Source organism: Actinophytocola algeriensis, from assembly GCF_014203735.1.
Taxonomy (GTDB): Bacteria; Actinomycetota; Actinomycetes; order Mycobacteriales; family Pseudonocardiaceae; genus Actinophytocola; species Actinophytocola algeriensis.
This window is the reverse complement of record NZ_JACHJQ010000003.1, coordinates 396,960-454,630: the sequence shown is the minus strand read 5'-3', so window position 1 is coordinate 454,630 and position 57,671 is coordinate 396,960. Positions and strand designations below refer to the sequence as shown.

54 protein-coding genes (2 of these 54 cut by a window edge) are annotated in these 57,671 nt (G+C 70.3%); 19 read left to right on the top strand and 35 right to left on the bottom strand.

Annotated elements, in window-relative coordinates; genetic code table 11:
- The 6 genes from gyrB to dnaA form a co-directional block, all read right to left on the bottom strand.
- On the bottom strand, positions 1-383 hold the 5' portion of the coding sequence (gene gyrB / locus FHR82_RS14415) for a DNA topoisomerase (ATP-hydrolyzing) subunit B (RefSeq protein ID WP_184810890.1). 1,585 nt of this gene lie to the left of the window's left edge; only the first 383 of its 1,968 coding nucleotides appear in the window; its start codon is at positions 381-383; the stop codon falls past the left edge of the window.
- Positions 384-580: 197 nt separating this feature from the next.
- Positions 581-1,213, bottom strand: a complete 633-nt coding sequence (locus FHR82_RS14410) for a DciA family protein (RefSeq protein WP_184810889.1) — start codon at positions 1,211-1,213, stop codon at positions 581-583.
- A 64-nt stretch (positions 1,214-1,277) separates the two neighbouring features.
- The gene (gene recF, locus FHR82_RS14405) at positions 1,278-2,429 is read right to left on the bottom strand and encodes a DNA replication/repair protein RecF (protein WP_184811522.1); all 1,152 of its coding nucleotides are present in this window, start codon (positions 2,427-2,429) and stop codon (positions 1,278-1,280) included.
- 55 nt (positions 2,430-2,484) lie between these two features.
- On the bottom strand, positions 2,485-3,432 hold the full coding sequence (gene gnd / locus FHR82_RS14400) for a phosphogluconate dehydrogenase (NAD(+)-dependent, decarboxylating) (RefSeq protein ID WP_376706421.1): 948 nt from the start codon (positions 3,430-3,432) through the stop codon (positions 2,485-2,487).
- The gene (dnaN, locus tag FHR82_RS14395; RefSeq protein ID WP_184810887.1) at positions 3,429-4,562 is read right to left on the bottom strand and encodes a DNA polymerase III subunit beta; all 1,134 of its coding nucleotides are present in this window, start codon (positions 4,560-4,562) and stop codon (positions 3,429-3,431) included. The genes gnd and dnaN overlap by 4 nt, the downstream gene beginning before the upstream one ends.
- A gap of 592 nt (positions 4,563-5,154) precedes the next feature.
- Positions 5,155-6,825, bottom strand: coding sequence for a chromosomal replication initiator protein DnaA (gene dnaA / locus FHR82_RS14390; protein ID WP_184810886.1), 1,671 nt, complete (start codon positions 6,823-6,825; stop codon positions 5,155-5,157).
- A gap of 432 nt (positions 6,826-7,257) precedes the next feature.
- Here dnaA and rpmH point away from each other — a divergent pair, with 432 nt between their 5' ends.
- The 8 genes from rpmH to FHR82_RS14350 all read left to right on the top strand — a co-directional run bounded on the left by rpmH (position 7,258) and on the right by FHR82_RS14350 (position 12,680).
- The gene (gene rpmH / locus FHR82_RS14385) at positions 7,258-7,395 is read left to right on the top strand and encodes a 50S ribosomal protein L34 (protein ID WP_184810885.1); all 138 of its coding nucleotides are present in this window, start codon (positions 7,258-7,260) and stop codon (positions 7,393-7,395) included.
- A gap of 2 nt (positions 7,396-7,397) precedes the next feature.
- Entirely contained in the window at positions 7,398-7,814 is a 417-nt protein-coding gene (rnpA, locus tag FHR82_RS14380) for a ribonuclease P protein component (protein WP_184810884.1), read from the top strand.
- Positions 7,811-8,164, top strand: a complete 354-nt coding sequence (gene yidD, locus FHR82_RS14375) for a membrane protein insertion efficiency factor YidD (RefSeq protein ID WP_184810883.1) — start codon at positions 7,811-7,813, stop codon at positions 8,162-8,164. The genes rnpA and yidD overlap by 4 nt, the downstream gene beginning before the upstream one ends.
- A 5-nt stretch (positions 8,165-8,169) precedes the next feature.
- A complete protein-coding gene (gene yidC / locus FHR82_RS14370; RefSeq protein ID WP_184810882.1) occupies positions 8,170-9,291 on the top strand; it encodes a membrane protein insertase YidC in 1,122 nt (373 codons plus the stop codon).
- A 34-nt stretch (positions 9,292-9,325) separates the two neighbouring features.
- On the top strand, positions 9,326-9,901 hold the full coding sequence (locus FHR82_RS14365; protein ID WP_184810881.1) for a Jag family protein: 576 nt from the start codon (positions 9,326-9,328) through the stop codon (positions 9,899-9,901).
- Between the two features lie 122 nt (positions 9,902-10,023).
- Positions 10,024-10,641 (top strand): 16S rRNA (guanine(527)-N(7))-methyltransferase RsmG, encoded by a 618-nt coding sequence (rsmG, locus tag FHR82_RS14360; protein WP_311771075.1) that lies wholly within the window; start codon positions 10,024-10,026, stop codon positions 10,639-10,641.
- A gap of 139 nt (positions 10,642-10,780) precedes the next feature.
- Positions 10,781-11,680, top strand: a complete 900-nt coding sequence (locus FHR82_RS14355) for a ParA family protein (RefSeq protein ID WP_225944950.1) — start codon at positions 10,781-10,783, stop codon at positions 11,678-11,680.
- Between the two features lie 4 nt (positions 11,681-11,684).
- Positions 11,685-12,680: a ParB/RepB/Spo0J family partition protein gene (locus FHR82_RS14350; protein ID WP_184810878.1), complete on the top strand. Its 996-nt coding sequence runs from the start codon at positions 11,685-11,687 to the stop codon at positions 12,678-12,680.
- A gap of 55 nt (positions 12,681-12,735) precedes the next feature.
- Here FHR82_RS14350 and FHR82_RS14345 read toward each other — a convergent pair whose 3' ends face one another.
- Together FHR82_RS14345 and FHR82_RS14340 are read right to left on the bottom strand one after the other, a co-directional pair.
- Positions 12,736-13,686: a D-alanine--D-alanine ligase family protein gene (locus FHR82_RS14345; protein ID WP_184810877.1), complete on the bottom strand. Its 951-nt coding sequence runs from the start codon at positions 13,684-13,686 to the stop codon at positions 12,736-12,738.
- Positions 13,687-13,758: 72 nt separating this feature from the next.
- A complete protein-coding gene (locus FHR82_RS14340; RefSeq protein ID WP_184810876.1) occupies positions 13,759-15,063 on the bottom strand; it encodes an aminotransferase-like domain-containing protein in 1,305 nt (434 codons plus the stop codon).
- Positions 15,064-15,205: 142 nt separating this feature from the next.
- On the opposite strand from FHR82_RS14340, the gene FHR82_RS14335 reads away from it, so the two are divergent.
- Entirely contained in the window at positions 15,206-15,832 is a 627-nt protein-coding gene (locus FHR82_RS14335) for a GNAT family N-acetyltransferase (RefSeq protein WP_184810875.1), read from the top strand.
- Positions 15,833-15,928: 96 nt separating this feature from the next.
- On the opposite strand, the gene FHR82_RS14330 is transcribed toward FHR82_RS14335, so the two are convergent.
- From FHR82_RS14330 to FHR82_RS14290, 9 genes are all read right to left on the bottom strand, one after another.
- Positions 15,929-17,074, bottom strand: a complete 1,146-nt coding sequence (locus tag FHR82_RS14330; RefSeq protein WP_184810874.1) for an N-acetylmuramoyl-L-alanine amidase — start codon at positions 17,072-17,074, stop codon at positions 15,929-15,931.
- 211 nt (positions 17,075-17,285) lie between these two features.
- Positions 17,286-17,612, bottom strand: coding sequence for a thioredoxin (gene trxA, locus FHR82_RS14325; RefSeq protein ID WP_184810873.1), 327 nt, complete (start codon positions 17,610-17,612; stop codon positions 17,286-17,288).
- A 41-nt stretch (positions 17,613-17,653) separates the two neighbouring features.
- Positions 17,654-18,643, bottom strand: a complete 990-nt coding sequence (trxB, locus tag FHR82_RS14320) for a thioredoxin-disulfide reductase (RefSeq protein ID WP_376706406.1) — start codon at positions 18,641-18,643, stop codon at positions 17,654-17,656.
- 146 nt (positions 18,644-18,789) lie between these two features.
- Positions 18,790-19,578 (bottom strand): RsmA family anti-sigma factor, encoded by a 789-nt coding sequence (locus FHR82_RS14315; RefSeq protein WP_184810872.1) that lies wholly within the window; start codon positions 19,576-19,578, stop codon positions 18,790-18,792.
- The gene (sigM, locus tag FHR82_RS14310; RefSeq protein WP_184810871.1) at positions 19,575-20,201 is read right to left on the bottom strand and encodes an RNA polymerase sigma factor SigM; all 627 of its coding nucleotides are present in this window, start codon (positions 20,199-20,201) and stop codon (positions 19,575-19,577) included. The genes FHR82_RS14315 and sigM overlap by 4 nt, the downstream gene beginning before the upstream one ends.
- Before the next feature lie 75 nt (positions 20,202-20,276).
- Positions 20,277-21,836, bottom strand: coding sequence for a protein kinase family protein (locus tag FHR82_RS14305; RefSeq protein ID WP_311771074.1), 1,560 nt, complete (start codon positions 21,834-21,836; stop codon positions 20,277-20,279).
- 105 nt (positions 21,837-21,941) lie between these two features.
- A complete protein-coding gene (gene murJ / locus FHR82_RS14300; protein ID WP_184810870.1) occupies positions 21,942-23,630 on the bottom strand; it encodes a murein biosynthesis integral membrane protein MurJ in 1,689 nt (562 codons plus the stop codon).
- Entirely contained in the window at positions 23,608-25,824 is a 2,217-nt protein-coding gene (locus FHR82_RS14295; RefSeq protein WP_184810869.1) for a DUF6049 family protein, read from the bottom strand. Before FHR82_RS14295 ends, murJ begins: the two co-directional genes overlap by 23 nt.
- A 5-nt stretch (positions 25,825-25,829) precedes the next feature.
- A complete protein-coding gene (locus FHR82_RS14290; protein WP_184810868.1) occupies positions 25,830-26,381 on the bottom strand; it encodes an NUDIX hydrolase in 552 nt (183 codons plus the stop codon).
- Between the two features lie 129 nt (positions 26,382-26,510).
- Between FHR82_RS14290 and FHR82_RS14285 the strand changes: the two genes are divergently transcribed.
- Together FHR82_RS14285 and FHR82_RS46045 are read left to right on the top strand one after the other, a co-directional pair.
- Positions 26,511-27,908, top strand: coding sequence for a CCA tRNA nucleotidyltransferase (locus FHR82_RS14285; protein WP_376706405.1), 1,398 nt, complete (start codon positions 26,511-26,513; stop codon positions 27,906-27,908).
- Between the two features lie 59 nt (positions 27,909-27,967).
- The gene (locus FHR82_RS46045; RefSeq protein WP_260418056.1) at positions 27,968-28,099 is read left to right on the top strand and encodes a hypothetical protein; all 132 of its coding nucleotides are present in this window, start codon (positions 27,968-27,970) and stop codon (positions 28,097-28,099) included.
- On the opposite strand, the gene FHR82_RS14275 is transcribed toward FHR82_RS46045, so the two are convergent.
- Positions 28,071-29,378 carry an MFS transporter gene (locus FHR82_RS14275; protein WP_311771072.1) on the bottom strand — a complete coding sequence of 436 codons (1,308 nt, stop codon included), beginning with the start codon at positions 29,376-29,378 and terminating at the stop codon, positions 28,071-28,073. The genes FHR82_RS46045 and FHR82_RS14275 overlap by 29 nt on opposite strands.
- 267 nt (positions 29,379-29,645) lie before the next feature.
- On the opposite strand from FHR82_RS14275, the gene FHR82_RS14270 reads away from it, so the two are divergent.
- A complete protein-coding gene (locus FHR82_RS14270; RefSeq protein ID WP_311771071.1) occupies positions 29,646-30,227 on the top strand; it encodes a YqgE/AlgH family protein in 582 nt (193 codons plus the stop codon).
- A 91-nt stretch (positions 30,228-30,318) separates the two neighbouring features.
- Here FHR82_RS14270 and FHR82_RS14265 read toward each other — a convergent pair whose 3' ends face one another.
- The 3 genes from FHR82_RS14265 to FHR82_RS14255 are packed head-to-tail and all read right to left on the bottom strand — an operon-like array spanning position 30,319 to position 32,218.
- Positions 30,319-30,762 carry an SdpI family protein gene (locus tag FHR82_RS14265; RefSeq protein ID WP_184810864.1) on the bottom strand — a complete coding sequence of 148 codons (444 nt, stop codon included), beginning with the start codon at positions 30,760-30,762 and terminating at the stop codon, positions 30,319-30,321.
- Complete coding sequence (locus tag FHR82_RS14260) at positions 30,753-31,364, bottom strand: VC0807 family protein (protein ID WP_184810863.1); 612 nt, start codon at positions 31,362-31,364, stop codon at positions 30,753-30,755. Before FHR82_RS14260 ends, FHR82_RS14265 begins: the two co-directional genes overlap by 10 nt.
- Positions 31,361-32,218: an alpha/beta fold hydrolase gene (locus tag FHR82_RS14255; protein WP_184810862.1), complete on the bottom strand. Its 858-nt coding sequence runs from the start codon at positions 32,216-32,218 to the stop codon at positions 31,361-31,363. Before FHR82_RS14255 ends, FHR82_RS14260 begins: the two co-directional genes overlap by 4 nt.
- A gap of 87 nt (positions 32,219-32,305) precedes the next feature.
- Here FHR82_RS14255 and FHR82_RS14250 point away from each other — a divergent pair, with 87 nt between their 5' ends.
- From FHR82_RS14250 to FHR82_RS14235, 4 genes are all read left to right on the top strand, one after another.
- Positions 32,306-32,899: a TetR/AcrR family transcriptional regulator gene (locus FHR82_RS14250; protein ID WP_184810861.1), complete on the top strand. Its 594-nt coding sequence runs from the start codon at positions 32,306-32,308 to the stop codon at positions 32,897-32,899.
- Between the two features lie 136 nt (positions 32,900-33,035).
- Complete coding sequence (gene leuS, locus FHR82_RS14245; protein WP_184810860.1) at positions 33,036-35,879, top strand: leucine--tRNA ligase; 2,844 nt, start codon at positions 33,036-33,038, stop codon at positions 35,877-35,879.
- Positions 35,880-35,942: 63 nt separating this feature from the next.
- Positions 35,943-37,694, top strand: a complete 1,752-nt coding sequence (locus FHR82_RS47405) for an N-6 DNA methylase (protein WP_184810859.1) — start codon at positions 35,943-35,945, stop codon at positions 37,692-37,694.
- Positions 37,691-37,891 (top strand): hypothetical protein, encoded by a 201-nt coding sequence (locus FHR82_RS14235; RefSeq protein ID WP_184810858.1) that lies wholly within the window; start codon positions 37,691-37,693, stop codon positions 37,889-37,891. Before FHR82_RS47405 ends, FHR82_RS14235 begins: the two co-directional genes overlap by 4 nt.
- Before the next feature lie 225 nt (positions 37,892-38,116).
- Here FHR82_RS14235 and FHR82_RS14230 read toward each other — a convergent pair whose 3' ends face one another.
- The 7 genes from FHR82_RS14230 to FHR82_RS14200 are packed head-to-tail and all read right to left on the bottom strand — an operon-like array spanning position 38,117 to position 45,247.
- The gene (locus FHR82_RS14230) at positions 38,117-39,295 is read right to left on the bottom strand and encodes a glycine C-acetyltransferase (protein WP_184810857.1); all 1,179 of its coding nucleotides are present in this window, start codon (positions 39,293-39,295) and stop codon (positions 38,117-38,119) included.
- Positions 39,295-40,326, bottom strand: a complete 1,032-nt coding sequence (tdh, locus tag FHR82_RS14225) for an L-threonine 3-dehydrogenase (RefSeq protein ID WP_184810856.1) — start codon at positions 40,324-40,326, stop codon at positions 39,295-39,297. Before tdh ends, FHR82_RS14230 begins: the two co-directional genes overlap by 1 nt.
- Before the next feature lie 11 nt (positions 40,327-40,337).
- On the bottom strand, positions 40,338-40,964 hold the full coding sequence (locus FHR82_RS14220) for a DUF1707 SHOCT-like domain-containing protein (protein WP_184810855.1): 627 nt from the start codon (positions 40,962-40,964) through the stop codon (positions 40,338-40,340).
- Between the two features lie 5 nt (positions 40,965-40,969).
- Positions 40,970-42,262, bottom strand: a complete 1,293-nt coding sequence (serS, locus tag FHR82_RS14215; protein ID WP_184810854.1) for a serine--tRNA ligase — start codon at positions 42,260-42,262, stop codon at positions 40,970-40,972.
- Between the two features lie 41 nt (positions 42,263-42,303).
- The gene (locus FHR82_RS14210) at positions 42,304-42,951 is read right to left on the bottom strand and encodes a response regulator (RefSeq protein ID WP_184810853.1); all 648 of its coding nucleotides are present in this window, start codon (positions 42,949-42,951) and stop codon (positions 42,304-42,306) included.
- 23 nt (positions 42,952-42,974) lie between these two features.
- Complete coding sequence (gene macS, locus FHR82_RS14205; RefSeq protein WP_184810852.1) at positions 42,975-44,114, bottom strand: MacS family sensor histidine kinase; 1,140 nt, start codon at positions 44,112-44,114, stop codon at positions 42,975-42,977.
- Positions 44,111-45,247, bottom strand: a complete 1,137-nt coding sequence (locus FHR82_RS14200) for an AI-2E family transporter (RefSeq protein WP_311771134.1) — start codon at positions 45,245-45,247, stop codon at positions 44,111-44,113. Before FHR82_RS14200 ends, macS begins: the two co-directional genes overlap by 4 nt.
- Before the next feature lie 323 nt (positions 45,248-45,570).
- Here FHR82_RS14200 and FHR82_RS14195 point away from each other — a divergent pair, with 323 nt between their 5' ends.
- Together FHR82_RS14195 and FHR82_RS14190 are read left to right on the top strand one after the other, a co-directional pair.
- Positions 45,571-46,386 carry a hypothetical protein gene (locus FHR82_RS14195; protein WP_184810851.1) on the top strand — a complete coding sequence of 272 codons (816 nt, stop codon included), beginning with the start codon at positions 45,571-45,573 and terminating at the stop codon, positions 46,384-46,386.
- A 241-nt stretch (positions 46,387-46,627) separates the two neighbouring features.
- The gene (locus tag FHR82_RS14190; protein WP_184810850.1) at positions 46,628-50,389 is read left to right on the top strand and encodes a hypothetical protein; all 3,762 of its coding nucleotides are present in this window, start codon (positions 46,628-46,630) and stop codon (positions 50,387-50,389) included.
- Positions 50,390-50,449: 60 nt separating this feature from the next.
- Here FHR82_RS14190 and FHR82_RS14185 read toward each other — a convergent pair whose 3' ends face one another.
- The 7 genes from FHR82_RS14185 to FHR82_RS14155 all read right to left on the bottom strand — a co-directional run bounded on the left by FHR82_RS14185 (position 50,450) and on the right by FHR82_RS14155 (position 57,150).
- Positions 50,450-51,490 carry a hypothetical protein gene (locus tag FHR82_RS14185; RefSeq protein ID WP_184810849.1) on the bottom strand — a complete coding sequence of 347 codons (1,041 nt, stop codon included), beginning with the start codon at positions 51,488-51,490 and terminating at the stop codon, positions 50,450-50,452.
- A 23-nt stretch (positions 51,491-51,513) separates the two neighbouring features.
- The gene (gene dnaB, locus FHR82_RS14180) at positions 51,514-53,955 is read right to left on the bottom strand and encodes a replicative DNA helicase (RefSeq protein ID WP_311771070.1); all 2,442 of its coding nucleotides are present in this window, start codon (positions 53,953-53,955) and stop codon (positions 51,514-51,516) included.
- A gap of 506 nt (positions 53,956-54,461) precedes the next feature.
- On the bottom strand, positions 54,462-54,914 hold the full coding sequence (gene rplI / locus FHR82_RS14175; RefSeq protein ID WP_184810848.1) for a 50S ribosomal protein L9: 453 nt from the start codon (positions 54,912-54,914) through the stop codon (positions 54,462-54,464).
- Between the two features lie 14 nt (positions 54,915-54,928).
- Positions 54,929-55,189, bottom strand: coding sequence for a 30S ribosomal protein S18 (rpsR, locus tag FHR82_RS14170; protein WP_184810847.1), 261 nt, complete (start codon positions 55,187-55,189; stop codon positions 54,929-54,931).
- A gap of 59 nt (positions 55,190-55,248) precedes the next feature.
- Positions 55,249-55,755, bottom strand: a complete 507-nt coding sequence (locus FHR82_RS14165) for a single-stranded DNA-binding protein (RefSeq protein WP_184810846.1) — start codon at positions 55,753-55,755, stop codon at positions 55,249-55,251.
- Between the two features lie 17 nt (positions 55,756-55,772).
- Positions 55,773-56,069 carry a 30S ribosomal protein S6 gene (rpsF, locus tag FHR82_RS14160; RefSeq protein WP_184810845.1) on the bottom strand — a complete coding sequence of 99 codons (297 nt, stop codon included), beginning with the start codon at positions 56,067-56,069 and terminating at the stop codon, positions 55,773-55,775.
- A 73-nt stretch (positions 56,070-56,142) separates the two neighbouring features.
- Positions 56,143-57,150 (bottom strand): hypothetical protein, encoded by a 1,008-nt coding sequence (locus FHR82_RS14155; RefSeq protein ID WP_184810844.1) that lies wholly within the window; start codon positions 57,148-57,150, stop codon positions 56,143-56,145.
- Positions 57,151-57,340: 190 nt separating this feature from the next.
- On the opposite strand from FHR82_RS14155, the gene FHR82_RS14150 reads away from it, so the two are divergent.
- On the top strand, positions 57,341-57,671 hold the start of the coding sequence (locus FHR82_RS14150) for a deoxyribonuclease IV (protein WP_184810843.1). 440 nt of this gene lie beyond the right edge of the window; 331 of the gene's 771 nt are visible here — the first part of the coding sequence; the start codon lies at positions 57,341-57,343; its stop codon lies beyond the right edge, outside the window.

Sequence of the window (57,671 nt, the reverse complement as noted above, 5' to 3'; positions counted from 1 at the left end):
AGCGCGTTGACCACCGAGACGCCGACGCCGTGCAGACCGCCGGAGACCGCGTAGGTGTCGCTGTCGAACTTGCCGCCGGCGTGCAGCTCGGTCAGGACGATCTCGACGGTCGGCCGCTTGTACTCGGGGTGGATCTCGACCGGGATGCCGCGGCCGTCGTCGACGACCCGTACCCCGCCGTCGGCCAGCAGCGTGACCTCGACCTTCGTGGCGTGCCCCGCCATCGCCTCGTCGACAGAGTTGTCCACGACCTCCTGGATCAGGTGGTGGAGACCGCGCTCACCGGTGGACCCGATGTACATGCCGGGGCGCTTGCGAACGGCTTCGAGGCCTTCCAGTTTCTTGATGGAGGACGCGTTGTACTCGTTGTTGTTAGTCGCCACGGGCGGGGTGTCTCCTGTCCAGAAAGGGCCAAACCGATCGCCTGTCTCAATGATACTGGTGCGCGTCCGCAGAAGGGCGCGAACACACCCCTAGCTCTGTCACAGACGCCCGAAGGGGCTCTGGACCGACCCGGTACGCCTGCCTGGGCCCTGCAAGGCGGATTTCACACCTTCCGCCCCAATAGCGCCACTTGGGGTCACCCGTAGGTGTCGCGAGGGCCCCGGCCACGCACGTGACGTGTTCCGAAGCGCCAGCTCGGGGCCGTCGGGCCCAGCACTTTGAGCCGTTTGACCACGTCGTGGCCGACGCCGGCGGCGATCTTGATCAGCAGCTGCTTCTGCAGCAGACGCAGCTGGGTGGCCCACGCGGTGGAGTCGGCCCGCACGGTCAGCTCCCCGTCCTTCAGCTCGACCGGCTGCGCGTGCTCGGCGACGTCGGCGCCGACGATCACGGCCCACCTGTCGAACAGCCTGCCGGTCGTGAGCCGGGACGACCAACCACGCTCGAGCGCGACACGAGACGCGATGCGCCCGAGGGGCTGCGGGTCGCGCTCGTCGGCACCGGGACCGGACCACCGGCGTCGCCGCCGGTTGACCGCGCCCGCGCCGCGCCGCACGAACCTGTTCTTCTTGGCCTCCGGGCCGCCGGACGCGGCGCGCGCGGCCGCCAGCGCGGCCCGCGCGAGGTCCGAACCGCGGAGCTGTGGATGGTCACTCTCCGTGGTAGATCCTGCGGCGCCGTCGGCCCCGGCACCCTTCGGGGTGGTCAGATCGCCGGTTTTCCCCCGCTCCGGGGTCGCCGCAGGGCGCGGAGCGTCAGCGTTATCCACACTATCCACAGGTTTGTCCCCAGATGTGGGACCCGTCACACCACGCGCAGTCACTCTCCGGTGATCATTCACGGTGGACCTCCCCGTCGGAAACAAGGTAGCGGGCCCCTGCCAGTTCGCTCGGGACGTCCTCCGGTACGGCGGCGGTCACGAGCACCTGTTCCGCCGCGACCGACACCTCGGCGAGCCGTTCCCGTCTTCGCCGGTCCAGCTCCGCGAACACGTCGTCGAGCACGAGCACCGGTTCGTTGCCGTCATCCCGGAGCAGCTCGTAGGACGCGAGCCGCAGCGCGAGCGCGAACGACCACGACTCGCCGTGGGAGGCGTACCCCTTCGCCGGGAACGCGTCGAGCGTCAGCTCCAGCTCGTCGCGGTGCGGGCCGACGAGGCTCACGCCCCGGTCCAGCTCCTGGTCGCGGTGCGCCGCCATCGCCGCGAGCAGCGCGTCGGTCAGCACCTCCATGTCGGCGCGCCCGGTCGTGCCGTACTCGGCGGGGAACGATTCCGCGATGCCCGACCGGTACCTGATCGTCGCGGGCCGCGACTCCGGCGCCACCCCCGCGTACGCGGCGGTGAGGTGCGGCCCGAGGTCCGCGACCAGGTCCAGCCTGGCCGCGAGCAGCTCGGCGCCGTACCGGGCCAGGTGCCCGTCCCACACGTCCAGCGTGCCCAGAGCATCACCGCCCCCCGACCCCGCGCGCCGGGCGTGCCCCGACGACTTGAGCAGCGCGTTCCGCTGCCGCAGCACCCGGTCGTAGTCGGCGCGGACGCCTGCGTAGCGCGGTGTGCGCAGCACCAGCAGCTCGTCGAGGAACCGGCGCCGTTCACCGGGGTCGCCCCGCACGAGCGCCAGGTCCTCCGGCGCGAACAGCACCGTGCGCAGAATCCCCAGCACGTCCCTGGTCCTGGGCACCGGCCCCCGGTTCACCCGCGCGCGGTTCGCCTTGCCAGCGGTGATCTCCAGTTCGATCGTCAGCTCGCGGCCCTCGTTGACGACCGCGGTCCGCACGATCGCGCGGGCACAGCCGTGGCGGATCAGCGGCGCGTCGGTCGCCACCCGGTGCGAGCCGAGCGTCGCCGCGTACCCGAGTGCCTCGACGAGGTTGGTCTTGCCCTGCCCGTTCTGCCCGACGAGCACCGCCGGTCCCGGTTCGAGTTCCAGGTCGGCGTACTCCCACGAGCGGAAGTCCGTGACCTGTAAGTGCCGGACGTACACAATCCGCAAGCTCCGCTCAGTGACAATGTTCGCTCCGCAAGCTCCGCTCAGTCACTCAGCCCTGCGTGCTGCCCGCACCCGAGGTCGGCCCGGCGGACTGCACCGCGTGCCCGCCGAACTGGTTGCGGAGCGACGCCACGGCACGCATCGCGGGCGAGTCGTCCTGCCGCGAACGGAACCGGGCGAACAACGCGGCCGAGATCACCGGCGCCGGCACGGCGAGGTTGATCGCCTCCTCGACGGTCCACCGGCCCTCGCCCGAGTCCTCGACGTAGCCGCGCAGGTCGTCGAGCTCCGGGTCGGAGTCGAGCGCCCGCACCAGCAGGTCGAGCAGCCAGGACCGGACGACCGTGCCGCGCTGCCACGCCTTGATCGTCGCGGGCACGTCCTCGATGACCTCCGCCGCCTCGAGCAGCTCGAAGCCCTCGGCGTAGGCCTGCATCAGGCCGTACTCGATGCCGTTGTGAATCATCTTCGCGTAATGGCCCGCACCGACCGCGCCCGCGTGGGCGAAGCCCTCCTCGCGCGGACCCTCCGGGCGCAGCGCGTCGAAGACCGGCATCACGCGCTCGACGTCGGCGGCGGCGCCACCGACCATCAGGCCGTAGCCGTTGTCCTTGCCCCACACGCCACCGGACACGCCGCAGTCGAGGTAGGCGATCCCCTTGTCCGCGAGCAGGCCCGAGTTCGTCTGGTCGTCGGAGAAGCGGGAGTTGCCGCCGTCGATCACGATGTCGCCCTCGGACAGCAGCTCCGACAGCTCCGCGATCGTCTGCCGCGTCGGCTCACCGGCGGGCACCATCACCCAGACCGCGCGCGGCGCGGACAGCTTCGACACCATGTCGGCCAGCGACTCGCTGTCGCTCACGTCCGCGTTGCGGTCGTAGCCGACCACCTCGTGGCCTGCCGTGCGCAAGCGCTCGCGCATGTTGAAGCCCATCCGGCCGAGACCGACGAGACCGAGCTGCATGTGGTTCTCCTCCTGAAGTCCGAAACCGGTCAGCCCGGAAGGCGCACCGGCATCAACAGGTGCAGGTACCCCGGGGTGACAGTTCCATCCTCGCCGACGGGCTTGATCAACGCCGGTCGGCTGGGTGTGGTGAAGGACAACTCCGCGCGGTCGGAGTGCAACGCGCCGAGGCCCTCCTGGAGGAAGCCGGGGTTGAACGCGATCGTCACCGGCTCGCCGGTGTAGTCGACCGACAGCTCCTCCTCCGCGGACCCCTCGTCGTCGCCGCCCGCGGACAGGCGCAGGCCGCCGTCGGCGAACTCGAGCCGGACCTGGGTGCCGCGCTCGGCGACCAGCGACACGCGCTTGATCGCCTCGACGAGCGGGCTCACCTCGATGATCGCGGCCGCGGTCTGCTCGGATGGGAGCAGCTGGCGGTAGCGCGGGAACTCCGTGTCGAGCAGCCGGCTCGTGGTGCGGCGGCCCGCGCCGGACAGGCCGATGAGCCCGTCGCCCGGGGAGAGCGCCAGCTCGACGGTCTTGCCGGACGTGCCGAGTGCCTTCGCCGCGTCAGCGAGCGTGCGCGCCGGAACGAGCACCGCGAGCTCGCCCGCGGCGGCGAGGCTCTCGTCGGGCTGCCACGCGAACTCGCGCATCGCGAGCCGGAAGCGGTCGGTCGCGACGAGGGTCAGCTTGTCGCCGGAGATCTCCACGCGGACACCGGTCAGCATCGGGAGCGTGTCGTCCTTGCCGGCCGCGACGGCGACCTGGCTGACCGCGAGCCCGAACACCTCACCGGCGAGCTGGCCGGCGTGCGGCGGCATCGCCGGGAGCTGTGGGTAGTCCTCGACCGGCATCGTCGGGAGCGAGAACTTCGCGCTGCCACAGGCGATCGACACCCGGGCACCGTCGACCATGATCTCGACCGGTTGTGCCGGAAGGGATTTCGTGATGTCGGCGAGCAGCCTGCCGGACACCAGCGTGCGGCCGCCGTCCGCGATCGTCGCCGGGACGCCCACCGTCGCCGAGACCTCGTAGTCGAAACCGGAGATCGTCAGACCGTCGGAGCCGCTCGCATCCAGGAGGATCCCGCCCAGGACGGGAACCGGCGGCCGGGACGGCAGCGAGCGCGCGACCCAGGCGACGGCGTCGGCGAGACCGTCGCGCTCGACGCGGATCTTCATGAGAGTCCTTTCCAGGCACGAGGGGCATGCGGCGATGGGCCGCCTCGAGCAATTGTGACGTTGGCTCCGCAAGCTCCGCAAAGAACCAGACGTGTCTCGCCACCGTAGAGCGTGCGGATCCCAGGCTCCACCCGGGCCCTGCCGTCCGAGTGCCTCCGCGACGCGGCGCTCGCTCGCGAACTCACAGCCCCTGTTTTTGTTTTGTTGATAACTCCTAGAGATAAAAACAGTCGTAGTAGTAGGTCCTGTGGATTGTGTGGACAACCCTCATACCCGCACGTCGCGACGTGTCGACGGCTGTGGGTAGAACCTGGGTGCAACCGGTGGACAACTCGGGGGGTCCGTGGACAACTCGAACCTGTGCAAGGTTCTTCCACAGGTACTCCACAGTTGTCCACAGCCCGCTCCCCAGCTGCGACCCGGTTTGCCCCCAGGCAGTGCACAGGGTTGGGGATGGTCATGAATCCCCTTTCCGGGTGACGACGGGCTGGAGTGCGACGGAGACCACAACGACGGACACGACTGGATCCGGAAAGTCGTGCCCGCACAAGGGGGTTGGTGTCGAACGGAGCTCGCGTAGCGGGAGTCGTGGCTAGCCGCGAGCGCGTTGCTTGATGCGCGAGGTCAGTTCCTGGACCTGGTCGTACACGCGCCGCCGCTCCGCCATCTCCTTGCGGATCTTCTTCTCCGCGTGCATGACGGTCGTGTGGTCGCGGCCGCCGAAGGTCTGGCCGATCCTCGGCAGCGACAGGTCGGTCAGCTCCCGGCACAGATACATGGAGATCTGCCGGGCCTGTGCGAGCGCCTTCGTCTTGCCCGGGCCGCACAGGTCGTCCAGGGAGACACTGAAGTACTCGGCCGTCACGGCCATGATCGTCGAGACGCTGATCTCCGGCACCTGCGAGTCCGGGATCAGGTCCCGCAGCACGATCTCCGCGAGACCCACGTCGACCGGCTGCTGGTTCAGCGACGCGAACGCGGTGACGCGGATGAGCGCGCCCTCGAGTTCGCGGATGTTGTGCTCGATGCGGGCCGCGATGAACTCCAGCACCTCGGCCGGCGCGGGCAGGCGGTCCTGGGCAGCCTTCTTGCGGAGGATCGCGATGCGCGTCTCCAGCTCGGGCGGCTGGATGTCGGTGATCAGGCCCCACTCGAACCGCGTGCGCAGCCGGTCCTCCAGGGTCTCCAGACGCTTGGGCGGCCGGTCGGACGACACGACGATCTGCTTGTTCGCGTTGTGGAGCGTGTTGAAGGTGTGGAAGAACTCCTCCTGGGTGCCTTCCTTGCCCTCCAGGAACTGGATGTCGTCCACCAGCAGGACGTCGATGTCGCGGTACCGCCGCTGGAACGCGACCTTGCGGTCGTCGCGCAGCGAGTTGATGAAGTCGTTCGTGAACTCCTCGGTCGACACGTACCGCACGCGCATGCCGGGGAACAGGCGCTGCGCGTAGTGGCCGACCGCGTGCAGCAGGTGCGTCTTGCCGAGCCCGGACTCACCCCAGATGAACAACGGGTTGTACGCGCGGGCGGGTGCCTCGGCGACGGCGACCGCGGCCGCGTGCGCGAAGCGGTTGGAGGCGCCGATGACGAACGTGTCGAACGTGTACTTCTCGTTCAGCCGCGTCTTGGAGGTCTGCGGTTGGGCGGGCGCGGTGAACGGCTGCCCGCTCGCAGGCGGCTGCCCGGAGTACGGCGGCCAGATCTCGTGGACGGTGGCGAGCGCGTCGCCGACCTCGTCCACTTCGTCGTTGTCACCGTCGGCGCCGGTGTCGCCCGCCGCCGAGGGCTTCTCAGTGTTATTACTGTCCACTGCGGTGATGGGCGCCATCACCAGCGTCTGCTCGACGAGCGAACCGACGCCGGGACGCGGTGTGCCGGGCCGCGGCTGGGGCGGCATCGGGGGCGGCGGTGCCGGGGCGCCACGCGGTGGGGCAGGCATCTGAGGCACCGAGGGCACCGGCGGCATGGTGACCGGGGGCGGCGGCGGTGCGGACTGGGAGCCCATGGGGTCGACCTTCACGGCCAGTGAGACGACGCGGCCGAGCCTGCGGGACAGCGCGTCGGTGATCGGGTCGCGGAGCGCTCGTTCGATCGCGTCCTTCGCGAAGTCGCTCGGCGCGGCGAGAAGGGCGGTGCCGTCCAGCAGTCCGATGGGCCGGGTCACCCGCATCCATGCCCGCTGCTGTGGGGAGAGCGTGCCTGCGGACAACTCCCGCACGACCTGCTCCCACACCACACTAAGGTTCACCTGCTGCTCGGACACCTACGAGCTCCCCTCCCCTCGTTGGCCATGCACCATCACTGCGGCCCCTCAGTCGTGGCGGACGCGACCCGTCGTACGAGCGGCATCCACAAGTTGTCCACAACTGTGCACGAAGGTACGGCGAACCGCAGCGGAACCCGCAGGAGGGCCTGCCGTATCTCCGGCGGCGCGGCGGGCTCCCACTCCCGACCGGCCGACCAAGAGCACGCACGCTAACAAGCCCCGGGCCATGCCACAAGGCATGTCGGGAAGCAAGCACCGAGTGTGCGCGGCGTGTCGTCGAGCGGCCCCAACGCACCCCCGGGTGCGTTGGTCCTGGGCTGGGTGCGTACCCTGTGAAGGTCTCCCGTCAGTTGTGGGTGAGTCCTGCGCGCCGTCAGGCCGCGACGGGGACAGACGTACTTTGACGAGCCAGTATCGGGAGATTCAGCCGTGAGCAAGCGTACTTTCCAGCCGAACAACCGCCGCCGGGCGCGTACCCATGGGTTCCGTCTGCGCATGCGCACCCGTGCCGGCCGTGCGATCCTCGCGGCTCGTCGTCGCAAGGGTCGCAAGAGCCTGTCTGCCTGAGCTTGCTCCCCGCGCCCAGTCGACTGACCGGTAGCGACAACTTTCGGCTCGTGACCAGAAAGGGACGCCGCGCTGGGCGTCCCAGGCTCGTCGTGCATGCCATCACGGCCGAGGAGGTCGCCGGCTTCGGCGTGCCCAAGGTCGATCCGGTCATGACCGACGCCGGTGCGGTGCCCCGGGTCGGGTTCGTGGTCAGCAAGGCGGTGGGCAACTCGGTGGTACGCCACCGGGTCGCCCGCCGCCTTCGCCACGTCGTGCGCGACCGGCTGGGAACCGTTCGTCCTGGTTGCACGTTGGTCGTGCGGGCGCTGCCGTCCGCTGCCTCGGCGGCGAGCGCCGAACTCGGCGGCGACATCGACTCCGCCTTGCGGCGACTGCGGCTGAGCCGCGACCACAGTGAGACCGGCGGTGCCCAGTGACCACCACGCACGACACAGAGGATCAGGTCCACCCGACGGAATCCGCGCGACGGCCCGGTCCGGTGGCGCGAGTGCTCCTGGTGCCGGTCAACTTCTACCGGCGGTGGATCTCGCCGGTGCTTCCCCCCAGCTGCCGGTTCGAGCCGAGCTGTAGCGCGTACGCCGTCGAGGCGCTCTCGACCCACGGCGCGCTGCGCGGCTCCTGGCTCACCGTGCGCAGGCTGCTGCGGTGCGGGCCGTGGCACCCCGGTGGTTACGACCCGGTACCACCGCCACGCCGGAACTTGACGGTTCGCTCCGCAAGCTCCGCGAACGAAGACCTCGAACACCACACTGCCGCCAAGGAGTAGCTCTCGTGCTCGACTTCATCTACTACCCCGTGTCGTTCATCCTCTGGTGCTGGCACTGGGTGTTCGGGCACGTGTTCGGTGAGTCCAGCGGTGTCGCCTGGGCGCTCGGCATCGTGTTCCTGGTGTGGACGCTGCGGGCGATCATGTTCAAGCCGTTCGTGAAGCAGGTCCGCTCGATGCGGACCATGCAGGAGTTCGCGCCGGAGATCAAGAAGATCCAGAAGAAGTACGCGAACGACCGGCAGCGCCAGGCGCAGGAGATGCAGAAGCTCCAGCGCGAGCACGGGTTCAGCCCGCTCGGTGGCTGCCTGCCGATGCTGCTGCAGATCCCGGTGTTCATCGGTCTGTTCCACGTGCTGCGCTCGTTCGGCAACAGCCCGAACGAGAACTACTTCTTCGACGCGAGCGGCGTCAGCTCCTACCTCCAGGCCAACCTCTTCGGCGCGGGTCTGTCGAACTTCATCACCCAGCCGCAGGAGCTGCTCGAGCGCTACGGCGCGGGCGACCGCACCGCGGTCATCATCGTGTCGATCCCGCTGATGATCCTCGCGAGCGTCCTGACCTACCTGACCGCTCGTCACTCGGTCGAGCGCCAGAACCCCGCGTCGGCGACCGCGCAGACCGCGATCATGAACAAGCTGACGATGTACGTCTTCCCGATCGGTGTGCTCGTCTTCGGCTTCTTCTTCCCCATCGGTCTGCTCCTCTACTGGCTGTCGAACAACTTCTGGACGCTGATGCAGCAGCGGTTCGTCTACAAGCGGATCGACCGCGAGGAAGAGGAGAAGAAGACCGCGGCGATCGAGAAGCGGACCAACCTCGCGCCGAAGCCGGGCGCCAAGCCGGACACCGCGAAGAAGCGGCCGGGCACCGCGCCCGCTCCGGGTGCGAAGCCCGCGCCGAACGCCAAGGCGGCAGGTACCCCCAAGAAGCCGGCCCCCGGTGCGAAGCCCGCGCCGAACGCGAAGGCTGCGGGCACCGCTCGCCCCAAGTCGGGCGGCAACACCAACAAGCCGACCGGTTCGGCGAGCACCCCGAACGGTGCCGCGAACAAGGACGGCTCCACCGATTCCGGTCTGAGCGCAGACCGTTCCCGCAATAAGAACACAGGCCGGAAGAAGCGCTGACGCGAAGCTGATCCGGACCTGGAGAGGAGAAGTCGTGCCGGAGACGGTGCAGGAGTCGGACGCCGACCGCGATGCGGTGGCGGGCGACACCGATGAACAGCCCACCGACGCGGTCGCTGAGGACGGTGACCGGGGGACGTCGGGTGAGGACTTGCTCGTCCGTGAGGGCGACATCGCTGGGGACTACCTCGAGCGCCTGCTCGACCTCGTCGACTACGACGGGGACATCGACCTCGACGTCGAGGCCGGGCGTGCGGTCGTGAGCATCGACGGCGGTGACGACCTGGAGAAGCTCGTCGGCCCTCGGGGCAACGTGCTCGAGGCGCTGCAGGAGCTGACCCGGCTCGCCGTGCAGCAGGAAACAGGCACGCGTAGCCGGCTCATGCTGGACATCGCGGGCTGGCGGGCCGACCGCAGGCAGGAGCTGAAGGATCTCGGCAAGGCGACGGCGGAGCGGGTGCTCGCAGATGGCGAGAAGATCCGCCTCCAGCCCATGACGCCGTTCGAGCGCAAGGTCGTCCACGACGCGGTCGCCGCGATCGACGGCGTCCACAGTGAGAGCGAGGGCGAGGACCCCCGGCGCCGAGTCGTGGTCTTCCCCAAGCCCTGACGTTTCACGTGAAACATCGCTACTAGCTCAAGAAGGGTGGCATCCGGTTGGCCGAGACGCCGTCCGCGTCTCCGCCCCCGGAGACCGCTACAACAGTTTTTGGTGACGCTCTGACGGCGGCGGTGCAGTTCGCAGAACTGCTCGCCGCCGTTGGCGTAGAACGAGGGTTGATCGGACCCCGAGAGGTCGACCGCCTCTGGGACCGACACCTCCTGAACTCGGCGGTGATCGCCGAGACGCTCCCCGACGGCGCCCGCGTGGTGGACCTCGGATCCGGAGCCGGACTGCCTGGCGTGCCGTTGTGCATCGCCAGACCCGACCTTCACATTACATTGTTGGAACCGATGGCTCGTCGAGTGGCGTGGCTGACCGAAGTCGTCGATACTCTTGCGCTGTCCGCAAGTGTGGTTCGGGGCCGCGCGGAAGAGCCGGCCATCAAGCAGCAGCTCGCGGGTGCCGATGTTGTCATCGCGCGAGCGGTCGCGCCGCTTGCTCGTCTGTGGGCGTGGAGCGCCCCCTTGCTCCGGCAGGGCGGTCGGCTCGTCGCACTCAAAGGAGAAAGTGCCGAGGAGGAATCGGCGCGCGATGGCGGCGCCGTGACCCGTGCGGGTGGTTCGCTCCCGGTGGTCGAACGGTGTGGCGCCGACCTGCTCGCGGTGCCGACGACCATCATCGTGGTGACACGTCTGAACCCCCAGCAGGGTGCGCGTGGACGTGGTCCGCGGCGGACCAAGAAGTGATGGAGCCAGGATTGTTTCACGTGAAACAGCACGAAGTCGCCGAGCTTGCGAGGCGATCATCAGACACAGTCGTGCCGAGTGAGGCGAGGTGCAGCCACCCATGACCGGACGCCACGATGTTCAGGGCGCCAGCGAGACGATGCACGACAACGTCGAGGCGGCGACCGCCGTCTCCGGATGGACGCCGATCGCTGAAGAGGCCGAGCGCGCTACGCGCATGCTGCACCCCAAGCATGACCTGCCCAAGCCGCCGCAGCGCCGCGTCCTCACCGTCGCGAACCAGAAGGGTGGCGTCGGCAAGACGACCAGCGCGGTGAACCTCGCGGCCGCCCTCGCGATGCACGGGCTGAAGGTCCTCGTCATCGACCTCGACCCACAGGGCAACGCGAGCACCGCGCTCGGCGTCGACCACCGCTCCGGCGTGCCGTCGATCTACGAGGTGCTGCTCGGCGAGGTGTCGCTCTCGGACGCGGCCGCGGTCAGCGACCAGTCCCCCAACCTCTACTGCGTCCCGGCGACCATCGACCTCGCCGGTGCGGAGATCGAGCTGGTGGGCATGGAGGCACGCGAGTCCCGGCTCAAGGCGGCGCTGCCGACCGGCGCGTTCGACGAGCTGAACCCGGACTACGTGTTCATCGACTGCCCGCCGTCGCTCGGTCTGCTGACCGTCAACGCGATGGTCGCCGCCGAAGAGGTCCTGATCCCGATCCAGTGCGAGTACTACGCGCTGGAAGGCCTCTCCCAGCTCCTCCGCAACATCGAGCTGGTGCAGAACCATCTCAACCCGAACCTGCTCGTGTCGACCATCCTGCTCACCATGTACGACGGGCGCACGAAGCTCGCCGATCAGGTGACAGCGGAGGTCCGGAAGCACTTCGGCGACACGGTCTTGCGTACTGTGATCCCCAGGAGTGTGAAGGTGTCCGAGGCACCCGGCTTCGGACAGACTGTGCTCGCGTACGACCCCGGTTCACGGGGTTCGATGAGCTACCTGGACGCGGCGCGGGAAATGGCCGAGCGCGGGTTCGGCGGGGAGTAGAAGCATGAGTGAGCGCAAGGGTGGTCTCGGCCGGGGTCTCGCGGCACTGATCCCGCAGGGACCGGCGGACGGTTCCGGTGGCGGTGCGATGAAACTGCCGACCGCGCCGCGGCCCAAGCCGTCAGGTGTGGCCGCCGCACCGGAGGCACCTGCCGCACCCAGCGGCACGGTGGCGGGTGCGGTGTACCGCGAGGTTCCGCTCGACGCGATCAAGGCCAACCCGAAGCAGCCTCGTCAGGTCTTCGACGAGGACGCGCTCGCCGAGCTGGAACACTCCATCCGCGAGTTCGGGCTCATGCAGCCCATCGTGGTTCGCGAGCTGGGGGCGAACTCCTACGAGCTCGTCATGGGCGAGCGGCGGCTGCGTGCCGCCCAGCGCGCCGAACTGGGCAAGATCCCGGCCATCGTCCGGCAGACCGCCGACGAGGCGATGCTGCGGGACGCGCTGCTGGAGAACATCCACCGCGTGCAGCTGAACCCGCTCGAAGAGGCGGCCGCCTACCAGCAGCTGCTCGAGGAGTTCGCGGTCACGCACGACGAGCTGGCGTCTCGCATCGGGCGCAGCCGTCCGGTCATCACGAACACGATCCGGCTGCTGAAGCTCCCCCTCGCGGTGCAGCGCCGGGTCGCGGCGGGGGTCCTCTCCTCCGGGCACGCCCGCGCGCTGCTCGGTCTCGAGGACGCCGGTCAGCAGGAGGAGCTGGCCGCCCGCATCGTCGCCGAGGGTCTTTCGGTGCGGGCCACCGAGGAAGCGGTCGTGCTCCTCAAGGGCCAGGCGCCCGCGAAGCAGAAGGCGACTCCGCAGCGCAAGCCGATGCAGGCGCCGGGCCTCCAGGACGTGGCGGACCGGCTCTCCAACACGTTCGACACCCGCGTGAAGGTCGAACTCGGCAAGCGCAAGGGCAAAATCGTCGTCGAATTCGGCTCGGTGGACGATCTCGAACGTATTGTCGAAATGATGTCGAAAAATGGGGCAAATCGGACTTCGGAAGAGGCGTAAGGGATCACACCAGCCCCTTACGTCACGGTGACAATTGCGGTCGGTTGATCAACAACTACCGAGCGCGAGCGACAGCCCGCTCGATCAAACCGGCGTAAATGTCGCCCAGTGAGCGCCCCGCGACCTCCGCCGCCATCGGCAGGAGCGAGGTCTCGGTCAGCCCGGGCGACGAGTTCACCTCGAGGAAGTAGACGGTCCCGTCCGGCGCGACGATCGCGTCGGTCCGGGACACGTCGCGCAGGCCGAGCAGCCGGTGCGCGGCCACCGCCAGCTCCGCCACCGCGGCGGCCGCGCGATCGTCGAGCCGAGCAGGCCGGTGGAACGTCGTGAGCCCGGCGGTGTACCGCGAGGTGTAGTCGTAGATCCCGGACTCCGGCTCGATCTCCACCGCGGGCAGCGCGACCGGACCGTCCGCACCCTCGACGACCGCGACCGCCACCTCCACACCCTCGACGAACCGCTCCGCCAGAACGGTCTCCCCGTACGCGAGGCAGCCGACCATCGCGGCGGGCAGATCCGCCGCGTCCCGCACCACCTGAGCGCCGAGGGCCGACCCGCCCTGGTCCGGCTTCAGCATCATCGGCAGCCCGAGCCGGTCGACCATCGCGTTCAGCACCGGCTGGGCACCCAGCTCCCGGAACGTGCTGTGCGGCAGCACCACCCACTCCGGCGTCGCGATGCCGGCACGGGCCAGCTCGGTCTTCGCTGTCGGCTTGTCCCACGCACGGCGGCAGGCGTTCGAGTCCGACCCGACGTACGGCACGCCGAGCATCTCCAGCACGGTCTGCACCGAGCCACCCTCGCCCTCGACGCCGTGCAGCGCCACCACCACCGCGTCCGGCCCCTGGTCCCGCAGCCGCTCCAGGAGCGCCGCGTCGGCGTCCCACTCGTCGACGGTCAGCCCCGAGGACCGCAACGCGGCCGACAGCCGCCTGCCCGATCGCAGTGACACCTCACGCTCGTGCGAGAGACCACCGGACAGCACCGCCACGGCGAGATCGGACACAGCTCGACTCCCTCGAAGGACCAGACAGTCCACTGTGGACAGCGGACGTGAGTTGCTTGCGGGAAGAGGAGGCTACGCGATGTCCGGGCCCGGCACCTGAGGACCGGACACCGGCCGCTGGTGGATCGGGCCGAACGTGCGCGACAGCTCCAGCTCGGCGGCGAGCACGGCCGCGAGCCTGCGCACGCCTTCCTGGATCCGCTCCGGTGTCGGGTAGCAGAACGACAGCCGCATCTGCCTGCTGCCGAACCCGTCGGCGTAGAACCCGGTGCCGGACACGTACGCGACCCTGGCGGTCACCGCACGCGGCAGCATCGCCTTGGTGTCCACGCCTTCCGGCACGGTCATCCACACGAAGAACCCGCCGGCGGGCACGGTCCACGAGCAATCGGGCGGCATGTGCTGTTCCAGCCCGGCGATCATCGCGTCCCGCCGGTCGCGGTACGCCGACTGGAAGGACTTGATCTGCCCCTTCCAGTCGTGCGTCGCGAGGTAGCGCGACACGATCATCTGGTTCAGCGTGGGCGGGCACAGCGTGGCCGACTCGGCGGCCAGCATCAGCTTCTCCCGCACCGCGTGCGGCGCCAGTACCCAGCCGACCCGCAGCCCCGCGGCGAACGTCTTCGAGAACGACCCGAGGTACACCACGTTGTCCGGGTCCATCGACCGCAGCGCCGGGTAGGTCTGGCCGTCGAAGCCGAGCAGCCCGTACGGGTTGTCCTCGACCACCAGCACGTTGTGCTGTCTGCAGATGTCCAGGACCTCCGCACGCCGCGGCACGGCGAGCGTCACGCCTGCCGGGTTGTGGAAGTTCGGGATCGTGTACAGGAACTTGACCCGGCGGCCGGCCGACTCGGCCGCCCGCAGCGCCTCGCGGAGCGCGTCGGGCACCAGGCCCTCGTCGTCCATGGCCACGTGGACCACGTCCGCCTGGTACGCGGCGAAGGTGCCCAGCGCCCCGACGTACGACGGGCCCTCGGCGATGACGACGTCACCGGGATCACAGAAGATCCTCGTCACCATGTCCAGGCCCATCTGCGAGCCCACGGTCACGACGACGTCGTCCGGGTGGCCGGTGACGCCCTCCAGGGCCATCACCTCGCAGATCTGGTCCCGCAGCTCAGGCAGCCCGTGCGCGGAGCCGTACTGCAGCGCGACCAGGCCGTCCTTGCTGATGATGCTCGCGACCTCGCCGGAAAGGGAGTCCAGCGGCAGCGCGGCCAGGTTGGGCATGCCGCCCGCCAGCGAGACCACCTCGGGGCGGCTGGCGACGGCGAAGAGAGCTCGTACCTCGGAGGCCGTCATCCCGGCAGCTCGCGCCGCGTAACGGCGGAGGTGCGGATCGAGGCTTCTGCTGCCTGCTGGCTCGAGGGACATGAGGGGCTCTCTTCGGCCGGGGTACGTCGATCGAGTGTAACCGGCTCCCTATTCACCCCTTGCCGGTTCCGGCTCCCGCCCAACCGGACGTATCCTGGCTGAGCACACGGTCAGGCCCGCTCGGGCCAGGGTGGGAGGTCAGGTGTCGCGACGCGTCGTTGGCGTCACGCTGGACAACCTAGAAGATCTCCCGAAGCACAGCCGTTCGTGCGTGTACTGGGAGCTCGCGCCGCACCTCAAGGAGCAGGCGGAGGAGTTCGGCACCTCTGAGCTGGAGAAAGAGGCCTGGGTCTCCAGCGTCCTGCTCGAATGGGGTTCCTGCGGCAGGCTCGTCTACAGCGACAAGCTGCCGGTCGGGTTCGTCCTGTACGCCCCGCCGAACGCGGTGCCGAGGTCGGCCGCGTTCCCCACGTCACCGCCCAGCCCGGACGCGGTCCTGCTGACCGGGTTCCACGTGCTGCCGGAGTTCCGCCGCGGCGGGCTCGGCCGGATGCTGGTCCAGGCGGTCGCCAAGGACCTGACCCGGCGTGGCGTGAAGGCCATCGAGGCGTTCGGCGACGCGAAGCCCGACGAAGAGGTCTCGTGCGTGGTCCCGGCCGACTTCCTCCTGAGCGTCGGCTTCAAGACCGTCCGGCCGCACCCTCGTTGGCCCCGTCTGCGCCTGGAACTGCGTTCGGCGATCACCTGGAAGGAAGACGTCGAGGCGGCCCTGGAGCGGCTCCTGGGCACCGTTTCGGTGTCCACCGCGAGCCCCGTGCTCCAGCAGTAGCCATTCAGGACATGAAACAGCCCCCGGGACCCGGTCCCGGGGGCTGTTTCATGTGAAACATTGCTGATGTTCGCTCCGCAAGCTCTGCTCAGCGGTTTACTCGGCCTTCGCCAGCTCGTGTCGCAGGACGTCCGCGAACGTGAACGTGCCGGTCGGCTGGTCGTTCTGGCCCAGCAGGTACAGGCGCTTGACCGCGACGAGGATGCCCTCGGCCACCACGTCGCGGAACGACGGGTCGGTCAGTCGGCGGCGGTCGTCGGGATTGGTCAGGTAGCCGATCTCCACCCGGACGGCCGGGCAGCGGGTCAGCCGCAGCGTGTCCCACGTCTTGCGGTGCGCCCGGCAGTCCCGCAGGCCGGTCCGCACGACCAGCTCGCGCTGGATGAAGCCGGCGAGGGTCTCCCCGATGGTCGACGTGCTGCCGGTCGCGGTGCCGAAGTGGAAGCTCGCCACGCCCTGCGCCAGCGGTGAGCGGTTGGCGTCCGAGTGCAGCGAGAGGAACAGGTCACCGCCCACCTCGTTCGCGAAGTGCGCCCGCTCGCCATCGGTCGGGCACTGGTCGGGGCCACGCGACAGCAGCGCCTGCATACCCGTCGCCGCCATCTTGCCCTCGAGCCGCCGCGCCAGGTCCCACACGAGGTCGGCCTCGTTGACCCCGCCCACCGTCACACCGGTTTCGCCCGCGCCGTGACCGGGGTCGATGACGATGCGCTTGCCGCGCAGCCGCGGCCCGGCCTTGCGGACCCGCTCCTGCTCACGCAGCAGCACCGGCGAGCCACCCCGCGCGCGGGGTGACAGCTGGCGCAGTGCGCGCACGGTCTCGGCACCGCAGATGCCGTCCACGGTCAGCCCGTAGTCGCGCTGGAAGTTCCGCAGGGCGGCCTCGGTCTGCGCGCCGAACACGCCGTTGGCGCGGCCCGCGTCGTAGCCCAGCTCCAGCAGGCGTTCCTGCAACGTCATCACGTCGTCACCGCTGATCGGCGACGACACGAGGTACGCGAGTGGTCGCGCGCCCAGCCGGTAGGTGGCGTCCTTCAACGCGCGGTACGTCGCCGGGCCGACCTGGCCGTCGGCGATCAGGCCACGCTGCTGCTGGAAGGTGCTCACCGCGTGCTCGACGGCCTCGTCGTACACCACGTCTTCGGGAGCCGACGGGTCCGCAGGCAGGAGGTCTAGCCCTGAAAGCGTCGCGCGAACCTCGGCCACTGCCGGTCCCGCGTCACCGCGGCGGAGTACCCGCATGCACCCCTCGCTCGGATCGTGCACCGACCGAGTCGGCGCTCATCTGCCATTCCTGTCGCAGCACGGCTGCTGGTCCACTATTGTGCCCTGCCGCCAAGTACGCGGCTTGCGGGGTCACGTGCCGCGTCCAACCGCTCACCCAACATGCGTCAACGGCGCACACCAAGTAGACGGTGTACGCCGTTGAACGGTTGTCACGCTGCCGGGGCGTTCAGATGAAGTCCGAGAGGTCGTTCAGCAGCGCCGCTTTCGGCCGCGCGCCCACGATCTCCTTCACCTTCTCGCCGCCCTTGAACACCATCAGCGTCGGGATGGAGAGGACCTGGTAGTCACGCGCGACGGTCGGGTTCGCGTCCACGTCGAGCTTCGCGACGGTGAGCTTGTCACCGTGCTCCGCGGCGATCTCCTCGAGCACCGGCGCGACCATCCGGCACGGCCCGCACCAGGTCGCCCAGAAATCGACGAGCACCGTCTTGTCACTGTTCAGGACGTCCTCGCTGAACGACGCGTCGGTGACGGTCACGGTGTTTCCGGCCATGTTCTCTCCTTAGTGATGTGCGCTTCGCAAGCTTCGCTGAGTCAGTTCTGAGTCGGGGCGTAGCCGCCGCCGACGAGTTCCGCGGCCGAGTGGGCGTTCGACTCACCGTGCTCGGAGAGCCAGCGTTCGGCGTCGATCGCGGCGGAGCAACCAGAGCCCGCCGCGGTGATCGCCTGCCGGTACGTGTGGTCCACCAGGTCACCGGCGGCGAACACGCCGTCGATGTTGGTGTAGGTCGACTGCGGGCGCACCTGGACGTAGCCGTCGGCGTCCACCTCCACCTGCCCCTTCACCAGCGAGCTGCGCGGGTCGTGCCCGATGGCCATGAACAGGCCGGTCACGTCCAGCACCGACTCCTCACCGGTCACCGTGTTCCGCAGCTTGACGCCGGAGACGTTGCCGTCCCCGAGCACCTCGAGCACCTCGGAGTCGAGCTGCCAGCGGATCTTCTCGTTCGCCTTCGCGCGCTCGAGCATGATCCGCGACGCCCGGAACTCCTGGCGGCGGTGGATGATCGTGACCGACTTCGCGAACTTGGTCAGGAAGGTGGCCTCCTCCATCGCGGAGTCGCCACCGCCCACCACGGCGATGTCCTGGTCACGGAAGAAGAAGCCGTCGCAGGTGGCACACGCGGACACGCCGTGGCCGAGGAGCTCCTGCTCACCGGGCACGTTCAGGTACCTGGCCGCGGCGCCCATCGCGAGGATGACCGACTTCGCGGCGTACCGGACGCCGTTCGCGGTGACGTACTTGACCGCACCGTCGAGCTGGATGTCCTCGACGTCCTCGGCCCGCAGCTCGGCGCCGAAGCGCTCGGCCTGCGCCCGCATCTGCTCCATGAGGTCCGGCCCCATGATGCCGTCGCGGAACCCCGGGTAGTTCTCCACCTCGGTGGTGGTCATCAGGGCGCCGCCGAACTGCGTGCCCTCGAAGACGAGTGGCTCGAGCTGTGCGCGGGCCGCGTACACGGCCGCCGTGTAGCCGGCCGGGCCGGACCCGACGATGATGACGTCGCGGACGTTCTCGGACATCAGACCTCCGAAGCGGGGCGCTGGTTGCTGCGCACTCGTGTAACACGATCGTAGGTGCCAGTTGTTCCACGCGTCCGCCGTGACCGTGCGCATAGCTCTGCCGCGTGCGGGGAACACGTTCCCACACGCGGCAGAGAGAGCTTCGGTCAGCCGATCGAGGCGTCGGTGATGGGGTCGCCGGAGCAGTCCGGGCTGACGATCAGCAACCGGAACCGGTGGCCGTCCTCGCCCTGCGCGAGCAGCGCGGCGACGCCAGGCGTGCCATCGAGTGTCACCTCGCGCGCGCCGATGACCTGCGGGTCTTCGATGCCCTTGTCGGCGAGGCAGTCCTTCAGGCCCTGCTCGTCGTCCAGCGGGCCGTAGTCCTTCTTGCCCGACAGGGCGCCGATGGCGGGCCCGAGGTCGTCGGCCTGCAACGCGGCCGGTGGCAGGTCCTGCGGTGCCGCCTGCTCGCTGTTGCTGTTGTTGTTGCCGTTGTCGTTCTGGGGTTGCGCCGTGCCGCCCGTCGGCTGCTGCCCCGGCAGCGCCACGAACGCGACCGCGACCACGGCAGCGGCGGCGGTCACCAGCCCGCCGACCCAGCCCATCCTTTTGTTGCGCCTGCGGCGGGCCTCGGCCATGTCGACGAGCGGCGCCACCCCTCGGCCGGCCGCCGAGGGCATGGACCTGGCCGCCTCGGCCGCGATCGCGTTGTCGAGCTGGGCCGCGAAGTGCGCGGGCATCGGCTCGACCGGGGCGTCACCGAGCGCGTCGAGGTCGTGCTTGACGCTGTCGAGCGCCGCGAGGATGGCCTGCGCCTCGGGGTCGTTGTTGACCCGCGCCCACAACGCCGCGGACTGCCTTGTGTCCAGCACGCCTGCGTGCAGGTCGGCGAGCACATCGACAGACCACGGCGGCCCGTTGGGCACCCCGGTCCCCCTCGTGCTGTCCGTCATCGTCCCTCCCAGCGGCGCCGCACCGGCACGTCTCGCCCTTCAACTGCGCCATCTGGGACGTTCGCATCTGCATCGGGGTTCCGCAGATGCCCCAGAACTTTGGCCAGCTTGGCGCGACCCCGGGCACACCGGCTCTTCACGGTGCCCTCGGCGATCCCGAGCATCTTGGCGGTCTCCGCCACCGAGTAGCCCTCGACGTCGACGAGCACGATCGGCACCCGCTGGTCCTCGGACAGCTGGCCGAGCGCCTTCTGGACGACGAGCTTGGTCTCCCGTTCGGACATCGAGTCCCGGGGTGCGGCCGGTTCACCTGGCCCGGTCTCCGGCAGTGGCACGGTCGGCCTGGCCTGCCGGCGTCGCACCCGGTCCAGGCACGCGTTCACCACGATCCGGTGCAACCAGGTGGTCACCTGCGACTCGGCCCGGAACGAGCCTGCCGCGCGGAACGCGGAGATGAACGCCTCCTGGAGCGCGTCGGACGCCTCCTCCGGGTCCCGGAGGGTGCGCAGGGCGACCGCCCACATCCGATCACGGTGCCGGCGGACCAACTCACCGAAGGCACGCGGATCCCCTGCGGCGTGTGCCGCGATGAGGTCGGCGTCCGAGCTGGCAGCGGTGGTCACGTGAGGAGGATATCGGGGGCCCCTGTTCACCCATTCGCGGTGTGGCCCCGACCACTGGCCAGGGACGCCGGGACGTCACTCCGCGCGGAGGAACTGCACCTCACCCAGCGCCGACTTGTTGCCGTCGCCGAGCTGGGTGATCCAGATGAGGACGTACTGGGTCGGCTCCGCGTTGTTGAGCTGGATCTCGGTCTTGCCTTCCTGCAGCGTGGCCTTGCCGATGACCTTGGTCTCCTCGAGCGTCGGCTCGCCCGACGGCGCGGTGCGGATCTCCACGACCGTGTTCGGGCTCGGCGAGTCGATCACCACGGACGCGAACTTCACCGACTCCGCGAACGACGCCATCAGCCCGACACCGGGCTTGAGCGCCGGGAACTGCTCCTTGTAGGTGTCGGTGCGCCACTCGGTGCCCGGGTCGCCGTCGGTGGCGAAACCGGCGCGGCGCGGGTTGTCCGGGGTGCCGCCGACGTTGAACACCTCGACCGACGCGGGCTGCAGCGGCCCGGCCGGTTTCGGCGCGGGCGCGGGGGTGTTCCCGTCGGACGGGGCCGGCTGCTCGACGACGACCGTGCTGCCGTCGCTGCCGGTGTCCTCGCCGAAGAAGTCGATGAGCATGGTGCCGAGCCAGGCGAGGATCGCGACGACCGCGATCGCGAGCGTGGTGACGCCGATGGCGAGCTTGCGTCTGCGTGACTTGTCGCGGGCTGGTGGCCGGGTCGTCCACACCGCGCCGCCCTCGGCGTCGTCGGCGGGCTCGGTGACCGGCCCGAGGAACTCGGTGCGCTCCGCGGACCGCGCCGCCTCGTCGAGCACCGCGAGCAGCGTGGCGCTGGTGTGGATGCCGCCGATCTGGGTGTCCTCGAGGCTGCGGATCGCGACCGTGGCCAGCTCAGCGGGGATGAACGGGGCGAGGACGTGCGGCGGCACGATCGAGCCGTCCGGCGCGACCGGCGCGGTCGGGATGGCCTCCGGGCCGCCCGGCAGGGGCCAGCGGCCGGTGAGCAGCAGGTACAGGATCGCGCCGAGACCGCGGACGTCGTCGCGCGGCACGGCCTCCGGCAGCGGGCCGGGGAACGCGAGCCGCAGCATGCCGTCGGTGCCGACGCGGATGCGCTGGGGGTGGTCGACGCCGAGCACGAGGCCTGCGTGGTGGGCGCGTTCGACCGCGGACGCGAGCGGCTCGAGCAGCCTGGCCGCGTTGGCGGCGGGCAGCGGGTGCTCGGCGATCACGTCGATCAGGTCGGTGCCCGTGGACCAGTCGGCGACGATGATGCCGAGGAGGCCCTCACCAGGGGAGATGCCGTTGCCGAGGCTCAGCACGTCCAGCACGCGGGCGGTGGCGGGGTGGTGGAACGCGGCGGCGTGCGCGGCCCGCTCCAGCGTCCGGCGCGCGGCCTGCGCGTGGGGGCCGTCCTGCGGGTCGCCGACGAGCACGGTCAGCGCCACGTCGCGGCGCAGCTGGCCGTCGCGGGCCCGCCACATGTGCGCCCCGGCCCGGATGTCGTGGCCGAACTGGGCGAGCAGGCGGTAGCGGCCGTCGCCGATCACGGCTCCGGGCAGCAGGAAACCCTCTCCGCCAGGCTCTCCGCCGGGGGGCAACTCGCCGGTCAGGGACTCGGTTCGTCTCGTGGTCACTGCTCTCTCCCCGCCCAGCGCCCAGTGCGCGGCAGACACCCTCCGTTGTTGTGAGTACCAAAACGAGGGTACGTGACGTGGGTTCTTTCTACCTGTCGTTGACTACTACCCGCGACGCACCAGTCGGGTGATTCGTTGCGTCGCGGGCTGAAGTTCCGGCACCCGGAACGCGACCAGGAGGCCGAAGGCCACCACGGTCGTCACCAGCCCCTGGACCACGAGGTGGACCCACGCGGTCAGGCGCGGTCCCGCCCCGTCGCCGAGCACCATGTCGACCACGAGCGTCATCCCCCACGCCGCAAGGATTCCCGCGACGCCCGCGACGATCGTCTGGACGATGACCTTGACCACCCGCATGCTCTGCAGCCTGCCGAGCCGCACCCACAGCCACATCTGGCCGAGCACCGCGCCGACCACGTACGTGAGCGAGTTCACCAGCAGCACGCCGATCACCACGTCCTCCGGGCGCAGCCGGTCGGCGCAGAAGTACAGCAGCGGGATCTTCACGACCGTCATCACGATCATGATCAGCGTGGGGGTGCGCGCGTCCTTCATCGCGTAGAACACCCGCAGCTGCAGCATGACCAGCGCGTACGGGAGGATCCCGAACGCCGAGAAGGCGAGCGCGTCGCCGAGCCGGGCCGCGTCGGCGATGTCGGCCTCGCCGACCCCGAACAACGCGATGCCGACCGCGGAGCCCGCGATCGTCAGGATGGCGCTGATCGGCACCAGCAGCACCGTCGACAGCCTGCTGCCCAGCGACAGGTCCCCCACCAGCTTCTCGGTGTCGCCGTCGGCCGCGGACCGGGACAGCCTCGGCATGATCGCGGTCAGCAGGGACACGCCGATCACCCCGTAGGGCAGCTGGAACAGCAGCCACGCGTTGGAGTAGATCGAGGCGCCGCCGTTCGCGCCCGCGGTCAGCACGCGGGTGGTGATCACCATGCCGACCTGGCTGACCGCCACGTACCCGAGGATCCACAGCGCGAGGCCGCCGAACTCCTTGAGCCGCGAGTCGAGGCCCCACGTCCACCGGTAGCGGAAACCCGTCCTGCGCAGCGCGGGCACCAGGACCAGTGCCTGCACGACGATGCCCAGCGTCACGCCGACGCCGAGCACCAGCAGCTTCGCGTCACCCATGCGCACCGGGTTCAGCGAGATCTCGCCGGGCACGACCGCGTAGAGGCCGAGGGTCCCCATGATGACCAGGTTGTTGATCACCGGCGCCCACGCGGTCGGTCCGAACACGTGCTTGGCCTGCAGTACCGCCGACAGCAGCGCGAAGAGGCCGTAGAAGACGATCTCCGGCAGCAGCAGGTAGGCGAACGCGGTGGCCAGGTCGCTGTTGGCCTTGCCGGTCGAGTCGTCCATGTACAGGCCGGTGAGCAGCGGCGCCAGCGCGACCGCGACCACCGTGCCCGCCAGCAGCATCGTCATGCCGACCGTGAGCAGCCGGTTCGTGTAGGCCTGGCCGCCGTCCGGGTCGTCCTGCGACCGGACCAGCAGCGGCACCACGACACTCGCCAGCACGCCCCCGAGCAGCAGCTCGTAGACGATGTTCGGCAGCGTGTTGGCGACGGTGAACGAGTCGTTGACCACGCCGAGGCCCGCCACCCACGCGAGCTGGATCTTCCAGACGAACCCGGTGATCCGGCTGACGAGCGTGGCGACGGCCATCGAGCCGCTCGCCTTGGCGAGCGACGGTGGCTTCTGCCGCGACGGTGGGTCCACGGTTTGTGATTGTGGCCCGAGGCGCCGGGTCACATCACCGCTACGGGTCAACGATTTCCTCATTCGCCCTCGTGCCGCCTGCGCGTGCCGCCCTGACCCGGCGGAAGATACGCACTCCGACGAGCAGCACGAGCACCGCACCCGCGGTACCGGTCACGGCCACGCTGATGATGCCGTACGAGGTGGAGTTCAGCTCCAGCCGGACCGTCTCCCCGAGAGGTGTGCCCCCGGGCGTCGACAGCTCGACGTCCACGGTGAACCGCCCGGCGCGGGACACGTCGGCCTGGATCCACTGGCTCGACGACGCGAGCGGCGGCACGCGGACGTCCCGGATCTGCTCCGGGCGCAGGCCGGGCACCGGGCTCAGCGTGATCCGCACGACGATCGCGACGGGCAGCCCGTTGTTGATCGTGATCGGGATGGGGCTGTCGCCGGACGCCAGCGAGTAGGGGCGGCCCGGGTCGTTGACGACGACCAGGTCACGCAGCCCGTCGAGCTGCTGTTCCACGAACGCGACCGTGTTGGCGGCGCCGTCGGTGTGGCCGCGCCACGCGGTCGAGACACCCCGCAGCAGGCCGTACTGCAGCGGCGAGAGGAGCGCGTTCGGGTCGACCTGGGTCGTGTTGTCCTCGGCCATCGCGTCGAGCATGTCCCGCTTGGTCGCGTTGATCCGCATGACGTCCGCGGTGACCGGCGACGGGATCTCCTGCGCGGTGTCCTGAGCGGTGTAGGAGAGGCTCTCCGCGGTGCCACCGTCCGGCGCGGCGACCGCCTGGTCGAGTGGCAGCGGGGTGGTGAACCCCTGCTCGAACAGCTGCCCGGCGAGCGACAGGAACTGGTCCAGCTCGGTGTTCGACGCGAGCCAGCGCCGCGGCGGCGCGATCAGCACCTGGCCGCCGACCCGCTGGTCGAACGCGGCGCGGTAGAGCAGCGCGGCGAGCCCGTTCTGCACGGAGACGCCGGAGTTGCCGCCGATCGGCGCGCGCGGGCTGTTCGGGGTGGCGAGCGCGTCGGACACCAGCGAGTCGACCGGCAGCGCGCGCACCGGGTTGGCGGTCTGCGTGACGCCGATCGTGTACGGGCCGCGGCCTTCGACCTTCTGCAGGTGCGCCGGGTCGGCCAGCACCGTCGCCGGACCCGACGACGCGAGGCTCACCAGCGTGTTCTGGTCGTACGTGCCACCGGCGGGCCAGTAGAGGTCCTTGATCGGCTGCACCGACAGGAGCCGGGCCGTGATCGACGCGCTGCTGGGCACGGCCAGCTGCGCCAGGTCGGCGGCGCCCGCGCGGGACAGCGCGGACAGGTCGGCGTCCGCGTACGGGACGGAGACGACGCAGTGGCCCCTGGTCAGGTCCTGCACGCTGGTGAGCCAGTCAGCGGCGGCCTGGGCGCCCTTGCCGGTGACGTACTGGCCCGCCGGGGTCCGCACCCGGTAGCCCTCGGTCATCTTCGACACGGTCTCCAGCAGGTCCGGGTCGACCGCGAAGCAGACCGACCGCAGCAGCTGGGGGTTCGCGGTCGTCGCCGAGCGCACCACGTTGACCAGGTTGGACAGGCGGCCACCCGCGGCGAGGGAGTCGGCGAGGTCGTCGTCGGCGAGCAGCGTGCTGTTGTCGGTGGCGGGCAGTGCCCTCGGCCGCTCGTCCAGCAGCGGCCACAGGACCGTCACCTCGGGCGGCGCCGCCTTCGGGCTCGCGGCCGGGCCGCCCCCGGGCACGGACAGGACCGGCAGCGGGATCGACACGGCCGCGAGCCGGGCCGGCTCGCTGTAGTCCGGCGTGCCGTTCACGTTCACGAGCAGCGGGTAGATGCCGGGCTCCTCGATGGCGAGCGTCCGCCCGCCGTCCCGGACCGGGATGAACACCGAGATGTCCGCGCTGTCGCCGGGTTCGAGCGACTTGCCGACGTCCTGGAACGGGCCCGCGGCCGTGTCGGTCGCCTGGTTCTGCACGTCGCGCAGGTCGCGGTCGGAGTCGATCGCCTCGCCGCGCTGCAGCCGGACGCTGATGTCCTCGATGGGGCGGTCACCGGTGTTGGTGATCCGGCCCTTCACCGTGACCTGCTGCGTCGCGGCGGTGACCACCCGGGGGGCGAGGTCCTCGACCGTCAGCTCCATGCGCGACTGCCCACCGCCCGCCGGGGGCAGCGGCTGCCCGATCGGCTGGGCCCGGGCGGGCTCCGCCGCCGTGAGCGGTGCGGACAGTGCGAGCAGCGCGGACGCGAGCACAGCCGCACCCGCCCGCCAGCCGCGCGTCATGGTGCTCAGCCCCCATCAGCCTCGACCGGTAGGTCCTCGGTCTCGTTCAGTTCCTGGCCGTTCGTGTGGATCGCGAGCAGCTCGAGCGCCTTGCGGACGAGGCGGCGCTCATCCGCGTACGCAAGCCTGTCCTCCAGCTCCTCCAGCGCGACCCAGTCGACCTCGGTCACCTCGACGTCCTCGTCGCTGAGGTCGCCACCGCGCTCCTCCATGAGGAAGTGGTGCACGGTCTTGTGGATCCGGCGGCGTTCCGCGACGAACCAGTAGTCGATGGTGCCGAGCGGTCGAATTATCTCGCCCACGATGCCGGTCTCTTCCCCGACCTCCCGCACGGCGGTCTGCTCGGCGGTCTCGCCCTCCTCGATGTGGCCTTTCGGCAGTGACCACAACAGGCGTCCGCGCCGGTCGAGCCGTCCGATGAGGACGACCTTGTCGCGCGCCGTGTTGATCACTACCCCGCCCGCCGACGTCTCGTCCACCGCCGCCATGCGGCGCCCGCGTCGCCTGCCGCGGCGTCCCGACCGGGCGCCACGCGACCTGCCGGACGCCGGGGGCATGTTTCTGATCGTAATGCGGGGACGGCGTCCGGGTTGCCCGATCAGCGGCAGTTACGCTCGTTCCTCGTGTCATCGTCCACGTCACTGACCCACACCATCGACGCGAGTACCCGTGAATCGGAGGAACAGGTGCAGTTTCCTGTGGCCGACGAGCTGGCGACCCGCTTCACAGAAGCTGGGCACCAGCTGTACCTCGTCGGCGGCACGGTGCGCGACGCGATGATGGACCGGCTGGGCAACGACCTCGACTTCGCCACCGACGCGCGGCCCGAGCGGGTGCGCGAGCTGCTGACCGGGTGGGCGGACGCGATGTGGGACACCGGCATCGCGTTCGGCACCATGGGCGCGGCCAAGCGCGGGGCGACGGTGGAGATCACCACCTTCCGGTCCGACGCGTACGACAGGATGAGCCGCAACCCCGAGGTCTCCTTCGGCGAGACGATCGAGGACGACCTGGTGCGCCGCGACTTCACGGTCAACGCGATGGCCATCGACATGGCGACGAAGAAGTTCGTCGACCCGCACGACGGCCGCGGCGCGCTGCAACGGCGGGTGCTCGACACGCCGGCCACCCCGCAGGAGTCGTTCGCCGACGATCCGCTGCGGATGATGCGCGCGGTCCGGTTCGTGAGCCAGCTCGGCTTCACCGTCGCGCCGCGCGTGCTCGCCGCGATCCGCGAGATGGCGGGCGAGATCGAGCGGATCACCGCCGAGCGGATCCAGGCGGAGCTGTCGAAGCTGCTCTGCGGCCGGTACCCGCGGCGCGGGATCGAGCTGATGGTCGACACCGGCCTCGCCGACCACGTGCTGCCCGAGCTGCCCGAGATGCGGCTGGAGATCGACGAGCACCACCAACACAAGGACGTCTACCAGCACTCGCTCGTGGTGCTGGAGCAGGCGATCGACCTGGAAGAGCCGGACACCGACCCGGATCTGGTGTTGCGGCTCGCCGCCCTGCTGCACGACATCGGCAAGCCGCCGACCCGGAAGTTCGTCGAGGGTGGCGGCGTGAGCTTCCACCACCACGAGGTCGTGGGCGCCAAGATGGTCCGCAAGCGTTTGCGCACGCTGCGGTACTCGAAGGAGATCGTCGAGGACGTCGCCCAGCTCGTGTACCTCCACCTGCGGTTCCACGGCTACGGCAAGGGTGAGTGGACCGACTCGGCGGTACGCAGGTACGTGACGGACGCCGGCCCGCTGCTCACCCGGCTGCACAAGCTGGTCCGCGCCGACTGCACGACCCGCAACCGGCGCAAGGCGGCCGCGCTGCAGCGCACCTACGACGACCTCGAAGAGCGGATCGCCAGGATCGCCGCCGACGAGGACCTGGCACGCGTGCGCCCGGACCTCGACGGCAACGAGATCATGCGGCTGCTCGGCCTGCCACCAGGCCCGCTCGTGGGCAAGGCGTGGCGGTACCTCAAGGAGCTGCGCCTTGACCGCGGTCCGCTGGACCACGACGAGGCGATCGCCGAGCTGCGCAAGTGGGCGGCGGAGGAAAACATCACGCCTCCGGACGAGTCCTGATCTGGGCTCGGGCCCACTCCGAACCGGGTTGTCCAGAAACACGCCGTAGCGCGGGAGCCGTGGCCGCCGCCTCGACGCCGGCCCGCGTCGCGATCGGGCACTTCGCGGACCTCGGTGCGGACGAGGTGGTGCTGTACTGCCACGGGCGCGACCCCGAGCAGGTCACGCGACTCGCTGACCTCGTCGGCTGACGAGCTCGAAGCCGGTGATCCCGGCCAGGTACACGACGGTGGCGACCACGATGAGGGTCACCGACTCGCCGTTGGCCGGGATCACGGTGGCCGCGATCGCCACCGCAAGCGCTTGCGTGATGTTGAACAGCATGTCGTAGAGGGCGAACACCCGGCCGCGGGTCTCGTCGCCGATGTCGCGCTGCACGGCCGCGTCCACGCACAGCTTCACGACCTGGCCCGTGTAGGCGATCACGAACGCGGCGGCCAATGTGGTCGGCAGGAGCATCGGCAGGCCGAGCCCGAACTGGGACAGCGCGGCCACCCCGAGCGCGATGAACACCGTCCGCTTGCGGCCGAGGCTCGTGACCAGGCGCGCGGTGGTGAGCCCGGCGACGAAGATGCCGATGCCACCGGCACCGAGTACCACCCCGAGCCCCGGCAGCCCGGCCTCGACGGGCCCCCAGCTCTCGAAGCTGTACCGCATGAGGATCACGGTCATCAGCAGCGAGATCCCGAACGAGGCGCGGTGCGCGAGCAGCGCGCAGAACCCGGCGGCGACGGTCGGGGTGCGCAGGGCGACCCGGGCACCGTCGAACAGTCCGTTCGCGACGGCCGCGACCGCGGTGGCCGGCTCCACGACCCGGTCGGGACCGAGCGCGCCGCGGGCGAACCGGGACGCGAGCAACGCCGCCAGTCCCGACCCGACGACCGCGACGGCCGCGGTGAGCCCGGACCCGGCGTTGTCCTCACCGAACACGGCCCGCAGCCCGACCGCGCAGCCGCCGCCGATCACGGACACCACCGCGCCGAGCGTGACCGACAACGCGTTGGCCTCGACGAGGTTGGGCACCGGCACCACATGGGGCAGCGACGCGGACAGCCCGGCCCCGACGAACCGGCTGATGCCGATGACGATGAGCGCGAGCAACAGGATCGGGAACCCGGCGACGCCGGTCGCGACACAGACGGCCGAGAACAGGATCAGGACACCGCGGAGCAGGTTCGCCACGACCAGCACGCGGCGGCGGTCCCACCGGTCGAGCAGGGCACCCGCGAAGGGCCCGATGACCGAGTACGGCAGCAGCAGCACGACGAACCCGACCGCGATCTCCGACGGCGACACGGCCCGTTCCGGGTTGAACACGACCGCGCCCGCGAGGCCCGTCTGGAACAGACCGTCGCCCCACTGGGAGGAGAACCGGCTGAACAGGAGCCTTCGGAACTCGCCGATGGCGAGCAGCCGACGCGGTCCGATCCGGATGTGGTGCGGATCGGACACATCAGCGGAGGTCGTCACGAGAGATGAGCCTATGGGAAACCCCGAACGGCGGGTGTGCCACTCACGTGACCCACCCGCCATTCGAGTGGCTGGGCACCCGGTCGCCTCACGGCGGATGGCGCGACATGGCTCCGGCCGAACCGGTATTCCATGAAGGCTGTTCTGGTTGAGCCCGGGGGACACAGTGGTGTCCAGCCACCTCCTCCAACGAGGAGGTGGCCCCCATTGTTCCCCAGGTACCGTAGGCGTGCTGGCTTCCCGCTGAATGAATGGGATCATGTCCTGGTGCGATCCGACGCTCCCGATGCGGCCGTAGAGCCGGGCACGCTCCTCGTGGCGGCACCCTCTCTTACCGACTCGAACTTCCGCCGGACCGTCGTGTTCGTCATCGACCACCGCGGGGAAGGCACGCTCGGCGTGGTGCTGAACCGGCCGAGTGAGGTGCCGGTCGACGACGTGCTGCCCAACTGGGGACCCCATGTGACGAACCCGGGCTCGGTGTTCGTCGGCGGCCCGGTCGAGCAGAAGACCGCGCTCTGCCTGGCCTCCCTGCGCACCGGCGAGGAGGCGAACGGGGTGAAGGGCCTGATCGGGGTGCGTGGCCCGGTCGCGCTCGTCGACCTCGACGCCGACCCCGAGGTGCTGGTGCCGAAGTTCAAGGGCCTGCGGGTGTTCGCGGGCTACGCGGGCTGGGACGTCGGCCAGGTGGCGGGCGAGATCGAGCGCGGTGACTGGATCGTGGTGCCCGCGCTGCCGAGTGACGTGCTGGCGCCGACGGACCAGGACCTGTGGGGCCGGGTGCTGCGGCGGCAGGGCATGCCGCTGGCGTTACTCGCCACCCACCCGGGTGACGTTCGCACCAACTGAGTCCTGCCGTGTTCGATGGGGGCTGCGCTCCTCCGCTCAACCACGTCTTCCCTCGTCGCGTGCTCGGCGCTGGCGCGCCTGCGCGCGCTCCTCAGTCCAGACGGTGGCCGCTCCGTCGCTCCGCTCCCCCTGCCAGCGCGGCGACGCCGCAGCCACCGCACTGGCAGCCCTTGCAGCCCTCGGGCAGCTCGGGCTCCGGCTCGGGCACGGCCTCCGCGGCCCGGTGGCCCAGCACGCCGCCCGCACCGGTGATGACCAGCGTGCCGAGCAGTGCGAGCACGGCGGTCACGATGGTCGCGGCGGTGCCGGTCATGGCGAGCGCGGCGGTGCCACCGAGGATCCCGACCGCGCCGCCGACGGCGATGGGCAGGCCCGCGACCTTGTTGCCGACGCGGAACGTCTCGTCGTCGCGCAGGGTCGCGGGCGTGCGGACGCCACCGAACCTGTTGCGGGGCAACCGCTCCGAGAACCCGAGGATCCCGACCGACGCGACGACCAACCCGACCAGCAGCGGAACCAGCGCGACTACGAACACATGTCGATGGTAGGTCGGCTCGCGTGGCGGTTCTGCACCCGGCCCGCGTACCAGGCCGTCCACCCCGACAGCAGGCCGATCACGACGAGCAGCAGCACCACGCTCAGCCCGGCCATCACGTCGGCGGACAGCAGGTAGACCAGCGGCACCCGCAGTGCCGCCTCGGCCAGTAGTGCGATTCCCCACACCACCGACATCAGCACGAAGGACCGCCGGAACCCCGGCACGTCGGCGCACAGCCGGTCGATCTCGGCGCGCTTCTCCTCGTTCGACCCGGCACGCACCGCCACCAGGATCAACGGGTTGCCGCGCGCGGTCGCCAGCAGGACGAGCGCCGCGGCCGCGGTGGCGAAGGACTCCTTGACCAGGATGAACCGGACGTCGCCGGAGACGAACGACAGCACGAGGCCGACCGCCAGCACCGCCGTGAGCAAGGCCGCGACGCCGTCGAACCTCCGGTGCCGCGCCGCGACCCAGCAGATCCGCATGGCGGCGAGCACCGCGCCCGCCAGCAGTGCGACCTGCTCGCTCTGCCCGGCGAGCCGCAGCCCGTAGTAGGCGGCGAGCGGCAGGCCCGCGTCCCACAGCAGCAGCGCGATCATCGGATGAACTCCAGGATCCGTGCGCCGACCTCGTCGGCCGACTCGCCCGCGATGGCGTGGGTCGCCTCCGGCCACAGCTCGGCCCGCACGTCCGGCAGCAGGTCCCTGGCGCGGGCGACGGCCCGGCGAGGGGCGTGCATGACGCTGCGGCCCGCGATCAGCGCGAGCACCGGGAGCGTGACCGACCGCAGTTGCTCGTCGGTGAACAACGCGGGGACCGGCAGCGTGATCGCGAAGGTCCGCATGCCCTCGTCGATGATCGTCGCGACCGGGTCGCCGTCGGGCACCGCCGCGCCGCCCGCGGTCCAGCGCAGGAACGACGGCCGGGCCCAGCGGCGGATGCCGGGGACGAGCGTGAGCGTCGTGCGCACGAGCAGCGGGACCGGGAACCCGGCGAACGTCCGCACCGGATCGATCACGGTCACGGACGCGAGCCGGGTAGGCGCCCGGACGGCCAGGTTCATCGCGAGCCAGCCACCGAACGAGTAGCCGACGAGGTGCACGGCGTCCAGGTCCAGCCCCGCGAGGAGGGCCTCGAGCCAGGCGGCCTGGTCGGCGGCGTCGCGGATCGGCGCGGTCTGCTCGCTGCGGCCCGGCTCGCCGATCAGGTCGACGGTCCACACCGGGTGCTCGGCGGCGAGTGCGGCGAGGTTGGGCTCCCACATGATCGAGGTGCCCGCCCGGCCGGGCAGCAGCACGAGCGGAGCCGGGCCTTTCTCCCCGAAGCGGTAGACCCGCGCGGACCCCCAGTCCGTACGGATGTCGCGCCGCTCGGCGGGTGCGGGCAGCGCGGCGAACGCCCGGTCGTAGGCCACGTCGTACTCGGCGCGTGCCTGTGGTGAGTGGAACGCCATGCGAAGCCTCCCCGACTTTGGCGATACGATCGGATCGTAAAAGCTGTGCCGGATTTTTGCAATCCAGTCGTATCGTGAAGGGGTGCGATGCCGAAGCGGGTCGATCACGATGAGCGCAGGCGGCTGATCGCCGCGGCCGTCCGGCGCATCGCCGCCGACCGGGGCCTCGAGGCGGTGAGCCTCGGCGAGGTCGCGGCCGAGGCGGGCATCTCGAAAGGCCTGGTGCAGCACTACTTCGCGACCAAGGACGCCATGCTGCGGTTCGCCACCGGCACGCTGCGCGACCACGTCGAGCAACGGCTCGGCACCCCGGCGACCCTGCGCGACACCATCGTCGCACTGCTGCCGCTCGACGACGCGAGCCGCGCGGAAGCACTGGTGGCGAACGCGTTCCTCGTGCGCGCGCTGAAGGACGAGGAGATCGCGGGCCGGTTCCGCACCGGCCACGCGCAGCTCGCCGAGGTGCTGACCACGATGGTCGCCGCCGCGCAGGCCGCGGGCGAGCTGGCCGCCGACCTCGACCCGGCGCGGGAGGCGGACCTGCTGCTGGCCGTCGCCGCCGGTCTCGGCGACGCCGTACTGCTCGGCCACCGCACACCTGAGCAGGCCATCGCCCTCGTCGACCACCACCTGTTCCGCCTGGAGGCGCGGGAAACGGGGTTGGCCCGCGCGATAGAGTAGTGCTATGCGCGCCGGACGCCTGCTCCTTAGCCGGCCGCGCTGACCAGCTCGCGAGGTCAGTGCGGCTAACCCCTCATGCCCTGCGGCAGAGGGGTTTTTTGTGTTCCGGAGCAGAGCAACCATGGAAGGACCCACGATGAGTGACGCCGCCGCCGAGGCAGTGCCAGAACACCGCTACACGGCCGCGCTGGCCAACACCATCGAGCAGCGGTGGCAGGAGCACTGGACCGAGCGCGGGACCTTCGAGGCACCGAACCCGGTCGGCCCGCTGAAGGGTGACGTGCCGGACGACAAGCTGTTCGTCCAGGACATGTTCCCGTACCCGTCGGGCGCCGGCCTGCACGTCGGTCACCCGCTGGGCTTCATCGGCACGGACGTGTTCGCGCGCTACCACCGCATGACCGGCCGCAACGTCCTGCACACCATGGGCTTCGACGCGTTCGGCCTGCCCGCCGAGCAGTACGCGGTGCAGACCGGCCAACACCCGCGCAAGACGACGGAAGAGAACGTCGCCCGCTACCTGAAGCAGATCCGCAGGCTGGGACTGGGGCACGACGAGCGCCGCCGCGTCAACACGACCGACCTGTCGTACTACCGCTGGACGCAGTGGATCTTCCTGCAGATCTTCAACTCCTGGTACGACGAGACGCAGGACAAGGCCCGGCCGATCAGCGAGCTGGAGGCCGAGTACGCGCAGGACAAGCGCCGCACGCCGGACGGTCGCGGCTGGTGCGAGCTGACCGTCGTCGAGCAGCGGAAGATCATCGACTCGCACCGGCTGGTGTACCTGTCGGAGGCGCCGGTCAACTGGTGCCCCGGGCTGGGCACGGTGGTGGCGAACGAGGAGGTCACCGCCGACGGTAAGAGCGAGCGCGGCAACTTCCCCGTGTTCCGCAAGAACCTGCGCCAGTGGATGATGCGGATCACCGCCTACGCCGACCGCCTGGTCGACGACCTGGACCTGCTGGAGTGGTCCGACCAGGTCAAGTCCATGCAGCGCAACTGGATCGGCCGCTCGAAGGGCGCCCACATCCGCTTCCCCGCCGGGGATGACGCGATCGAGGTCTTCACCACCCGCCCGGACACCGTGTTCGGCGCGACGTACATGGTCATGGCGCCCGAGCACCACCTGGTGGACCGGATCGTGCCGGACGCCTGGCCGGCGGACACCGACGAGCGGTGGACCGGCGGCCACGCGACGCCGAAGGAGGCCATCGCCGAGTACCGGCGCGCCGCGTCGCAGAAGTCCGAGCTGGACCGCCAGGAGAACAAGGAGAAGACCGGCGTCTTCGTCGGGGTGTTCGCCACGAACCCGGTGACCGAGACCAAGATCCCGGTGTTCATCGCGGACTACGTGCTGATGGGCTACGGCACCGGCGCGATCATGGCGGTGCCGGGCCAGGACCAGCGCGACTGGGACTTCGCGAAGGTGTTCGGCCTGAACATCGTCCGCACGGTCCAGCCCACGGAGGGCTTCGACGGCGAGGCCTTCACGGGTGAAGGCGTGGCCATCAACTCGAGCCAGGAAAACGGACTCAGTCTGGATGGGCTGGACGTCGACGAGGCCAAGAAGACGATCATCACGTGGCTGGAGCAGAACGGCCACGGCGAGGGCCGCCTGCAGTACAAGCTGCGCGACTGGCTGTTCGCGCGCCAGCGCTACTGGGGCGAGCCGTTCCCCGTCGTCTACGACGAGGACGGCCTGCCGCGCGCGCTGCCGGAGACCATGCTGCCGGTGGAGCTGCCCGAGGTCGACGACTACTCCCCGAGGACGTTCGACCCGGACGACGCCGACTCCGAGCCGTCGCCCCCGCTGTCCAGGGCGTCGGACTGGATCGACGTCGAGCTGGACCTGGGCGAGGGCAAGAAGACCTACCGCCGCGACGCGAACGTCATGCCGCAGTGGGCGGGTTCGTGCTGGTACCAGCTGCGCTACGTCGACCCGACCGACGAGGAACGCTTCTGCGAGCCGGAGAACGAGAAGTACTGGCTGGGCCCGCAGCCGCAGGTCCACGGCCCGGACGACCCGGGCGGCGTCGACCTGTACATCGGCGGCATCGAGCACGCCGTGCTGCACCTGCTGTACTCGCGGTTCTGGCAGAAGGTGCTGTACGACCTGGGCCACGTGTCGGCGAAGGAGCCGTACCGCAGGCTGTTCAACCAGGGCTACATCCAGGCCTACGCCTACACGGACGCCCGGGGCGTCTACGTGCCCGCGGAGGAGGTCGTCGAGCGCGACGGCAAGTACTTCTGGAACGACCAGGAGGTCAAGCAGGAGTACGGGAAGATGGGCAAGAGCCTGAAGAACGTCGTCACGCCGGACGAGATGTGCGAACGGTACGGCGCGGACACGTTCCGGTTCTACGAGATGGCCATGGGCCCCATGGACGTCTCGCGCCCGTGGGCGACGAAGGACGTCGTCGGCGCGCAGCGCTTCCTGCAGCGCATCTGGCGCAACGTCGTCGACGAGACGACCGGCGCGCTGAAGGTCAGCGCCGAGGAGCCGGACGAGGCGACGCTGCGCGCGCTGCACAAGGCCATCGACGGCGTGCACGCCGACTACGCGAACATGCGCTTCAACACCGCGGGCGCGAAGCTGATCGAGCTGAACAACCACGTGACCAAGGCCTACGGCGGCAAGCCGGCGCCGAGGTCGGTCGTCGAGCCGATGGTGCTGATGCTGGCGCCGCTGTGCCCGCACATCGCGGAGGAGATGTGGTCCGCGCTGGGCCACGACGGCTCGCTGGCCCACGGCCCGTTCCCGGTGGCGGACGAGCGGTACCTGGTCGAGGACACGGTCGAGTACCCGATCCAGGTCAACGGCAAGGTCCGCGCCCGGGTGACGGTGCCCGCGTCGGCCACGCAGGACGAGGTCAAGGCCGCGGCGCTGGCGGAGGAGAAGGTCGCCGCACTGATCAACGGCGGCGAACCCCGCAAGGTGATCGTGGTCCCCGGCCGCCTGGTGAACGTCGTCGTCTGAGTGTTCACGTGTGAACCCCCTTAACAGTTGACTTGTTAAGGGGGTTCACACGACACTGGATCGGTGCCGGACGACACCACCCTGGTCAGCCTCGCCGACGTCGCGAGGCTCGCGGGCGTGACCCGCCCGGCCGTCAGCAACTGGCGCCGCAGGCACAAGGACTTCCCGGTCCCCGTCCGCGAGACGGACGCGGCCGCCCTGTTCACCCTCGCCGACATCCGGGCGTGGTTGACGGCGCACGGCAAGGAGCTGGTCCGCCCGTCGCTGCGCGACGAGATCGCCGCCGCGTTGAACACGGTTCGTGCCGACATCGGCGTCGGCAAGGTGGTCGAGCTCTGCCTTCAGGTCCTCGCCAGCTATGTCACCGAGGGCCGCCGGGAACCCGCACCGGCGGTGGCGGGCGCGGCGCCGGTCGTCAGCCTGTTGCCGCGGCTCGTCGACACACACGGCGAGGTGGCCGTGTGCGAGGCGCTCATCGCCGAGGCGACGGCACGGGAGCAGCGCGTGTACTGGCGCGCCACCCCGCCAGGTGTCGCGGACCTCGTGCTCGCCTTCGCGGGTGACCTCTCCGGCGCCGTCCACGACCCGCACTGCGGAATCGGCACGCTCCTGCTCGCGGTGGCCGGTTCCGGCAGCGCCGTGCGGCTCACCGGAGACTGCGAAGACAAGACCGAACACCGGATCGCGACGCTCCGGCTGATGATCCACGGCGTGGACGTCGACGTGCGGCGCGCGGAGGACCCGCCCGGCCCGGTGGCGGATGTCGTCCTCACGGCATCGGACACCAGCTGGACCGAGAGCGCGGAGTTGCTCGACCGGACGGTGCGTGCGCTGCGGCCGGGCGGCCGCGGTTTCCACGTCTCGCCACACTCCTTGCTCGTGCACAGAAAGGACCAGGCCCGCCGCAAGCACTTCGTCCGGCAGGGCGTGGTCGAGGCGGTGATCGAGCTGCCGCACGATCTGTACGGGGGCGGGTTCGAGCACACCGCGCTGTGGCTCCTGCGGCCACCCGGCGAGGCGACCGTCCCCGACGTGCTGCTCGTCGACGCCCGGCGTGCCACGGGCACCGACGGCAGGGTGGACCAGCGTGACCTCGACGACCTCGTGCGGGCCTGCCGCAGCTGGCAGGAGACCGGTGATCTGCCTGACCGATTCCCCGCCACCGCCGTGCCCAGGGAGTCGCTCCTCGACGGCGAGTGCTGGCTGGACGTCGCGTCCTGGCGCGACGACGTCGACCTGCCAGAAGCCCTGACGCGGTACGACGGTGCCCGGGTGCGGCTCGACCGGACCGCGACCACGCTGGCCGCGGCGGTGCCGCGTGAGCTGGTCGCGTCGACAGCGCCGCGTCGACCGGTGCACGAGCTGATCGCCGCGGGAGAGGTCGAGTTGATCCGCGGCGTCCGGTTGGACGGGGAGCGGACCGAGGAGATCACGAACCGGCGCGGTGACGTCCTGATCTCCGTCGGCAGGGGGCGGGTCGAGGCCCACGCCGTCACGCGGGGAGGCGCGTTGGTGCTGCTCCCGGACCACTGCCTCAGGTTGCGCAAACCGTCCATGGCGAGGGCGCGGACGATCGCCGCCCAGCTGTCGGCCGGTCAGGACGCCCTGCGCTACGCCGACGTGCGCGACCTCCTCCTGCGCTGGCCGAGCGACGAGGAGTGCGAGCGGGTCGTGGCCGCCCTCGACCACCTGGCGGAGGTGCGCCGGGAAGCTGCCGAGGTGGCGAAAGCCGCGGAGGCGCTCACGACCAGGACTCTCGAGGCACTGGCAGCGGGGGCCGCCCCGATCATCGATCCGAGGACGGTGGACGGATGACCTGGTGGTTGGTCGTGCCCGCGGTCACGACCGCGATCGGCAGCATCGGTTGGCTGGTGGTGGCGCTCAAGCGGCTGGCGGTGGCGAACGAGCGGACCAAGCAGGCGCTGACCGGGTGTCCCGCGGCGGAGAGGGCGGCGGTGCTGGAGGCGGCGGGCCGGTACGCGAAGAGCCTCGGCAGCCGGAAGGTGCGGTGAGATGGACCGCGCCACTGGCATCGATCGCTCGGGGGGCTACGCGACCGATGCCAGCGGCGCGAAGCCCGGCCGTAGCCGGGCCCCGACGCTCGACTTAGCCGGCGTTGGGGCTCTGACATGTCAGAGTCGGGGACATTGTGGCACCCCGTTGGCCTGGTGCTAACTAATCGTTAGCAGTTGCGCACGAATCACCGGATGTCGTGTTCGAGTGATTGCGAAGAGTGTTCACATTGCGCCCCTCGCGGACACGAATGCCTCCACCGCGTGCTCGACGTCCTCCGTCGAGTGGGCCGCCGACATCTGCGTGCGGATGCGGGCCTTGCCGTGGGGCACGACCGGGTACGAGAAGCCGATCACGTACACGCCGCGTGCCAGCAGCAGGTCGGCCATGCGGCCGGCCTCGGCCGCGTCGCCGATCATGACGGGGATGATCGGGTGCTCGCCCGGCAGCAGGTCGAAGCCCGCGTCCGTCATCTTCGCGCGGAACAACTCGGTGTTGGCGCGGAGCCGCGACAGCAGCTCGCCGGACGACTCGAGCAGGTTCAGCGCCGCCAGTGTCGTCGCGGTGATCGACGGGGCAAGGGAGTTCGAGAACAGGTACGGGCGCGATCGCTGCCGCAGCATCTCCACGATCTCCGCACGGCCGGACGTGTAACCGCCGCTCGCGCCGCCCAGCGCCTTGCCGAGCGTGCCCGTCACGACGTCCACGCGGTCCTGGACACCGAACAGCTCCGGGGTGCCGCGCCCGGTCGGGCCCGTGAAGCCCACCGCGTGCGAGTCGTCGACCATCACCAGGGCGTCGTAGCGGTCGGCCAGCGCGCAGATCTCGTCCAGCGGCGCCAGGTAGCCGTCCATCGAGAACACGCCGTCCGTGGCGATCAGGCGATACCGCGCGCCGGCCGCTTCCTTCAGCTGCCGCTCCAGGTCGGCCATGTCGCGGTTCTTGTAGCGCAACCGGGAGGCCTTGCACAGGCGGATGCCGTCGATCACCGACGCGTGGTTCAGCTCGTCCGAGATCACGGCGTCGTCCTTGCCGAGGATGGTCTCGAACAGTCCCGCGTTCGCGTCGAAGCAGGAGCTGTAGAGGATCGTGTCTTCGGTGCTCAGGAACTCGGACAGCTTGGCTTCCAGCTCCTTGTGCGGTTCCTGCGTACCGCAGATGAACCGGACGGACGCCATGCCGAAGCCCCACCGGTCGAGCGCGTCCTTCGCGGCCGCCACCAGCACGGGGTGGTCGGCCAGGCCCAGGTAGTTGTTGGCGCAGAAGTTCAGGACCTCGGGCTCGGTGCCGACCCGGACCGCCGCGTTCTGCGGGGTCGAGATCACCCGCTCGGCCTTGTAGAGGCCCGCCGCGCGGATCTCCGCCAGCTCCGTGCGCAGGTTGTCCCGCATCGTGCCGAACATCAGGCCTCCGTCCAGTCCAACAGGACCTTGCCGCACCGGCCGTCGCGCGCGGTGGCGAACGCGGCCTCGTGCTCCGTGTAGTGGAACCGGTGGGTGATCACCGGGGAGATGTCCAGCCCCGCCTGTAGCAGGACGGACATCGCGTACCAGGTCTCGAACATCTCGCGGCCGTAGATGCCCTTGATCGTCAGCATCTTCAGCACCACGTGCGACCAGTCGATCGGGATCTCCTGCGCGGGCAGGCCCAGCATCGCGATCCGGCCGCCGTGCGTCATGTTCGCGATCATGTCGCGCAGGGCGGAGGGCTGGCCGGACATCTCCATGCCGACGTCGAAGCCCTCGCTCATCCGCAGCTGGCCGTAGACGTCGGAGATCCTGGTGGTGGCGACGTTCAGCGCCAGGTCGGCGCCGATCTTGCCGGCCAGCTCCAGCCGCGGCTCGGACACGTCCGTGATCACCACGTGCCGGGCGCCCGCGTGCTTCGCGACCGCTGCCGCCATCAGGCCGATCGGGCCCGCGCCGGTGATCAGCACGTCCTCACCCAGCACCGGGAACGACAGCGCGGTGTGCACGGCGTTGCCGAACGGGTCGAAGATCGCCGCCACGTCGAGGTCCACCTCGTGGGTGTGCACCCACGCGTTCTGTTCCGGCAGCACCGCGTACTCCGCGAACGCGCCCGCCGTGTGCACCCCGAGGCCGACGGTGTTGGCGCACAGGTGCCGCCGCCCGGCCTTGCAGTTGCGGCAGGTGCCGCAGATCAAGTGCCCCTCGCCGGAGACCAGGTCGCCCGGCTTGACCTTCGTGACGGCCGCGCCGACCTCGACGACCTCGCCCGCGAACTCGTGCCCGATCACCAGCGGCGGCTTGATAGTGTTCGCCGCCCACTCGTCCCAGGACTGGATGTGCAGGTCCGTGCCGCAGATCCCGGTCCGCAGCACGCGGACGAGCACGTCACCTGGCCCGGCCACCGGCTCGGGCACCTCGGTGAGCTCCAGCCCGGGACCCTTGGCCGCCTTGACCAGAGCCTTCACGCGTTCCCTCCTCAGTCCGCCGCGCGGGTGATCCGCAACGACGAGTGGATCAGCAGGTTGCCGATCCGCAGGTAGCTCGGCCTGCGGATCACGAGCGAGCCCGCGGTGACCGAACCGGTCAGCACGAACCTCGGCCTGCCGCCACCGCTGCCGACCTTGTCCTTGATGCTGCCCGCGGTCATCCGGACCTCGTCGTGCACCACCGACGCGCCCTCCGGCAGCACGAGCTTCACCGACCCGCCACCGCAGTTCAGCTGGATCCGCACCTCGCCGTGCTTGATGCGGGCCTCGGAGAAGTCCAGGTCGGTCGAGCCGAGCCGGTTGTAGATCACCAGCTCGCGCGGCACCGTCCAGTCACCGTTGCGCTTGAGCGTGGCGAAGCTGGCACGCAGCTCCACCGGCTTCTCCCGCACCGGCGCCTCCGCGTCCGTGTGCGTGACGCCGGCCAGGTCGACGAGCACCGCGTTCAGCTCGCCGCGGGTCTTCGCCGCCAGCGCCTTGTCGGTGCGCTCGGTGAACTCGTCGAGCGACAGCATCCCGTGCCCGATGGCCTTCTGCAGCACGTTCACCACGTGTGTGCGTTCTGCGTCGGACACCCGCAGTTCGCGCGGGTCGACGGGTCCGGGTTGCTCGCTCACCTTGATCACTCCCCCACGGTGCCATCCGGGTCGATGCGTTCGAAGCGGGTGTACGGGACCAGCGCGGGCGGGATCACGACCGACCCGTCCGCCTGCTGGTTCTGCTCCAGGATCGCGACCAGCGTGCGGCCGATCGGCAGCCCGGAGCCGTTGAGGGTGTTGGCGAAGCCGCGCGTGCCGTCCTTGGCCTTCGTGCGGATGCCGGCACGCCTGGCCTGGAAGGTGCCGAAGTCCGACACGCTCGAGATCTCCCGGTACCGGCCCTGCCCAGGCAGCCACACCTCGAGGTCGTAGGTCCGCTCGGCGGAGAAACCGAGGTCACCGGCCGCGAGCTTCACGACGCGGTAGGCGAGTCCCAGTTCCCGCAGGCACGTCTCGGCGTGCGACAGCAGCACGTCGAACTCGGCGTCCGCCCGGTCCGGCGTGCAGAACCGCACCAGCTCGACCTTCTGGAACTGGTGCAGGCGGATCAGGCCGCGGGTGTCCTTGCCGTACGAACCGGCCTCCGAGCGGAAGCACGGCGTGTTCGACGTGTACCCGAACGGCAGGTCCTCCGCGGGGAGCGTCTCGCCCGCGTGCAGGTTCGTCAGCGGCACCTCGGCCGTCGGGATCAGGAACAGCTCGCGGTCGGCGACGGCCGTGCGGAACAGGTCCTGCTCGAACTTCGGCAGCTGCCCGGTGCCGGTCATGGTCGGCCGGTTCACGATCACGGGCATGGAGTACTCGGTGTAGCCGTGCTTCTCGGTGTGCAGCTCCAGCAGGAACGTGGCGATCGCCCGCTCCAGCCGGGCACCCGCACCGCGGGTCACGCTGAACCGGGGGCCCGACAGCTTGGTGGCACGGGCGAAGTCGAGGATGCCCAGCTGCTCGCCGAGCGCGACGTGGTCCTTCGGCTCGAAGTCGAACGACGGCGGCTCGCCCCAGCTGCTGACCAGCTCGGCGTCCTCGTCGGTGTTGCCGTCCGGCAGGTCGTCGCTCGGCAGGTTCGGGATGCCCAGCATGACCTCGTCCAGCTCGGCGGCCAGCTGCCGCTGCTGCTCCTCGAGCTCCTGGACGCGGGCCTTCAGCGCGCGGGCGTTCTCCTTGACCGCGGTGACGTCCTCACCGCGCTTGGCCGCCGCGCCGATCTCCTTCGCGGCCCGGTTGGACTCCGCACGGGACTCGTCCGTCTGCCCGATCACGGTCGTGCGCTGGGAGAACAGCTTCTCCAGGGCGACCAGGTCGAGAGTGAAGCCACGGCGCGCGAGCTTGCGCACCGCGTCCGTGGCGGGGTCGAGCAGTAGGCGCGGGTCATGCATGGTTGACAGCCTACTGAGCGGAGTTTACGGAGCGAGCGTTGCTACTGGCGGGTGCCATCCGGTTCTCCGTCGAGGCCGTGCTCGATGGCGTAGCGGGCCAGCTCGACCCGGTTGTGCAGCTGCAGTTTGCGCAGGGTCGACTGCACGTGGTTCTCCACGGTCCGGTGCGACAGCACCAGCCGCGTCGCGATCTGCCGGGCGGTCAGGCCCTTCGCCACGAGCCGCAGCACGTCGGTCTCCCGGTCGGTCAGCCTCGGCTGGTCGCGTGGGTCCGGGTCGGCGGCCATGCGCCGGTACTCACCCAGCACCAGGCCCGCGAGCCCGGGCGTGAACACGGCGTCGCCCGCCGCGGTCCGCGTGACCGCGTCGACCAGCTCCGCCACCGACGCGGACTTCAGCAGGTAGCCGGACGCGCCCGCCTTCACCGCCTCCAGCACGTCCGCGTGCTCACCGGACGCGGACAGCACCAGCACGCGCGTATCGGTCAGCTCGGCGGTGATCTGCCCGGTGGCCGTTACGCCGGAACCCTCACCGAGGTTGAGGTCCATCAGCACCACGTCGGGCCGCACCGTTCGTGCGATCCGCACCGCCGAGCCCGCGTCCCCCGCGGTCGCCCGCACGTCGAAGCCGCGCTCGGCCAGGTCGCGTGCGACGCCGTCCCGCCACATCGGGTGGTCGTCGACGACCATCACCGAGACTGGCGCTGAATGGGTCACTTCGCTCCGCTCCGTTCCCGCGGCACCCGGAGTTCCCACTCGACCCCCTCCCCTGGCGCGGTCTCGAGCGTCACACTGCCACCCAGTTCCGCGACCCGGCCGCGGAGGGACCGCGCGATGCCCATGCGACCCTCCCGTTCCGCCGCGGCCACCCGGCCGGGCGCGATGCCGACCCCGTCGTCCCGGACGCTGACCACGATGTCCGACCCGAGGTCTTCGAGCAACACCCACGCCTTGGCTGTCACACCGGCGTGCTTCCCGACGTTCGCGAGCGCCTCCCGCACGGCCGAGGCCAGCTCGTTCGCCGCCGCGGCCGGCAGTGGCACCGGCGTCGCGGGGACCGACACCGAGACCCGTTCGGTCTCCAGGATCTTCAGCCGCGCACCGAGGTCCGCGGCGCCGTCCTCGGTCGACGCCGGCGCGCTCGACACCAGCGCCCGCAACGCGACCTCCTGCTCACCGGCGAGCTTCGCCAGCTCCGCCGCGTCCCCGCCCAGCTCGCCGCCGCGCCTGCGCACGTGTGCGAGGACCTGCAGCACGCTGTCGTGGATCGACCGCGCGAGCCGCTCCCGCTCGGCCGTCGCCGCCTCCGTGCGCAACGCGGTCTCGAGCCGTGCCGCCGACCGCCGCGACGACGCGGCCGCCAGCCCCAGCACGAAACCCACCCCGACGAGCAGCATCAGGTCGCGGGTCAGGTCGGTGTCGACGTAGCCGCGCACGCCGTAGTTGAACGCGGCCACCACACCGCCGAACACCCCGCCCGCGACCGGCCCGGCCGCCACCGCACCGGCGGCGACCACACCGGTGACCCACACCGTCGGGACCAGCGGCACCGGTTCGCCTTCCAGCTGCAGCGGTGTGAGCACGAGCAGGGAACTGGTCATCACCGCACAGCACACGGCGAGGTCGAACACCGTGAACGCGAGCAGCTTCTCGGTGGGCTTGAGGTACCGCACCGCGACGACGACCGTCCACACGGTCATCACGCCACCCATGACCAGCGCCAGCCATGGCCGCCGGTATTCGTCCAGGTGGTAGATGATCACGCCCAGCGCGAACAGCAGGGTCAGGACCCGCAGCAGAACCGCCGCGCGCCACAAGGGAAGCGTCGGATCCCGACCCTGCTGGTTGTTCACGGCTTCCAGGTCGCCTTCGTGTCCTCTTCCGCATCGCCGCCGGGCGGGGCCTGGTCGTCCTGGTTCAGGACGTCGATGTCCTCCGGCTCCGTGTCGGTGTCGTTCACCAGCGACTTGACGCCCGCGTTCAGCACCGCCAGCAGCGGCACCGACAGCAGCGCGCCCGCGATCCCGGCCGCGAGCAGGCCCGCGGTGATCGCCAGCACCACCGCGAGCGGGTGCAGCCGCACCGCGCGGCCGAGCAGCCACGGTTGCAGCACGTGGCTCTCCAGCTGCATCACGAGGACCACGATCGCCAGCACGACCACCGCGGCGATGAACCCGTTGGCCACCAACGCGATCAGCACCGCGACCGTGCCTGCCAGGACCGCACCGATGATCGGCACGAACGCCGAGAGGAACACCAGCGCGGACAGCGGGATCACCAGTGGCACCTGCATGATCGCGAGCCCGATGCCGATGCCGACGGCGTCGACGAGCGCCACCGCGGCGGTCGCGCGCACATAGCTGACGAGCGCGCCGAACCCGCGCCGCCCGGCCACGTCCACCCGGTCCCGCACCCGCGACGGCACGCCGCGGGTCACGAACTTCCAGATGCCAGGGCCGTCGTACAGGAAGAAGATCAGCACGAACACGGTCAGCAGGAAGCCGGTCAGGATCTCGCCGATGGTCGTCGCCGTGGTGAGCGCGCCCTCGGTGATCGCCGCCTGGTTCTCCTGGATCGTGTCGATCGTGTTGTCGATGAACGACGTGATCTGCTCGTCCCGCAGGTGCAGCGGCCCCTCGGTCAGCCAGGTCCTGATCTGGTCGAGGCTGTCCGAGACCTGGGACTGCAACTCCGGCAGGCCCTGCGTGAACTGGATGATCACGAACGTCAGCAGGCCGCCGAGCACGCCGATCCCGGCGATCATCACGATCGCCGCCGCCAGGCCGCGGGGCACGCTCCACCGCACGAGCCGTTCCACCCCCGGCGCCATCAAAGCCGCCAGCAGCAACGCGATCGCCGCGGGCACCACGAGGTGCGAGAAGTAGCCGGCGAGCCAGATGATCACGTACAGCGCGGCGATGACCATGAGGAAGCGCCACGCGAGGGCGGCGCTCACACGCAGACCGGTCGGCACCAGCCCGGTCACGTCCTGCGGTGGTGTCCTGCGTCGTCTTCTGGTCGGTGGAGGGGACTTCTCTTCGGGGGGCGAGGTCACCTACGAAAGGTATCGAGGGGATCGGACATTTGGCAGCAGATCAGCCCCACCACCGATGACTACGTTGTGTCATGTTCGATTGCACACTGTGTTCGTCACACGATCGGGCGGACTGTCCCGTTGGGACGTGCGAGCCGGGGCCCATCGATGAAAGTGTCTCGCTGCACGGCATGCGACACCGAACGTGCTCGTTCGATCGCTCCGCGTCTCGAGATCAGCGCGCATGCGCGCCCCGTCCCAACCAGCGAGGTTCAGTGGCTCAGGCGAAGAACGACGTCCGGCAGACGCCCGCGTTCGCGCGGCGTGTCGTCCGCCGGACGTTGACGGTCATCGGTGGCGTTGCCGCCGGGACCGCCCTCGCCTGGTGGCTCTCCACCGCCTCCGCGTCGGCCGACGTGCAACCGCCGCGGTCGGCCGAACAGCACGTGCGGACCGTGCAGCACGTGACCACCGAGGTCCAGGACTTCGCCGCGCCCGTCACCGGGCCGGTCGAGACCGCGGTCCACACCGTCACGCGGTACCTGCAGGATCCGCCGCCCCCGCCGAAGCAGCCGCTGAAGGACCTCGGCGACAGGGTGAAGGACGCCGCGCAGAAGTTCCGCTCCGACGCGGGACGCGGCTTCGAGCAGCTGCCCGGCGCCGACGAGGCCGGCGAGTACTCCTCCGCCGGCTACGGCCGCTCGGACATGCCCGCCTTCCCGGTGCCCCTGCCCAGCGCGACTGCCGAGGACGTCACCGTGCCCGGTGTCGACCTCCAGTCCGTCGTCCACCGGTCCGCCACGGACCGGGCCTTCGCCGACGGCATGAGCAGGCGCGGCTCCCCCGAGCCGGTCCTGCCCACGCTCCCGGACCTCCCGGGTGTCCCCAACCCGCTCCCGTTCACCCCGCCGGCCGGCGTGCCGACGACGGTCGGCCACGGCTCCGCGGGCAACTCGTTCGACTCGCACCTGTTCGCCGCGCTTCCGTGGCAGGACAGCGTTTTCGGCCTCACGCGCGGCGGTGTCGCCGCGGTTTCCGACGCGGCCACCTTCGGGCGTCCGGGCACACAGCCCGGTGTCGCACCTGACTGAACACTGACTGGCGCGTCCGCCATCAGCCCTGAGCGCTGAGCGGATCCGACGCACCGCGCTCGCGGAGCGTGCGGAGCGAACCACCGACACGGTCGTGTTGCCACGCGCCTTTCACCCCCCGCGGACATCCCCGCGACCACCCACAGACACGGGTGGCCGACTGCCCCGACGCGTGTGCCCCTCCGCGTCCGGCCACCCGCCAAACCCCCTCCCCAAGGGACTACGAAAGGAGCATCCGACGATGCAAACGTGGGCGAAGCGCGGTCTTCAGACAGCGCTGGTCACCGGTGGTTTGCTGATGCTGGGTACCGGCATCGCTTCCGCCGACGAGGACGTCAACCCCGACAAGCCGGCATCGCCGCTTGACGGTTCGGTCGCCGTCCCTGTGCACATCGACAACAACGTGTTCGGCACGCCGCTCGGCCAGAAGGCCCTTCCGGCGATCCACCGGGACATCGCGGTCGACAGTTCGCGGATCACCGGCGCTCTGCCGCTCGCGAAGGTCACGGCTGTCACGGGCCCGATCGCCGGCAAGGCGACCGGGCCCGCCGCACCCGTTGTCAGCAAGGTCCAGAACGCCATCGCGCCGCTGCCGCGGGAAGGCCGTGACTTCGCGGCACCGCTCGCGGACAAGGCCGCGCCGGTCACCGGCAAGGTGACGTCGCTGCCCGTGGTGGGCGACAAGGTCACCAACCTCCCGTCGACGGACAAGGTGCGCGTCCCCGCCGTCGACAAGATGGCCGGGACCCCGGCGCAGGGCAACCAGATCGACGCGGACATGGTGGTCCCGGTCGACATCTCCGGCAACGCGGTCGCGGCGATCGGGCGCGCCGAGACGACGAACGAGTCGGACCACAGCTACGGCTGGAAGCACGACACCGAGACCGACGGGTCCGGCAGCTTCGTCAGTGGCAACGTGGTCGACCTGGACTGGGCGCTCCCGGTGCAGGTCACCAACAACGCGGTCGCGGGCGCAGGCACGGCGTCCGCCGAGGGCACCACCCACCAGGAAGCCTGGACCACCGGCGACATCGACACCAACGGGTCGCACAGCTTCCTCGGTGGCAACGTGGTCGCGCCGCAGTTCGCGACGCCGGTCCAGGCCGACGGCAACGCGGTCGCGGGCGGCGGCTCGGCCGAAGCCACCTCGGAGGCCTCGACCTCCGCGGAGGCCGGCGGTTCGGTCCTCACCGCCGGTGCGGACAGCGTCGGCGGCGGCAACGCCGTTCCGGTGCCGGTTGCCGTGCCGGCGCGGGTCAACGGCAACGCGATCATGGGCCTCGGCAAGTCCGACGCCTCCGCCGACTCGGCCGCCGACGCCGCCGCGGGTACGACCCGCACCGGCAAGTACCGCGTCCCGACCTACGTCGAGACGAACGGCGACCCGGCCTACGCGGCGGGCAACGTCGCACAGCCCGCGCTGTCCGGCCCGGCCATGCTGTGCGGCAACGCGGGTGGTGCGATCGGCTCGGCCGACGCGACCTGCGACACCGCCACCACCACCGACGCGGGCGGCACCAGCCGCTCCACCGGTGAGGGCTCGGTCGCCTCCGGCGCCATCGCGGCCGCTCCGGTCACGCTGCCCGTCGAGGGCTTCGGCAACGGGGCCGCCGCGGTCGGTGAGGCGACGGCGGACGCCACCAACCGCGTCGACTCGACGGCGGGCGGCGACTCCTACACCCGCGGCCACGACAGCATCGTGTCCGGCACCACGGCGAACGCGCCGATGACCGGCACGGCCGACGTGTTCGCGAACGCCGCGGCGGGTGCTGGCGATGCCGGGACGACCGCGCAGAACTACGTCGACACCAGCTCGGGCGGCAACACCGGCACCACCGGCGACAACTCGGTGGCCGGCGGCAACATGGCCACCGCGCCGGTGAACACGCCGGGCGAGGTGTACGGCAACGGCGCGGCAGGCGCGGGTGGCGCGGGCACGGCGGCGTCGGAGAGCAAGAAGACCAGTTCCGGTGGCGGCAACAACACCGACGACGACTACGGTCTGGCCGCGTCCAACCTCGTGACCACCCCGGTCGCGACGGCGGCGCAGGCGTTCGGCAACAGCGCCGGTGCGGTGGGCTCCACCAACGCCGCGGCGTCCGCCGACAACCACGTCACCTCCGGTGGCGACAACAAGGCGACCGGTACCGCGGGTCTGGGTTCCGGCAACATCGGGCAGGTCCCGGTGTCCGTCCCGGCCCAGGTCTTCGGGACCGGGGCCAGCGGTCTCGCCAAGGGCACGCAGGCCGCGGTCAACCAAACCGAGATGCAGGCTGGCGGTGATTCGATGAGCGACGGCACGCACGGCGCGGGAACGGGCAACGTGATGAACGCTCCGGTCGCGGGGGCAGGCCAGGTGTACGGCGAGTCCGCCACCGCACTTGGCTCCAACCACTCGCTCGCCGGGTCGCAGACGGAGACCGAGGCCGGTGGCGACACCGAGACCAGCGGTCGGGATGGCCTGATGTCGGGCAACGTGGCTTCGCCGCAGGCTCTGCCGCTCGCGCAGAGCTTCGCCACCGCGGCGTCGGGGGTCGGCGGGGGCAGCTCCTCGTCGGCGATGAACAAGACCGAGGCCGGGTCCGGCGGCGACATCGACACCACCGGTGACGACGGCTACCTGTCCGGCAACCTGGTCGACGTGCCGGCGGCCGCGGTCGTGCAGCCGTTCGGCGACGCGGTGTCGGCGTGGGCGGGCCGCTCCCACGCCCAGGGCATCTCCAGCACGGATGGTGAGGTCGGCGGCACGTCCACGACCAGCGGTGCGATGGGCTCGCTGTCCGGTCTCGACGCCACGCTGCCGGCCGGTGCCAACGGCCCGTACTACGACATCCCGGTCGAGGTGCTTGCCAAGGCGATGACGGAATCCGCGAACACCAGCGACCTGCGGGCCGGCGAGGGTGAGGTGCAGATGCTGCGCCTGCCCGCCGAGGGTGTCATGAGCGCGACGGAGCTCCCGAGCTTCTCGTCGCCGCGCTCCATGCCCGCCCAGGACCTCCGCGGCGCGTTCACCGGCGTGCTGTCGGGCTTCCCGGCCCGCCTGCCCGTCCAGGTTCCGGTCACCGACCTGTCGGCGGACGGTCTGCCGGAGGTGCCGCAGATCCTGCCCGCGCCGGCCCGTGCCGACGCGACGCCGGTCCCGGGCCTGCCCGGCGGTCTCCCGGTCGCCCTGCCCGGTCTGCCCACCGAGGCGCCCGGCCTGCCGATCGACTCGCTGAACGCTGGTCTCCCGACCTCCGTGCCCGGTGTGCCGTCCAGCTCGCTGAGCGGCACCGAGGTGACCGGTGGCCTCCCCACCGAGGCCCCGGCGCTGCCGATCGACGCGATCAAGGGCGGTCTGCCGTCCGACGTGCCCGGTCTGCCCGCCGGTGGCGTGCCGGGCGGCCTGGTGAACCAGGACCTGCCGTCCTACCGGCTGACCACGGACCTGCCGACGGACGGCATCACCGGTGACCTGCCGACGAGTGGCCTGCCGATCGGCCTGCCCGGTCGGCAGCGCGATCTGCCGACGGACACCATCGTCGGTGGCCTGCCCTCGGGTGGTCTGCCGGTGGCGCTGCCGGTGCAGCGTGCGGACCTGCCGACGGACACCATCGTCGGTGGGCTGCCAACGGGTGACCTGCCGGTGCAGCGTGACCTGCCGCACGTCCCGGCGATGCCGATGGTCGGTGACGTGTTCGCGCCGCTGTCGCCGGTCTCGCTGGACCGCTTCGGTGGCTTCGGCAGCCGCTCGAACGTCCCGGTGGACCTGACCGAGGTCACGACCCTCATCCCCGTGATCCCCGCGACGGGTGACCTGACCGACATCACCACGGTCCTGCCGGTCATTCCGGCCGCCCCGGGCGTCGGCGACATCACCGCCGCCCCGATCGCGCAGGCGCCGAGCGTCGGCACCCTGGTCCCGGCGGGGTCCGAGGTCGCGGCTCCGGAGCTGGGCGGGTCGTCGCTCGACTCGACCCGCGCCGCGCTGGCGAACCTCTTCACCACCCACCCGATCGCCTGACCGGGTAACCGAAAGGGCCCGGGAGCACCACGCTCCCGGGCCCTTTCCCATGCTGGATGGCTAGTCCCAGTTGCCCAGCCACTTGGGCAGGGTCACCCCGGTCGCCTCGGCGAGTTCCTGGGCGTCCTGCCGCAACCGGGCCAGCTCCTCCCGCGGGTCGGCCGCGGTCCCCAGCCCCCGGACGACCCCGGCGAGCGCGTGCAGGTCGTGCTCCCGCGCGGCGTTCCGCACCCCCGCGGGCACCGAACTGTCGAAGGCGACATCGAACCGCTGCAACCCGGTCCCCGCGCGAGCACAGGCGGCGCAGGAACAGTGGGTGATCTCCGTGCCCTTGAGGTCCACCCCGCGCTGCCAGTGCAGCAGCCGAGGCACGAACACCTGAGGACTCCGCTTGGGCCGCACCCCGTCGGCCCGCCGCGCGACCGGCCCACCCAGATGCCGGGTGGACGAGGAGGCGCCGATGGCAGCGACCTTCGCACCGGCGGCGACAGCGGGAATCCCGATCGGCCCGGTGCGCAACAACTCCAGCTTGCGCCCGGTCCGGTTGCTCCACCGCAGCAGGCGCCGAAGTCCCAGGACCTTGTACGAGGAGTCCACGGGGTCGAAGGGCGCCCCGAACACCAGGGAGATGTCCCGGTCCGCAGCGCGCAACTGCTCGGCGAGCACCCCGCTGTGCTTGGACCCGAGCCATCCGCCGTCGAGCACCAGCGTCACGGAAACCGGCACCGGGTAGTCCCGGTGCAACTCGGCCTTGAGCTCGTCCAACTGCCCGACCCGCAACCGAGGCCCGGCCGTCCGGACGACGGGCAACCCGAGTTCGGCCTGCACCTCGACCCAGTCGAAGACGGGCAGGTCGAGGTCGAACCCCAGCTGTCCCCGTACGACAGGAGCCGTGGGCTTCCCCCTGGCCAGATAGGCGGCTGGATCGAGGTCGACGCCCTTCAGCTCCCCGGCCCGGTCCAGCACCCGCGCGATCTTGAGCCCGTGCACCCCCTGCAAGGTGACCCCGCCGAACGCGTCCCGGTTGGCCAGCGCCTCGGCGGCACTGCAACGCCCGAGGTACGCCTGCACCCGCCCGAGCGAGGCGCGCCGATCAGCCATGCCTCACACGGTATGCGACGTGCTCAGGACTGGGCCAGGTCGGTGAAGCGGCTGTAGTGCAGCTGGTGGGCGACGGTGATCGTGGCGGTCGGGCCGGCACGGTGCTTCGCCAGGATCAGGTCCGCCTCGCCCGCGCGGGGGTCGTCGCGTTCGAAGGCGTCCGGGCGGTTGATCAGGATGACCATGTCCGCGTCCTGCTCCAGGGAGCCGGACTCACGCAGGTCGGACAGCATCGGCCGCTTGTCGGTGCGCTGTTCCGGACCACGGTTCAGCTGGCTGATCGCGACCACCGGCACCTCGAGCTCCTTGGCGAGCAGCTTGAGCTGCCGCGAGAACTCCGAGACCTCCTGCTGCCGGGACTCGACCCGCTTGCCGGACGTCATCAGCTGCATGTAGTCCACGACCACGAGCTTCAGGTCGTTCCGCTGCTTGAGCCGCCTGGCCTTCGCCCGGATCTCCATCATCGTCATGTTCGGCGAGTCGTCCACGAACAGCGGCGCCTCGCTGATCTCACTCATCCGCCGCGCGAGCCGGGTCCAGTCGTCGTCGGTCATGCGCCCACCACGCATGTCCTGCAACCGGATCTTCGCCTCGGCGGAGAGCATGCGCATGACGATCTCGGTGCGGCTCATCTCCAGCGAGAAGATGACGCTGGTCATCCGGTGGGTCACCGAGCACGACCTGGCGAAGTCCAGTCCCAGCGTCGAGTTGTGTGTCGGCACCATGGCCGCGCCCGCGAGGTAGAGGTGATCGGCGTTGTCGACCTCCACACACCGCACCGGAACACTCGGCACCGGCCGCACATCGACGATGTACCGCGAGCCGAACCGTTCGGCGTTCTTCGCCCGGTTGTGCTCCTTGTGCAGCAGACGCTTCCGTTCGAGCCGGAACACCTCGTCCTCGGTGCTGAAGGTGAGGGTGTACGCCGTCGACGACAGCTCGCCGCGACCCTCGACCTTCCTGGTCGTCAAGGAGCAGCGGTACCCGAGGCTCACGACCAGCTCGTAGGTGTCCATGGCGAGCCGCTGGTTCGTTACCGAGAACTGCACAGCACCCGTCGTGCACACCGTGCCGCCGGTGTCGAGCAACCCGGCAAGTAGCGCACGCCGCTGCGACTCGCTCGCACGGAGGTAGTCGACGGGAATGTGCTTGTCCCCGAGCACACCGAGGGCGCGGAGGATCGCATCCACCGTCCTGTGGCCGACAGCGGGATTGGCCGGAAGTCGGAGACTGCAGCGCAGATCGCCTCGCGGAATGACCGTCAGGCCTTCCTCTTCCACGTACCAGACGATCTCGGGGTCCGCCGACGTGAATCGAGCGCTCGCGGAATGGCCGTCACCAAGCCAGACACCGAAGGTGTAGGGCGGGAGCGGTAGGTCACGTTCGGGCAGGTCGAGTGGCTTGGCGTTGTTGATCGAGTGGTTCAGCCCGCGACCAGCGGTCTCGCAGCGGAGTGTGTCCGCGATCTGCGCGGTGGTCCGGACGGCGGGGAACGTGCGCTGATTCTCCTGTCGGTCGCGTCCGGCAGCGGCTGTCCGGGCGGAGCGGCGTGACGCCCGGGTTTCGGTCAGCCACTGGTGCTCGGCGTCGGCGACGATGACGGTGCCGTCTGAGAACTCGACCTCGTAGCAGGGGCGGTCACGCATCACCTCGGTGGCGGCGACGACCCGGGTCGGGCGGCCGTCCGCGCCGATGAGGTGGTCGCCGACCTCGACGGTCCCCATGGTCACCCAGCCGTCAGGCGTCGCCAGTGGTGTGTCCAGGGCCAGCGCCTTGCCGATGCCGGGCCGGGCCGCGACGATGATCATCTGGCCGGGGTGCAGGCCGTTGGTGACGGCTTCCAGGTCGGCGAAGCCGGTGGGGACGCCGAGCGAGGTGCCGCCGCGGGACGCGATCGCGTCGATCTCGTCCATCGTGGGCTGGAGGAGTTCCTCCAGCACGACGTAGTCCTCGGTCGTGCGGCGTTCGGTGACGTCGTAGATCGACGACTGGGCGCGGTCGACGACCTCGTTGATGTCCGCGCCCTCGGCGCCCGAGTAGCCGAGCTGCACGATCCTCGTGCCTGCCTCGACCAGCCTGCGCAGCGTCGCCTTCTCGGCGACGATCTCCGCGTAGTAGCTGGCGTTCGCGGCCGTGGGCACGGTCGCGATCAGCGTGTGCAGGTACGGGGCGCCGCCGACCCGCCGGATCTCGCCGCGGCGTTCCAGTTCGGCGGCGACGGTCACGGCGTCGGCCGGCTCACCCCGGCTGTACAGGTCGAGGATGCAGTCGTAGACCAGCTGGTGTGCGGGCCGGTAGAAGTCGTTCGGGCGGAGCACCTCGACGACGTCGGCGATCGCGTCCTTGGACAGCATCATGCCGCCGAGCACGCTCTGTTCGGCCGTGAGGTCCTGCGGTGGCTGCCGGTCGAACCCGTTGCCGCCCTCCGCCCCTGGCGCGGCTGCCCGGTCGTCGGTCAGAGCCACCGAAATGCCCCCTCACTTCATCGAACAAATGTTCGAACACCCACGATAAGCACCTACGGCGTCGACGGCAAGGCGCCCAGCTCCGCGCACGCAGAGCCAGTGGACCAGGCGGAACCTAGGGCCCGCACGCGCGTTCCGCAAAACAGCCCTGTGGACAGCGTGGGGATGGTTCGCCGACACCGGTTGACAGCCCGGTGCGCAGCCTGGGGATAACTTGGGGACAGCCTGCGCGATCACCAAAGAAACCCCTGATCAAGGGCTGTGTACAGGTTGTGGAAAAACTAACCCGTCAACCACCGGCGTGTCGGGCGGATCCGCACGTTCGGCGTGTCGTCGAACGGGAGCGCGGCCAACACCCGTCAGCCCCGGTCGAGTGGTGGACCCGACACGGGGCTGACGCGTTGGTGGTTACTCTCCGTCAACAAAAGCTGAGGTGCAAGCTCCGCCGACAACGATGCTCGCTACGCAAGCTCCGCCGACAACGATGCTCGCTGCGCAAGCTCCGCTCAGGAAGCGGTGACCTCGAGCTTGAAAGCGACGGTGACCTCAGGGTGCAGGCGCACGTTCACCGAGTGCTTGCCGATGGTCTTGATGTGACTGGACAGCTCGACCGCACGCTTGTCCAGCACCGGACCCCCGGCGGCCTTGACCGCGGAGACGATGTCGGACGTGGTGACCGAGCCGAACAGCTTGCCGGAACCGGCGGCGGCCTTGGCCTTCAGCTGAACCGGCGCGATCTTCTCGATCGCGGCCTTGACCTCCTGCGCGTGGTCGAGGCCACGGATGGCCCTGGCCCGCTGCGCACGGCGGATGGTCTGTACCTGCTTCTCGGCGCCCTTGCTGGCGACGATCGCGAGCGAACGCGGCAGCAGGTAGTTGCGGCCGTAGCCGTCCTTGACCTCGACGATGTCGCCGGGGCCACCGAGGCCCGCGACATCAGCGGTGAGGATGAGCTTCATCGTGACTCCTCAGATCAGCGCGCGGTCGAGGTGTAGGGCAGCAGAGCCATCTCACGCGCGTTCTTCACCGCGATGGCGACGTCGCGCTGGTGCTGGCTGCAGTTGCCGGTGACCCGGCGGGCACGGATCTTGCCGCGGTCGGAGATGTACTTCCGCAGCAGCGTGGTGTCCTTGTAGTCGATGTCCTGCAGGTCCGACTTGGTCTTGGCCTTCTTCTCGGCCTTGCAGAACACGCAAACCTTCTTCTTCGGCTTGCGAATGGGTGGCTTGGCCACGGTATTACTCCTGAGTCTGTCTCAATCCCACGATGCTTGTTCGAGAAGAACGAAGCTGGTCAGAACGGCGGTTCGTCCGAGAACCCGCCACTGGAGCCGGCGGGCGGGGCCGAACCCCACGGGTCGTCGGCCGGGGCACCACCGCCGCCGTAGCCGCCGCCACCGCCATTGCCGCCACCACCGCCGCCGCCGCCGCTACCGCGGGCGACCTTGTTGACCTTCGCGGTGGCGTAGCGCAGCGAGGGGCCGATCTCGTCGACCTCGAGCTCCACGACGGTGCGCTTCTCGCCCTCACGGGTCTCGAAGGACCGCTGCTTGAGCCGGCCGCTGACGATGACGCGAGCGCCACGCGTGAGCGACTCCGCCACGTTCTCCGCGGCCTGCCGCCAGATGTTGCACCGCAGGAAGAGGGCTTCGCCGTCCTTCCACTCGCCGCTCTGGCGGTCGAGGGTGCGGGGCGTCGACGCCACCGTGAAGTTGGCCACCGCCGCGCCGGACTGCGTGAAACGCAGCTCGGGATCCGCGGTCAGGTTGCCGATTACGGTGATGATCGTGTCGCCGGCCATGTTGTTACCTCCGGTGTTCAGGCCCCCGCGGTGTCGCGCCGCAGGACCTTAGTCCGCAGCACCGACTCCTGCAGGCCCAGCTGGCGGTCGAGTTCCTTGACCGCGTCGGGGTCGGAGTTCACGTCGAGCACGGCGTAGATGCCCTCGGTGTGCTTGTTGATCTCGAACGAGAGGCGACGCTTGCCCCACACCTCGACCTTCTCGACGTTCCCGCCCGAAGTGCGGATCACGTTGAGGAAGTTGTCGAGGGTCGGCTGCACGGTCCGCTCGTCCAAAGTGGGATCGAGGATGACCATTACCTCGTAATGACGCATGAAGACCACTCACCTCCTGTGGACTCGGCGGCCACGGACTTTCCGTGGCAGGAGGGGTCTTGCTCGCAACAGGCTACAGGGCCGGTCGCGGGGCCCTGCGCAGGACCCACGTGCGGACCAGCGCGGCCGTCACACCGGACAGCACGAGCACCGCGAGCAGCACGGGGAACTCCACCCGCTGACCGATGGGCGGGTCGATGGCCTCGGCGCGGCCCGCGACGGACACGCCGTCGTCGGGCGGCGTGTCGCCGACGATGCCGAACTCCGGCGAGTACCCGGGCACGCCGCCGCCGTAGCGGACGCCCGGCGAGGGTGCCCACAGGCCGGCGCGGGCGAACGGGATGTTCGAGTAGTCGGCCATGGGCCAGCGGCCGAAGTTCCACAGGCCAGGCTGGTAGAGGTCGAGACCCATGCCGGGCAGTCCGCCGAGCGGCGGCTGGTTGGGGGCAGGCATGCCGCTGCCGCCACCTGTGCCACCACCGGGGCCGGGCGTCTCGGTGCCGCCACCACCGCCGGGGCCGCCACCGCCGCCACCCGGCAGGCCGGGCAGGCTCTCGATGACCTTCGCGGTGGCGTCCTCGGACGCGTCCGCGACGGCGTCGGCGCCGTCCTGGACGGGGGCCGTGGCAGTGTTGACGCCCTTGACGGTCACGCCGCAGCCCGCGGTCAGCGCGGACTGCACGCCCCGCACGACGGCCGCGAGCACGACTCCGAGCAGCGGGATCTTCTTCAGCTCGGCGGTCACGGCATTCGCGATGGAACCGCCGGTGATGTAGCCGGTGCCGTTGGGCAGCGCGCCGATCGGGATGGGCGGCAGCGCGGCGAAGATCGGGCGCACCGCGTTGGCCAGCAGCGGTCCTCCCAGCGGCACGATGCGCACGACGTCGAGCACGACCTCGATCACCGCCGCGGGGGCGAGCGACACGGGTTGTCCCGGCGCGCCCTCGATCGAGGCGGCGCAGGAGCCGATGACGATGGGCTCGGCCGCGGTGGCGGTGCCGCTGCCTGCCAGGAGACCGGCCGTCGACAGGCTCAGGACGAGCGCGACCGCGGTGGCAAGGCTCCTCACTCGCCTGCGCATGCCGTCCCTCCTGGTACTCGCCGGTAACACCTACGGATTCAACGACGGTAACCCGGGTTGGTGACGGTGACCAGGTCAATCCGTGACCAGACCGATGCGGTTACCCCATCCGGCCCAACCGGCCGCACGGCAGGCGCAGGACCGGACACCTCTCTCTTTGCGTCGGCCCGGCCGACTACGCTCGCGGGCCATGAGCATCGGCGCCCACATTCACAGCGACGATCCCCTCGGCGCCGCACGGGAGCGGAACGCGGATGTCGTGCAGTTCTTCCTCGGCGACCCCCAGAGCTGGAAGTCGCAGCCGCCGCACCCGCAGGCCGACGCGCTGCGCGAAGCGGGCATCGACGTGTTCGTGCACTCGCCGTACCCGGTGAACATCGCCTCCACGAACAACCGGATCCGCATCCCGTCCCGGAAGACGGTCACGCAGTACGCCGAGTCGGCGGCGAAGACCGGGGCGAAGGGGCTGATCGTGCACGGCGGGCACGTGACGCAGAAGGACGACCCGGCGCAGGGGCTCG

What these genes read in the sequence shown, in the direction of transcription:
- dnaN (WP_184810887.1), bottom strand. Translation starts at nt 4,562, where the DNA reads ATGAAGATCCGCGTCGAGCGCGACGGTCTCGCCGACGCCGTCGCCTGG.
- FHR82_RS14355 (WP_225944950.1), top strand. Translation starts at nt 10,781, where the DNA reads ATGCACGACAACGTCGAGGCGGCGACCGCCGTCTCCGGATGGACGCCG.
- FHR82_RS14350 (WP_184810878.1), top strand. Translation starts at nt 11,685, where the DNA reads ATGAGTGAGCGCAAGGGTGGTCTCGGCCGGGGTCTCGCGGCACTGATC.
- FHR82_RS14340 (WP_184810876.1), bottom strand. Translation starts at nt 15,063, where the DNA reads ATGTCCCTCGAGCCAGCAGGCAGCAGAAGCCTCGATCCGCACCTCCGC.
- FHR82_RS14330 (WP_184810874.1), bottom strand. Translation starts at nt 17,074, where the DNA reads ATGCGGGTACTCCGCCGCGGTGACGCGGGACCGGCAGTGGCCGAGGTT.
- trxA (WP_184810873.1), bottom strand. Translation starts at nt 17,612, where the DNA reads ATGGCCGGAAACACCGTGACCGTCACCGACGCGTCGTTCAGCGAGGAC.
- trxB (WP_376706406.1), bottom strand. Translation starts at nt 18,643, where the DNA reads ATGTCCGAGAACGTCCGCGACGTCATCATCGTCGGGTCCGGCCCGGCC.
- FHR82_RS14315 (WP_184810872.1), bottom strand. Translation starts at nt 19,578, where the DNA reads ATGACGGACAGCACGAGGGGGACCGGGGTGCCCAACGGGCCGCCGTGG.
- murJ (WP_184810870.1), bottom strand. Translation starts at nt 23,630, where the DNA reads ATGAGGAAATCGTTGACCCGTAGCGGTGATGTGACCCGGCGCCTCGGG.
- FHR82_RS14295 (WP_184810869.1), bottom strand. Translation starts at nt 25,824, where the DNA reads ATGACGCGCGGCTGGCGGGCGGGTGCGGCTGTGCTCGCGTCCGCGCTG.
- FHR82_RS14290 (WP_184810868.1), bottom strand. Translation starts at nt 26,381, where the DNA reads ATGCCCCCGGCGTCCGGCAGGTCGCGTGGCGCCCGGTCGGGACGCCGC.
- FHR82_RS14260 (WP_184810863.1), bottom strand. Translation starts at nt 31,364, where the DNA reads ATGATCGCGCTGCTGCTGTGGGACGCGGGCCTGCCGCTCGCCGCCTAC.
- FHR82_RS14255 (WP_184810862.1), bottom strand. Translation starts at nt 32,218, where the DNA reads ATGGCGTTCCACTCACCACAGGCACGCGCCGAGTACGACGTGGCCTAC.
- FHR82_RS14250 (WP_184810861.1), top strand. Translation starts at nt 32,306, where the DNA reads ATGCCGAAGCGGGTCGATCACGATGAGCGCAGGCGGCTGATCGCCGCG.
- leuS (WP_184810860.1), top strand. Translation starts at nt 33,036, where the DNA reads ATGAGTGACGCCGCCGCCGAGGCAGTGCCAGAACACCGCTACACGGCC.
- FHR82_RS14235 (WP_184810858.1), top strand. Translation starts at nt 37,691, where the DNA reads ATGACCTGGTGGTTGGTCGTGCCCGCGGTCACGACCGCGATCGGCAGC.
- FHR82_RS14230 (WP_184810857.1), bottom strand. Translation starts at nt 39,295, where the DNA reads ATGTTCGGCACGATGCGGGACAACCTGCGCACGGAGCTGGCGGAGATC.
- serS (WP_184810854.1), bottom strand. Translation starts at nt 42,262, where the DNA reads ATGCATGACCCGCGCCTACTGCTCGACCCCGCCACGGACGCGGTGCGC.
- FHR82_RS14210 (WP_184810853.1), bottom strand. Translation starts at nt 42,951, where the DNA reads ATGGTCGTCGACGACCACCCGATGTGGCGGGACGGCGTCGCACGCGAC.
- FHR82_RS14190 (WP_184810850.1), top strand. Translation starts at nt 46,628, where the DNA reads ATGCAAACGTGGGCGAAGCGCGGTCTTCAGACAGCGCTGGTCACCGGT.
- FHR82_RS14185 (WP_184810849.1), bottom strand. Translation starts at nt 51,490, where the DNA reads ATGGCTGATCGGCGCGCCTCGCTCGGGCGGGTGCAGGCGTACCTCGGG.
- rplI (WP_184810848.1), bottom strand. Translation starts at nt 54,914, where the DNA reads ATGAAGCTCATCCTCACCGCTGATGTCGCGGGCCTCGGTGGCCCCGGC.
- FHR82_RS14165 (WP_184810846.1), bottom strand. Translation starts at nt 55,755, where the DNA reads ATGGCCGGCGACACGATCATCACCGTAATCGGCAACCTGACCGCGGAT.
- rpsF (WP_184810845.1), bottom strand. Translation starts at nt 56,069, where the DNA reads ATGCGTCATTACGAGGTAATGGTCATCCTCGATCCCACTTTGGACGAG.
- FHR82_RS14155 (WP_184810844.1), bottom strand. Translation starts at nt 57,150, where the DNA reads ATGCGCAGGCGAGTGAGGAGCCTTGCCACCGCGGTCGCGCTCGTCCTG.